Annotated in this window: 50 protein-coding genes; 22 read left to right on the top strand and 28 right to left on the bottom strand. The window is 37.9% G+C overall.

Annotated elements, in window-relative coordinates; translation table 11 throughout:
- The first annotated feature begins 767 nt into the window (after window positions 1–767).
- From G585_RS0111480 to G585_RS0111425, 12 genes are all read left to right on the top strand, one after another.
- Window positions 768–1,940, top strand: a complete 1,173-nt coding sequence (locus G585_RS0111480; protein ID WP_022775140.1) for a replication initiation protein — start codon at window positions 768–770, stop codon at window positions 1,938–1,940.
- 481 nt (window positions 1,941–2,421) lie between these two features.
- Window positions 2,422–2,646, top strand: a complete 225-nt coding sequence (locus tag G585_RS0111475; protein ID WP_022775139.1) for a helix-turn-helix domain-containing protein — start codon at window positions 2,422–2,424, stop codon at window positions 2,644–2,646.
- Window positions 2,639–3,244, top strand: coding sequence for a DUF1819 family protein (locus G585_RS0111470; RefSeq protein WP_022775137.1), 606 nt, complete (start codon window positions 2,639–2,641; stop codon window positions 3,242–3,244). Before G585_RS0111475 ends, G585_RS0111470 begins: the two co-directional genes overlap by 8 nt.
- Window positions 3,245–3,266: 22 nt before the next feature.
- Window positions 3,267–3,845 carry a DUF1788 domain-containing protein gene (locus G585_RS0111465; RefSeq protein ID WP_022775136.1) on the top strand — a complete coding sequence of 193 codons (579 nt, stop codon included), beginning with the start codon at window positions 3,267–3,269 and terminating at the stop codon, window positions 3,843–3,845.
- The gene (gene brxC / locus G585_RS0111460; RefSeq protein WP_022775135.1) at window positions 3,845–7,393 is read left to right on the top strand and encodes a BREX system P-loop protein BrxC; all 3,549 of its coding nucleotides are present in this window, start codon (window positions 3,845–3,847) and stop codon (window positions 7,391–7,393) included. Before G585_RS0111465 ends, brxC begins: the two co-directional genes overlap by 1 nt.
- Window positions 7,394–7,409: 16 nt before the next feature.
- Complete coding sequence (pglX, locus tag G585_RS0111455; protein WP_022775133.1) at window positions 7,410–10,796, top strand: BREX-1 system adenine-specific DNA-methyltransferase PglX; 3,387 nt, start codon at window positions 7,410–7,412, stop codon at window positions 10,794–10,796.
- Window positions 10,797–10,905: 109 nt separating this feature from the next.
- Complete coding sequence (locus G585_RS0111450; RefSeq protein ID WP_026663954.1) at window positions 10,906–11,148, top strand: DUF4357 domain-containing protein; 243 nt, start codon at window positions 10,906–10,908, stop codon at window positions 11,146–11,148.
- A gap of 15 nt (window positions 11,149–11,163) precedes the next feature.
- Complete coding sequence (pglZ, locus tag G585_RS0111445) at window positions 11,164–13,785, top strand: BREX-1 system phosphatase PglZ type A (protein ID WP_022775130.1); 2,622 nt, start codon at window positions 11,164–11,166, stop codon at window positions 13,783–13,785.
- Window positions 13,786–13,799: 14 nt separating this feature from the next.
- Entirely contained in the window at window positions 13,800–14,213 is a 414-nt protein-coding gene (locus tag G585_RS0111440) for a hypothetical protein (protein ID WP_022775129.1), read from the top strand.
- Window positions 14,214–14,247: 34 nt separating this feature from the next.
- A complete protein-coding gene (gene brxL, locus G585_RS0111435; RefSeq protein ID WP_022775127.1) occupies window positions 14,248–16,365 on the top strand; it encodes a protease Lon-related BREX system protein BrxL in 2,118 nt (705 codons plus the stop codon).
- Window position 16,366: 1 nt separating this feature from the next.
- Window positions 16,367–17,860, top strand: coding sequence for a caspase family protein (locus G585_RS0111430; RefSeq protein WP_022775126.1), 1,494 nt, complete (start codon window positions 16,367–16,369; stop codon window positions 17,858–17,860).
- Between the two features lie 33 nt (window positions 17,861–17,893).
- A complete protein-coding gene (locus tag G585_RS0111425; protein WP_022775124.1) occupies window positions 17,894–18,103 on the top strand; it encodes a hypothetical protein in 210 nt (69 codons plus the stop codon).
- Window positions 18,104–18,107: 4 nt separating this feature from the next.
- On the opposite strand, the gene G585_RS19995 is transcribed toward G585_RS0111425, so the two are convergent.
- Together G585_RS19995 and G585_RS0111415 are read right to left on the bottom strand one after the other, a co-directional pair.
- Window positions 18,108–18,233 carry a DUF7675 family protein gene (locus tag G585_RS19995; protein ID WP_022775123.1) on the bottom strand — a complete coding sequence of 42 codons (126 nt, stop codon included), beginning with the start codon at window positions 18,231–18,233 and terminating at the stop codon, window positions 18,108–18,110.
- A 144-nt stretch (window positions 18,234–18,377) separates the two neighbouring features.
- Window positions 18,378–19,079, bottom strand: a complete 702-nt coding sequence (locus G585_RS0111415) for a hypothetical protein (protein ID WP_022775121.1) — start codon at window positions 19,077–19,079, stop codon at window positions 18,378–18,380.
- A gap of 272 nt (window positions 19,080–19,351) precedes the next feature.
- On the opposite strand from G585_RS0111415, the gene G585_RS0111410 reads away from it, so the two are divergent.
- Complete coding sequence (locus G585_RS0111410) at window positions 19,352–20,254, top strand: recombinase family protein (RefSeq protein ID WP_022775120.1); 903 nt, start codon at window positions 19,352–19,354, stop codon at window positions 20,252–20,254.
- A gap of 326 nt (window positions 20,255–20,580) precedes the next feature.
- On the opposite strand, the gene G585_RS0111405 is transcribed toward G585_RS0111410, so the two are convergent.
- The gene (locus G585_RS0111405) at window positions 20,581–20,952 is read right to left on the bottom strand and encodes a hypothetical protein (RefSeq protein WP_022775118.1); all 372 of its coding nucleotides are present in this window, start codon (window positions 20,950–20,952) and stop codon (window positions 20,581–20,583) included.
- A 183-nt stretch (window positions 20,953–21,135) separates the two neighbouring features.
- Between G585_RS0111405 and G585_RS0111400 the strand changes: the two genes are divergently transcribed.
- Genes G585_RS0111400 through G585_RS0111385 form a run of 4 tightly spaced genes read left to right on the top strand, consistent with a single transcriptional unit; the run spans window position 21,136 to window position 23,454 of the window.
- Window positions 21,136–21,510: a helix-turn-helix domain-containing protein gene (locus G585_RS0111400; protein ID WP_022775117.1), complete on the top strand. Its 375-nt coding sequence runs from the start codon at window positions 21,136–21,138 to the stop codon at window positions 21,508–21,510.
- A gap of 27 nt (window positions 21,511–21,537) precedes the next feature.
- Window positions 21,538–22,443 (top strand): hypothetical protein, encoded by a 906-nt coding sequence (locus G585_RS0111395; protein WP_022775115.1) that lies wholly within the window; start codon window positions 21,538–21,540, stop codon window positions 22,441–22,443.
- Window positions 22,440–22,664, top strand: a complete 225-nt coding sequence (locus G585_RS19725; protein ID WP_022775114.1) for a hypothetical protein — start codon at window positions 22,440–22,442, stop codon at window positions 22,662–22,664. Before G585_RS0111395 ends, G585_RS19725 begins: the two co-directional genes overlap by 4 nt.
- Before the next feature lie 16 nt (window positions 22,665–22,680).
- Window positions 22,681–23,454 (top strand): DNA-directed RNA polymerase subunit alpha C-terminal domain-containing protein, encoded by a 774-nt coding sequence (locus G585_RS0111385; RefSeq protein WP_022775112.1) that lies wholly within the window; start codon window positions 22,681–22,683, stop codon window positions 23,452–23,454.
- 238 nt (window positions 23,455–23,692) lie between these two features.
- Here the strand turns inward: G585_RS0111385 and G585_RS0111380 are convergent, their stop codons facing one another.
- From G585_RS0111380 to G585_RS19015, 3 genes are all read right to left on the bottom strand, one after another.
- Window positions 23,693–25,078: a helix-turn-helix domain-containing protein gene (locus tag G585_RS0111380; RefSeq protein ID WP_022775111.1), complete on the bottom strand. Its 1,386-nt coding sequence runs from the start codon at window positions 25,076–25,078 to the stop codon at window positions 23,693–23,695.
- A 17-nt stretch (window positions 25,079–25,095) separates the two neighbouring features.
- Entirely contained in the window at window positions 25,096–25,464 is a 369-nt protein-coding gene (locus G585_RS0111375; RefSeq protein WP_022775110.1) for a hypothetical protein, read from the bottom strand.
- Window positions 25,465–25,557: 93 nt separating this feature from the next.
- Window positions 25,558–29,022 (bottom strand): Ig-like domain-containing protein, encoded by a 3,465-nt coding sequence (locus G585_RS19015; RefSeq protein WP_022775108.1) that lies wholly within the window; start codon window positions 29,020–29,022, stop codon window positions 25,558–25,560.
- Window positions 29,023–29,660: 638 nt separating this feature from the next.
- Here G585_RS19015 and G585_RS0111360 point away from each other — a divergent pair.
- Window positions 29,661–29,990 carry a hypothetical protein gene (locus G585_RS0111360; RefSeq protein ID WP_022775105.1) on the top strand — a complete coding sequence of 110 codons (330 nt, stop codon included), beginning with the start codon at window positions 29,661–29,663 and terminating at the stop codon, window positions 29,988–29,990.
- A 57-nt stretch (window positions 29,991–30,047) separates the two neighbouring features.
- Here the strand turns inward: G585_RS0111360 and G585_RS0111355 are convergent, their stop codons facing one another.
- Window positions 30,048–30,470, bottom strand: coding sequence for a hypothetical protein (locus tag G585_RS0111355; RefSeq protein WP_022775104.1), 423 nt, complete (start codon window positions 30,468–30,470; stop codon window positions 30,048–30,050).
- 207 nt (window positions 30,471–30,677) lie between these two features.
- Here G585_RS0111355 and G585_RS0111350 point away from each other — a divergent pair, with 207 nt between their 5' ends.
- On the top strand, window positions 30,678–30,890 hold the full coding sequence (locus G585_RS0111350) for a hypothetical protein (RefSeq protein WP_022775102.1): 213 nt from the start codon (window positions 30,678–30,680) through the stop codon (window positions 30,888–30,890).
- A gap of 4 nt (window positions 30,891–30,894) precedes the next feature.
- Here the strand turns inward: G585_RS0111350 and G585_RS0111345 are convergent, their stop codons facing one another.
- The 21 genes from G585_RS0111345 to G585_RS0111240 form a co-directional block, all read right to left on the bottom strand.
- Window positions 30,895–31,413: a hypothetical protein gene (locus tag G585_RS0111345; RefSeq protein WP_022775101.1), complete on the bottom strand. Its 519-nt coding sequence runs from the start codon at window positions 31,411–31,413 to the stop codon at window positions 30,895–30,897.
- A 6-nt stretch (window positions 31,414–31,419) separates the two neighbouring features.
- Window positions 31,420–31,887 carry a hypothetical protein gene (locus G585_RS0111340; RefSeq protein ID WP_022775100.1) on the bottom strand — a complete coding sequence of 156 codons (468 nt, stop codon included), beginning with the start codon at window positions 31,885–31,887 and terminating at the stop codon, window positions 31,420–31,422.
- A gap of 91 nt (window positions 31,888–31,978) precedes the next feature.
- The gene (locus tag G585_RS0111335; RefSeq protein ID WP_022775098.1) at window positions 31,979–34,090 is read right to left on the bottom strand and encodes a DNA topoisomerase; all 2,112 of its coding nucleotides are present in this window, start codon (window positions 34,088–34,090) and stop codon (window positions 31,979–31,981) included.
- Between the two features lie 15 nt (window positions 34,091–34,105).
- Entirely contained in the window at window positions 34,106–34,462 is a 357-nt protein-coding gene (locus G585_RS0111330; protein WP_022775097.1) for a hypothetical protein, read from the bottom strand.
- 10 nt (window positions 34,463–34,472) lie between these two features.
- Window positions 34,473–35,261: an AAA family ATPase gene (locus G585_RS17965; protein ID WP_022775096.1), complete on the bottom strand. Its 789-nt coding sequence runs from the start codon at window positions 35,259–35,261 to the stop codon at window positions 34,473–34,475.
- A 97-nt stretch (window positions 35,262–35,358) separates the two neighbouring features.
- Window positions 35,359–36,450, bottom strand: a complete 1,092-nt coding sequence (locus tag G585_RS0111320; RefSeq protein ID WP_022775094.1) for a DUF5688 family protein — start codon at window positions 36,448–36,450, stop codon at window positions 35,359–35,361.
- Window positions 36,451–36,476: 26 nt separating this feature from the next.
- On the bottom strand, window positions 36,477–36,608 hold the full coding sequence (locus G585_RS19990; protein ID WP_022775093.1) for a hypothetical protein: 132 nt from the start codon (window positions 36,606–36,608) through the stop codon (window positions 36,477–36,479).
- A 28-nt stretch (window positions 36,609–36,636) separates the two neighbouring features.
- Window positions 36,637–38,646, bottom strand: a complete 2,010-nt coding sequence (locus G585_RS17960) for a VirD4-like conjugal transfer protein, CD1115 family (protein WP_022775092.1) — start codon at window positions 38,644–38,646, stop codon at window positions 36,637–36,639.
- A gap of 9 nt (window positions 38,647–38,655) precedes the next feature.
- A complete protein-coding gene (locus G585_RS0111305; RefSeq protein WP_022775090.1) occupies window positions 38,656–39,216 on the bottom strand; it encodes a DUF3801 domain-containing protein in 561 nt (186 codons plus the stop codon).
- A 64-nt stretch (window positions 39,217–39,280) separates the two neighbouring features.
- Window positions 39,281–39,493 carry a Maff2 family mobile element protein gene (locus tag G585_RS0111300; protein WP_022775089.1) on the bottom strand — a complete coding sequence of 71 codons (213 nt, stop codon included), beginning with the start codon at window positions 39,491–39,493 and terminating at the stop codon, window positions 39,281–39,283.
- A gap of 238 nt (window positions 39,494–39,731) precedes the next feature.
- Window positions 39,732–41,207 (bottom strand): CD1107 family mobile element protein, encoded by a 1,476-nt coding sequence (locus G585_RS19010; protein ID WP_051142991.1) that lies wholly within the window; start codon window positions 41,205–41,207, stop codon window positions 39,732–39,734.
- The gene (locus tag G585_RS0111285; RefSeq protein ID WP_022775086.1) at window positions 41,204–41,473 is read right to left on the bottom strand and encodes a hypothetical protein; all 270 of its coding nucleotides are present in this window, start codon (window positions 41,471–41,473) and stop codon (window positions 41,204–41,206) included. Before G585_RS0111285 ends, G585_RS19010 begins: the two co-directional genes overlap by 4 nt.
- 9 nt (window positions 41,474–41,482) lie before the next feature.
- The gene (locus tag G585_RS19005) at window positions 41,483–43,561 is read right to left on the bottom strand and encodes a C40 family peptidase (RefSeq protein WP_022775085.1); all 2,079 of its coding nucleotides are present in this window, start codon (window positions 43,559–43,561) and stop codon (window positions 41,483–41,485) included.
- A gap of 48 nt (window positions 43,562–43,609) precedes the next feature.
- The gene (locus G585_RS17945; RefSeq protein ID WP_022775084.1) at window positions 43,610–46,447 is read right to left on the bottom strand and encodes a VirB4-like conjugal transfer ATPase, CD1110 family; all 2,838 of its coding nucleotides are present in this window, start codon (window positions 46,445–46,447) and stop codon (window positions 43,610–43,612) included.
- Complete coding sequence (locus tag G585_RS17940) at window positions 46,380–46,799, bottom strand: PrgI family protein (protein ID WP_022775082.1); 420 nt, start codon at window positions 46,797–46,799, stop codon at window positions 46,380–46,382. Before G585_RS17940 ends, G585_RS17945 begins: the two co-directional genes overlap by 68 nt.
- Window positions 46,800–46,880: 81 nt before the next feature.
- Window positions 46,881–47,759: a VirB6/TrbL-like conjugal transfer protein, CD1112 family gene (locus tag G585_RS0111265; RefSeq protein ID WP_022775081.1), complete on the bottom strand. Its 879-nt coding sequence runs from the start codon at window positions 47,757–47,759 to the stop codon at window positions 46,881–46,883.
- 97 nt (window positions 47,760–47,856) lie between these two features.
- The gene (locus tag G585_RS0111260) at window positions 47,857–48,741 is read right to left on the bottom strand and encodes a hypothetical protein (protein ID WP_196802911.1); all 885 of its coding nucleotides are present in this window, start codon (window positions 48,739–48,741) and stop codon (window positions 47,857–47,859) included.
- Window positions 48,742–48,986: 245 nt separating this feature from the next.
- Window positions 48,987–49,439 (bottom strand): single-stranded DNA-binding protein, encoded by a 453-nt coding sequence (locus G585_RS19000; RefSeq protein ID WP_022775078.1) that lies wholly within the window; start codon window positions 49,437–49,439, stop codon window positions 48,987–48,989.
- A 165-nt stretch (window positions 49,440–49,604) separates the two neighbouring features.
- The gene (locus G585_RS0111250; RefSeq protein WP_022775077.1) at window positions 49,605–50,639 is read right to left on the bottom strand and encodes a DUF6017 domain-containing protein; all 1,035 of its coding nucleotides are present in this window, start codon (window positions 50,637–50,639) and stop codon (window positions 49,605–49,607) included.
- 73 nt (window positions 50,640–50,712) lie between these two features.
- On the bottom strand, window positions 50,713–51,645 hold the full coding sequence (locus tag G585_RS0111245; RefSeq protein ID WP_022775075.1) for a ParB/RepB/Spo0J family partition protein: 933 nt from the start codon (window positions 51,643–51,645) through the stop codon (window positions 50,713–50,715).
- Window positions 51,638–52,426 carry a ParA family protein gene (locus G585_RS0111240; RefSeq protein WP_022775074.1) on the bottom strand — a complete coding sequence of 263 codons (789 nt, stop codon included), beginning with the start codon at window positions 52,424–52,426 and terminating at the stop codon, window positions 51,638–51,640. The genes G585_RS0111245 and G585_RS0111240 overlap by 8 nt, the downstream gene beginning before the upstream one ends.
- Window positions 52,427–53,469: 1,043 nt before the next feature.
- Here G585_RS0111240 and G585_RS17930 point away from each other — a divergent pair.
- The 3 genes from G585_RS17930 to G585_RS18995 all read left to right on the top strand — a co-directional run bounded on the left by G585_RS17930 (window position 53,470) and on the right by G585_RS18995 (window position 56,568).
- Window positions 53,470–53,859, top strand: coding sequence for a helix-turn-helix domain-containing protein (locus G585_RS17930; protein ID WP_022775072.1), 390 nt, complete (start codon window positions 53,470–53,472; stop codon window positions 53,857–53,859).
- 758 nt (window positions 53,860–54,617) lie between these two features.
- Window positions 54,618–55,079 carry a plasmid mobilization protein gene (locus G585_RS0111225; protein WP_022775070.1) on the top strand — a complete coding sequence of 154 codons (462 nt, stop codon included), beginning with the start codon at window positions 54,618–54,620 and terminating at the stop codon, window positions 55,077–55,079.
- On the top strand, window positions 55,045–56,568 hold the full coding sequence (locus tag G585_RS18995) for a relaxase/mobilization nuclease domain-containing protein (protein ID WP_022775068.1): 1,524 nt from the start codon (window positions 55,045–55,047) through the stop codon (window positions 56,566–56,568). The genes G585_RS0111225 and G585_RS18995 overlap by 35 nt, the downstream gene beginning before the upstream one ends.
- The last annotated feature ends 188 nt before the right edge of the window (window positions 56,569–56,756 follow it).

The following is a 56,756-nucleotide window of genomic DNA, read 5'->3' as shown; positions in this document are numbered from 1 at the left end:
TTAATACCTTGGGAAAGCCTTTAAATAAGCCAAAGTCAGATAGAAGTTGTGGAGTTAAAGATAAAGACTTGTGGAGGAATTGATAATAAGAAGTGGAGTAATTAATAACAAGTTGTAGAGATATTAATAACCGTTTGAAAGTGTTTAGTTGTGGAGCTTTTAATAAATGCATGTGGAGAAAATAATAACTACTTGTGGAGGTATTGATAAAGCATTTTGAAGATGTGGAGTTTTTGATAGAAATCACATCAGCCAGGTTATATCTGTAAACATTAAGAAGCTGCTTAATACATAAAGGAGCTTCTTTTTTATTGGAATTTTATTTCTATATTCAATGATAGCACAAAAAACATGTTTTTTTAGTAGACATGTGAAAAGTTGTGGTGAAATAGATAAACCATTTCGGTCAAGAAGTGGAGTTTTTGATAAACGCTGTAGAGATAGAGAGTGTAGAATTGAAGTTGTGGAGTTAAAGACAAATGGCGCCGAAAAGCCTGATAAAAACTAGACAGAGCAGATTGTGCTACATAAGTTTTTTGAAGAAGTGGAGATAAAAATAATAGACTGACCTAGTCAACATGTGGAGGAATTAATAAAAGGTGTGGAGCTTTCGAAATATAGAAAGACCAATTTATAAAGTTGTGGGGGATTAGATAAAAAGCTTGGAGAAATTGATAAATACCTGTGGAGAATCTGATAAATCAGTGTTACAATAATTATGTTTAAAGTTGTGGGGTAAATGATATAAATTGTGGAGGAATTGATATATGGCAGTTAATAATGCACCTAGAGAAATCAAGGGTATGAACTATAAGAAATCCAATATCATTATTGGTGCTAAATATAAGTCTACCATATATGAGAACAAACTTTTAGCAGCTGCTCTTTATAGCCTGCAAAATGCTGCCACAGATAAAAATGGGGATATAGTTGCAGTCATGCCGGCAGCGCAGCTAAAAGAAATCTTTGGTAAGGGCAACAGTATTTATTCCCATCTTAAACCTGTTGCAGCCAGTCTTATTGGAAGATCTATCGGTATCGAAGATGATGAAAAAAAAGAATTCCACTATATGACCATAGTTACAGATGCTGAATATAAAGATGGTGTCTGTACCATTACTTTTAATAAGAAGCTTAAAGAAAAATTACTTCAGATTCAGAATAAATTTACTTTATTGTCACTTCCTGTGATGATGGATATGACTTCCGTTTATTCTTTTCGATTATATGAATTATTAAAATCAGAGGCCTTTATTGGAAATAGAAGCTGCCAGATGACAATGGATGGTGGTTTTGAGTTCTATATAGGTCTTTCAGAACTTAAGCTAGAACTCGGTGTAGTTGATGCATCTGAGAAGAAAGTTCAGGAAATACTTAATGGTAAACAGAAGCCAGACTATGACAAAGCTGTAGAAGTTGCTACAGAAAAAAGCTATGACGAATGGCGTGATTTTAAAAAGAATGTCATGGATGTAGCCACCAAAGAAATAACTCAAAAAACCGAACTGGATCTATCATATGAGACCAAGAGAACTGGTAGAGGTGGCAAAACATCTGGCATCGTTTTCCGGATCAAACGGAAAGATGTGGAGGAAAAGGTAGATGTTACTAGTGAAGTTGTGGAGAAAAAAATAACTGATGATGAGAAATATGAACTAATAGATCGGGTAAAAGACCTTATGGATGAAAAAATCTCCACTAAAGACATCATATCAATCCTTGAAGTTGCAGGATATGATTATGAAAAGGTTAAAAAGCAGTACGAGAATTCCAAGAGCGCTAAGAAAATTGGGAATATCGTTGGATGGATGATTGATGCGATTAAGAATGATTATTCATCACCTATTGAAAAGAGAGGCAAAAATGCAAATTTATTTAATAGCTTCCAACAGAACGAATATGATTATGAAGCATTAGAGAAGGCATTGATAGATAATTGAGTTAATCATAAAGGACGAAAAACATAATAAAGCCGAACAGATTCAATAATACCAAGGGAGATTTCATTGTGATGATACAATGGAGTTCCCCTTTTTTTGCGTTTTAGGTAAATGCAGTCAGCATTACTTTATCTGATGAGTGGCTCCGAGTGAAATGAGGTTTTGTGGGATTGGGGGCAAAGCCATCCAACAAGCAAGTTGCCTCCGCGATATCGCGATATCGCGAGGCCCTGCTTGCGAAAATGAAAAAAGATGAAAAAACTTAGTTGGAAGTCCCTTTTATGGGACAAGAGATGTGGATAATAGATATTGGGAAAGACTAAGATATGTAATAAAAAGCGGTGAAAGGAGAATATCAATAAAATGAAGAACCAAATCTTCACAAACTCGAAGATTTTCTTAACACATTAATTGCCTGTCCTTCGAGATTGTATTATAATTTCTGTATGTGACGTTAACGAACAAGAGTGAGGTTTAATAAATGGCTATATCTTACAACGGACTATGGAAACTATTGATCGACAAAAGCATGAATAAGACAGATTTGATGAATGAGGTAAAGCTCAGTAGTGGGACTATTGCCAAAATGAGTAAGGGCGAACCTGTCTCCATGCTAGTGTTGGAAAAAATCTGCGATAAGCTTGACTGTGACTTTGGTGACCTTGTTCATTACGAGAGAGAAAAAGTAGGTGATAGACTTGAGTGATTATAAGGGATGTGGTGCGCTTACCAGAGAACAGTTTCTATTTCATGAATCAAAGGTGGTAGCGAAGCTTATCGTTGATGAAAGATTATCTGATGAAGAGATAATCAGCAAGGTTGTGGATGAGAATCTGTTCCAGTTTCCAACAGAGCGCATGATAAAAAATATAGCTGGAGTATGTATTAAAAGATTGCGTGGTTTAGATGATTTAACGCTAATAAATACTATTGCGCATGCTCCAGTAGAGAATGCTAAGCAGGCGTGTCTATATGCCATGATGAAGCAGTACAGGCTTGTATGGGATTATATGATTACTGTGATCGGAGCTAAGTATCGTGAACAGGATTTCTCATATGGAAGAATTGATCTCAATGTATTTTTTATGAGATTGCAGGAACAGGATGATGAAGTGGCTTCATGGTCAGAGGCAACAATCAATAAGATTAAGCAGGTGCTTAATAAGATTCTTATAGAGAATGAATACATAGATGGCCCACGAGCAACAAATCTTAACCCTGTAATGATTTGTTCGGAAGTAGAAAGTGTAATCAGAGCAAATGGTGAAGAAGTAGCTTTACCAGCGTTTAACTGTTTTTATTAAATGAAATGTAGGAGATGTACTAATGAGCGACATTTTGGAGAGGCTTGATAAGCTAAAAGCCCAGATGCAAGATGAAGATTTTCAGAAGGGTAACGGACTAAGTAACGAAGTTAATATTCATATCTTTTGCTATGACCCAAAGGATGAAATGGCAGTGAGATATTTTACAGAGCAGCTTGTATCTGATCAGGATATTAATTGTCATGTTATAGAGAAGAATCTATACAAAATCTTCTTAAAGCTTTGCGAGGATAAGAGGCTTTTGGATAAGATTCCAAATATCGAAGCAACCAAGGGAACAGAATTCCTATTGAAGAATCTTCAGGGTAAAGCTGCATCAGCAAAAAACTTTGTGGATGAGATATGCAAGGATGGATTCAAGGAAGGAGATGTGCTTCTGATAACTGGCGTTGGAGAAGCTTATCCGTTCATCAGATCTCATAATATTTTGAATACAATTCAGCCACAGGATCTTAACAGCATTCCGATTGTCGTTTTATACCCTGGTTCTTTCGACGGAAGGGATGTATATCTATTTAATAAATTGCCAAAACAAGATTACTATAGAGCATTCAATGCAATAGTGGAGGGTAAGCGATAATGAAGATTCAGCAGATGTTTAGAGACGATATCAACAGACAGATCAATGGTGTCGTTCAGGTAGAACAGGATACAGAAAGAGTACTTATTCAGGAATTAGAGGAGTACGTTGTAACTAAGGAATTAAAGAAGCATTTCATAACTCTGTTCAATAATTATGGAGATGCTTTTGATCAAAAGACAAATGATGTTGGTGTTTGGATTTCCGGGTTCTTCGGAAGTGGTAAATCACATTTCTTGAAGATTCTTTCATACATACTTGCAAACAAGGAAGTACAGGGCGTTAAAACAGTAGAGAGATTCCGCTCAAAGTTTGAGGATGACCCTGCTACATTCATGCTCATTGATAAGGCTACAAAGGGTGAGACAGATACTATCCTTTTCAATATTGATATTGAGGGTTCCATTAATAAAGATGCAACAGCAGTCCTCCGTGTATTTGCGAAGATGTTTTATAACTACCTTGGCTTTTATGGTGAAGACTTAAAGGTTGCTAAGCTTGAGCAGTTCATAGACAAGCAGGGAAAGACAGAAGAGTTCAGAAAAGTATTCGAAGAAAAAAATGGTGACTCTTGGGTTAATACTAGAGAATCGTTTGTATTTTTTGAGGATGATGTTGTTGCATCTCTTCAGGAAGTGCTTGGCATGAGTGAGGAAGCTGCTCGTAACTGGTTCAATGGAACAGAAACAGTAGAGACATCTATTGCTCAGCTTGTATCAGAGATTAAAGATTATGTTGATAAAAAGCCTGATAACTTCAGATTGCTTTTCATGATCGATGAGGTTGGTCAGTATGTTGGTGAAAATACAGATCACCTTCTTAACTTGCAGTCACTCATTGAGGAAATCGGAAGCAAGTGTGAAGGTAAGGTTTGGGTAATGTGTACCGGACAGGAAGCTCTTGATGAAATCATCAAGACTCGTCAAGATGAGTTTTCACGTATTCAGGCAAGATTTAAAACAAGACTTTCTCTTTCTTCAACGTCGGCCGACGAGGTTATTCAGAAGAGACTTCTTTCAAAGACAGATGAAGCAGAGGAAGAGTTGGAGGAAGTATACAATGCCAATGACTCAGTTCTCAGGAACCTCCTTAAGTTTAATAAGGACGATGCACTTCTTGATGTTAGAGGATTTGAGACACCGCAGGAATTTGCAAGAGACTTCCCATTTGTACCATATCAGTTCCTTCTTTTACAAAAAGTATACACAGCTATCAGAAAACATGGTAATGCAGGTAAGCATCAGTCAAGTGGTGAACGTTCAATGCTTTCCGGATTCCAGGAAGCTGCTAAGAGCGTACAAGATAAGGACGAGTATGCATTAGTACCATTTTATAAATTCTATGACACTGTTAAAACCTCTCTTGACGGTGCTATTAATCGTGTTATTGACAGATGTCAGACTGCTGCTGATGAAGATAGAGGTATAAAACAGCAGGATGTTGATGTATTAAAACTCCTTTATCTCATCCGTTATGTTGATACAGACGTTAAGTCAACACTTGACTCTATTGTTATCCTTATGGCGGATAACATCAATATGGATAAGATTCAGATGAGAGCACAGGTGCAGGAATCATTAGATAGACTCCTTAACCAGAACTACATCGGAAGAAATGGAAATACTTATAATTTCCTTACAGATGAAGAGCAGGATATTGCGAGAGATATTAAAGATACACCAGTAGATACAGCGCAGATTATTGAAAGAATTGGCCACCTTGTATTTGGTGATATATACGACAAGAAAAAGTATCGCTATGGAATTTATGATTTCCCATACGATCAATATGTTGACGGAACCGCTATCGGGTCAGTAACTGGTGGTATGAAGCTGCAGGTTTATTCTATTGCAACTGATGATTATGAAAAGCAGGATCTTCGCCTTCAGACAAATTCAAAGGGACAGGCGATAGTTGTTCTTGGTGACGGAAAGTATTATGAGTGTATTGAAAGCGCTCTTAAGATTCGTAAGTATGTAAAGACTAGAAATATCGCTCAGCTTCCAAAGTCTGTTCAGGATATCATTCGTACACAACAGGATGAAGCCACTAAGTATGAGAATGACGCTCTTGATTATATCAAGAGAGCTATTGAGTCAGCAGAGTTCTATGTTGACGGAGAGCATATTGAAATTAAAGGTGGAGATGCTAAGAGCAAGTTGGATCAGTCTCTTGAGTATCTGGTTACCCATGTATATTACGATTTGGATTTAATAGGACAAAACGTAAATGACGATTCTGACATTATTGCAATTCTAACAGGTCAGGCACCTACAATCCCTGGAACTAATCCTAATAGTGGGGCAGCGCAGAAGATTGAGGGCTATCTTGATATGCAGGACATGAAACATATCACTACAAAGATGTCAGATATTCAGGCAAGGTATCAGGGCATTCCAAGTGGATGGAGAGAAATAGATATAGCAGCTGTTGTAGCACTTCTTATCTATGAACAAAAAGTTACTATCAAGTATGGTGGAATGACAATTCAGCCTACAGATCCTAAGCTTCCAGATATGCTTCGAAAGAAAACAGAAATCGGAAAGACAGAGATTACAAAACGTCATGTAGTTAGTCCTACAAAGATGAAAGAGGCAAGAGATTTCTTAAGAGATTTCTTTGATGTAATGGATGTTCCCACTGACGAAGATGGACTTATAGCGTTTATTATCGAGAAGTTTACTGAATTAGAGAATCATTACAATGGCCTTAGTGATAAATATGAGAATAATAAATACCCTGACAAGCAAGTGGTACGAGACGCTGTAAGGGTTGTTAAAGATGTACTTTCACAGAAGAGCGATAATATTGCACTAATTGATAAGGTGGTCGCAAGTGAAGATACTCTTTATGATATGCAGGATCACATGAAAAATGTTGAAAGCTTCTTTAAGACACAGGTATCTATTTTTGATAATGCCGTTAGTTTTGTTCAGAGTATGAATAACGATCTTGATTATATTAGTCGTGACGATGAGGCTACACATGCGTTAAATCAAATGAGGCTTATTACAACTATTTTTGCTGATAAGTCATACGATTATAAGAGAATTCCGGAGTTAAATAGTCTTCAAGCTACTGTAGAAAAATCTCATGATGTAATGCTTGATGAAAAGAGAGAGGCATTATATGAAATTGTTCGTTCCTGTATGGAAGATATTCATAAAGATGCAAATGTGAATGAAGAAACCAAGCTTATTTCTTCTAAAGCTGATCAATTTTTCTCACAGCAAAAAGCTGCAATAGCTGCTGAAAAAAGTTTAAAAATCCTAGATGGTCTTTCTGTTTTGCTTTGGGGACGAAGAGATGATGACACAATGGCTATTGAGGCAGCTAAAGCACCAAAGTCAGACCCTAAGCCTTCTGTTAAGACTGAAAGTGCCCAAAATCCGCCAAAGAAAGAAATAATCAAAAAAGTTGCTAGACAGCAGATGTTCCCGGCAAAGGTGCTTAAATCTGATGAAGAGATAGATGCTTATGTTGATAATATACGAAAGCAGATGAAGCAGTATCTTCAGGGAAGTGATGGCATTCAGATAACCAACTAATGAGAGGATGAATAGAATGGATAAAAACGCAGTAAAGAGTGTATATAAAAAATATGCTGTATGGGCCAGAGAAGAACTCAAGAAAAAGGTCACAGCGAAGGCTATAGAAAATGAAATTATCGAAGATCAGCAACCAGATGCTCTGCTTGAGAGTATAAATGGGGAAGTATTATCTGAAACAAGAAAGAAACAGAGAAAAGCTTTAATTAGAAGAATTAGTGAAGTTGGATATGATCAGGTTATGGAAGAAGTAGCATATACCTGGTTTAACCGTTTTGTGGCTATTCGTTTTATGGAAGTTAATGGTTATCTTCCAAGTCATGTGCGCGTATTTTCTGATGAAAGCGGTAAGTTTAATCCTCAGATTCTAGCAGAAGCGATTCATTTAGATATTTCAGGATTGGACATGGATAAAGTGATGGCACTAAAAGAGGCTGAGGATAATGACGAGCTTTTTAAGTATCTTCTTGTAATTCAGTGCAATGCGCTCAATGAGATTTTACCTCAGATGTTTCAAAAGCTAGAAGACTATACAGAGCTTCTTCTTCCGGATTATTTACTTCGTGAAGGAAGTGTTATCGAAAAACTTGTGAATGATATTCCTGATGAATACTTCGATGTAAATGCCGATGAAGGTCAGATAGAAATCATTGGATGGATGTATCAGTACTATATATCTGAAAAGCATGAAGAGGTAATAGATCCGCTTCACGGAAAAGTCGTAAAGAAAGAAGAAGTTCCTGCGGCGACACAGCTTTTTACTACAGATTGGGTTGTTCAATATATTATAGATAATTCTGTGGGAAAGTATTGGATTGAAAGAAATCCAGAAAGTAAACTCGCGGATGAACTAACATATTTTGTTAAGCCTAAAGATGGAGTAATAAAAACTATAGATGAAAAAATTACTCCACAAGATGTTACAGTATTTGATCCCTGCGTTGGTTCAGGTCACTTCCTTGTTTATGCATTTGAAGTGTTAATGAAAATATATGTAGAGTATGGTTATTCAGAACGCGATGCAGCAGTAGAGATTGTAAAGAACAATTTATATGGTCTTGATATAGATGGTCGTGCAACTCAGCTTGCATATTTCGCTATTATGATGAAAGCACGTCAATATGATAGAAGATTTCTGACAAGAGGAATACAACCTAATATAAGAGAAATATGCGAAAGTAATAATATTGATGTACAGAGTATAAAGTATTTTTGTGGGGGAAGTGCAGACTTATCAAGAGATGTTGAGACTATCATAAATGTGTTTATGGATGCGAAAGAGTATGGGTCTATTTTGCAGATTCCTGAGGTGAATTTTAAAAAAATAGATGAAAGATTTGATCAGTTATCAACTGAAATAAATATGTACAATGCATATTTATTTAATGAATTCAAAGCGATAACTTCTGTGGCTAGTATGATGAGTAATAAATATGCCATAGTTGCAACAAATCCTCCATATTTAAATAAGTATGATAATAATCTGAAGGAATATATAAATAGCAGATATTCAGACTATAAAGGTGACCTGTTTAGTATTTTTATTTATAAGAATATTGAGTCATGTGTTTCTGGTGGATATGCAGGTCTTATGACTCCTATGGTTTGGATGTTTATTAAAACATACGAAAAACTAAGACAGAGGATTGTTGATCACAAACAAATAAGTACACTTATTCAATTTGAGTATTCTGCATATGAAGAAGCTACAGTACCTATCTGTGCTTTTGTAATAAAAAATGATAATCAGGGTGATACAGGATATTACTTTAAACTATCAGACTTCAGAGGTGGCATGGAAGTTCAAAAAGAGAAAGTGTTAGAAGCTTTGAATAATGATGTTTGTGGATACTTTTATTCCGCTGATCAGAAGAATTTCAAGAAAATTCCTGGATCTACAATAGCGTTTTGGTGGACAAACTATGGAATTTTTGATAACGAAAAAATATCAAATATATATGAGTCTGCCGGTAGAAACAAAACTCACGGAAATGATTTATATGTAAGGAATTGGTGGGAAATATCAGATACAAATCGATGGCAGCCTTATGCTAACGGTGGAGAATTTAGAAGATGGGCTGGCAATGACTATGATTTAGTTGATTGGTCTAGTGAAGCAAAAGAATCATATGCTTCACATGGGGGACTCTATAATCAGAAATATGCTGGAAAACAAGGTATATGCTGGAATTTAATCACATCATATAAAAATGGATTCCGTATAAAAAAGGGTAATCATCATTATAGTTCTGCGGCACCTACTATTATTTCTAATGAACCTAAACATGACTATTATGTATTGGCTTTTTTAAATAGTTGCGTGGCTGAAGCACTATTAAAGATGTACAACCCTACACTAAACACTACAGTAGGAGATGTTTTGGGCTTGCCGCTTAGAATAGAGCGAGAAGATGAAATAATTCAGCTTGCAGAAAAAGCATACAAGTTGTCTCAAGAAGACTGGAATTCGTTTGAAACATCTAGCGAATTTACAAAACATCCTTTCTGTAAAAAGAAATATTCAAGTATCGAATGCGCATATAATGATTGGGCGAAAGAATGCGAAGATAGATTCAATTTATTGAAACAATCGGAAGAAGAGTTGAACACTGCATTTATTTCGATTTATAACATTGAAGGTTCGGTAAATCCAATAGTTGATGAAAAAGACGTTACTGTTAATAAGGCAGATTTGAATCGAGATGTAAAAAGTTTTATATCATACGCAGTAGGATGTATGTTTGGAAGGTATTCTTTGGATCGCGAAGGACTATTATGCACCGGTACTCATTGGGAAGAGGAAAATTATAAATCTTTCCCTATTGATAAGGATAATATAATTCCCGTTTGTGATGATGAATACTTTGGCGATGATGTGGTATCGCTGTTTGTAAAATTTGTAGAGGTGGTTTTTGGGAAAGATTCGCTTGAAGACAATCTTTCATTTATTGCAAATGCGTTAGGTGGGAACGGTATGGCTCGTGATGTCATTAGAGAATATTTCCTTAATGGTTTCTATGCTGATCATACGAAGACGTATCAAAAGAGGCCTATTTACTGGCAGTTTTCTTCCGGGAAAAAGAATGGGTTTACATGTCTTGTGTATTTACATAGATATCAGGCTGATACTGTGGCAAGGATTAGAACAGATTATATTCATGAATTACAAAGCCGATATGCTACTGCATTAGATGATCTGGAAAAAAGAATAAATGAGGCTGGATCTAATGAGAAAATTAAACTTGAAAGAAGGAAAAATAATATAAGGGCACAAGAGGAAGAATTGCATAAGTACGAAGAATCAGTACATCACATTGCAGATCAGATGGTTTCATTAGATTTGAATGAAGGTATTAAGGTAAATTATGCAAAGCTACAAAAAATACTATCTAAGATAAAATAAGGTGGTGAATAATCTGGAACAGTATATAAGTATAAATAAAAAAAATTGCCGTGCAACTGGCATATATACAGAATCGACAATAACGGTTCTGAGTGGTTCGGTGATTAATATGGACTATTCTACTCATGCTAGAGGTAAGCTTATAAAAGAATACAGAGATAATAACGAGATTGTGTCTAAAGAGGGCGTAGTTTTGAAAGATTGCATTTTTCCATCAATCTCATATGCAGCAAGATTTGTGACCGGAAAAAGTCAAAATGGATATGATACATGGAAAGTAAACGACACCACAACGCTTGGCGAATACTTAATTGATGCGGGGATACGTAAGATTAAGAGAAGAAACAGATAACAGAGGTATAAAGTAATGGATTTAGCTACAATAGGGCAGGAATTAAATAAAAAATTCAATGCACCATTGCCGGAGTTTTATAAGAGAAGAATAATAGTCTGGTATGATGAAGAGATGGAATTTGAAGATCAACTAGATTCTCTTGAGTTGCATAATGCCAAGATTTTGCGTCTAACAGGTAATAATAATTTTATTGTAAAAAAGACGATAGCGAATGATGAACCTGTTCAGAACTTTTTACTCTATTGTCCAATCACATATGAAACATTGGAAAATAACTGGTTTTTGGATGTTGAACTCTATAGTGAGGAATTTAGGGCTGATCTTATCTCAATTTGGATGGATGAGATGGGTATTCCTTCATCTGTAGCATTACGAAACCAAGTTAAGAAATATCGTAAATTTCTTAATGCCAAGTCTAGACGTGATGATGTTGTTAAAATTGCAGATTCGTTGGACTCACCAATGAAACTTCAATTAGCAGTTATGGCAGCTATTGGAGAAGCTGGAAGGACAGAGCCTATCGCGATAATTAAGTCTGTATTAAAAGCTGGCTTAAATAGTGATGACAACTATCTATATCAGGAATTTACAAAATACGAAGCAGTAGAACTTTTTTGGAGCATGGTTTCTTCTATCACTGGTTATAGTGACGTGGATCACAATCTGGGGAAATTGGCGGCACATGTTATTTTGACTGCAAGTAGTCGCACTTTACCTGTGGGTGTTTTTGATGGATTATCAGATTTTATGTCTCAGAACGGTCAGCTACAGGCGTATTGCAGTGATTTGGTATCTGACTGGGTACATAGTGATGATTCTGTATCGTATGTCAATATTGCAGAAACAGTAGAAGATGAGATGCATCTTGAAAAGAGGCTTTCAAAACAGACGGCATTAGATCTTGCGGATACAGAGATACTTCCATCTGTGAATAGAATAATATTGACAAAGCTAATGACAGACATAAAAAATGAAATCCTTGAGCCAGAGACTATCTTTGCTATTGCAGAAAAACGTAGGTCTCTTGCCGGATTTGGCCAATATGAAGATTATTACAACGGAATAGTAGCATTAGCAAAAATGGAAGAATTCTGTAAGGATAATGCTGTGGGCTTCCATATCGTAGGTGCAAAGAATATCTGGAAAGCATATGAGACTGATTATTATAAAATGGATACTTATTATAGAGAGTTTCATATGAGCTATGAGAATAGCAAAAAGTCTTATGGTGGAGATCTGCAGGATCTGTTTACTGAGGTATGCAACAAGGTAGAAAGGCTGTATTCAAATTGGTTCCTTGACGGACTTGGACATAACTGGTCTGAGGAAGCAGCATCTGAACTTGAAGAAAAAGGCTATATTGAAGGCATAGATAGACAGGAACATTTCTATGATCGTAAGGTCAAGAATGCGGACAACAAAGTATATGTCATTATTTCAGATGCTTTGAGATATGAAGTGGCTGCGTCACTAAAGGAAGAACTCAGCAGAGAGATGCAGGGAAAAGTATCACTTTCAAGTATGCAGGGAATATTCCCTACAGAAACGAAGTTTGGAATGGCTGCATTATTACCACACAGAGAGCTATCAGTTGAACTGAAAGAATCTGATAATGGCAAGAAACTACTTAAAGTGTTAGCTGATGGACAGTCATCAGACAGTATAAATAGAGAAAACCTTTTGAGAGCATCTAATCCTGAAAGTGTAGCGGTAAAAGCGAAGGATTTGATGTCTGTTAGTCGAGCAGAACGTTCGGAACTGGTTAAGGGCAAAGAGGTTGTATATATCTATCATGATACTATTGATGAAACCAGTCATACATCAGAAACAAAAGTGTTTAATGCGTGTGAGGAGACAATTAAAGAAATTATTACTCTTGTAAGAACCATAGTAAACGACTTTGGTGGAATCAATATCATGATTACCTCGGATCATGGATTCTTATATACCTATAGTCCATTGACTGAGGAAGTGAAAACAGAGAAGTCTGAGTTTGTTCACAGAATTGTCGAGTATGCGCGTAGATTTGCGATTCTTACAAAAGGTGATGATCCAGAGTATTTGCTACCGGTTAAGTTTATGGAAGGTAAGACTGATTATTATGGTTATGCTCCTAGAGGAGATATTCGTATTAAGACCAGTGCTGGATCCGGAATGAATTTTGTACATGGTGGTATTAGCTTGCAGGAGATGTGCGTACCGCTTATTGAGTATAAACATCTTCGTAATAGTTCTAAGGAGTATCAAAAGAACAAAGAAAAGTATGATACAAAACCTGTTGAAGTCATGTTGCTTTCAGCGAACCATAAGGTAAGTAATATGATTTTCTCTCTGAACTTCTATCAGAAAGAAGCTGTTAGCGGAAACAGAGAAAAAGCTGTCTATGATGCATATTTCGTAGATGCTACAGGGAAGAAGATTTCTGATGTTCAGAAGATTTTTGCTGACAAGACAAGTGAAGATGTTCAGAATAGGACATTTAGATGCAATTTTAGCCTTAAATCACAGGCTTATGATAACAAGGAAACTTATTATCTTGTCATTGAACAGGAAGATAGTACTGATCTTCCACAGAGAATTGAATTCCAGATTGATATAGCTTTCGCGGCAGATGACTTTGGCTTTTTTTCTTAAAGGAGACCGGCAAAATGGAAAAAACCATTTTATTAAAATTGGCTAGATTAGACAAAAATATAGATTTTTTTGATGAGCATAAAAAAATAATAGATGAGTATGGATTTGTTGACTTTGCTCGTATAGGAAAAAGCTATATAGCTGATGAATATGTATGCGAAAAAACTATCTTTTTGAAGGAAAGTAAAATGGATAGAAATAGAATATTTAGAGTTGATACTGGCGCGAAAATAGCTGAAGGAGAACATTATCCTGAATATTACGCGAATTTGAAGAAACAGAACATTCAGTGGATTAGAATTAATTCAATTGAAGTTCTTGAACTTGAAGAATTTATGAATGGGTATTCTCTCAGAAATGGCAGACCTTTAGATGGTGTATTTAAAGGGTCAGTACCGTGGGTTTTTGTGAGGGAAAAAGATGCGTGAAAACGTTGAAATATGTTATTAAGAGGAATAGTTAATGGAAAATTATAGCAATGCGGATGAAAGCCCAAGAGAAAGTTTAAATGGAAAACTTAGAAAAGTTTTTGATGGAAAAATCGTAAGAAAGGATTTAACAAAACATATAAAAGAAGGTGCCAATGTGCCTATATATGTTCTTGAATATCTTCTTGGCCAGTACTGCAATTCTGATGATGAAGCTATTATTGAACGCGGTGTTGAGACCGTTAAGAGCATTCTCACAAACAATTATGTACGCCCAGATGAGTCACAGAAGGTGCTTTCTTTGCTCAGACAAAAGGGAACGCATACTGTAATTGATATGATTACAGTTGAACTTAACATGAAATATGATATGTATGAGGCGACCTTCTCGAACCTCGGTCTTACAAGAATTCCAATTTCTGAAGAGTATCCTGAGCAGTATGACAGGCTTCTTTGCGGAGGAATTTGGTGTATAGTACAGCTTGAGTATGGTAATGAAGGTGATGATTTTGGCGAAGTAGATGATTATGGTGCTGAGCAGCGCGCAAAGAAGTCTAAGCAGAAGGATGAGTCCCCGGTTACTATAACAAAGCTTACTCCTATTCAGATGCCAAATGTAGATATGAATCAGCTCAAAGAGGGGAGAAAGGCTTTTACAAAAGATGAGTGGATCGATGTACTTCTCCGATCAACTGGAATGGAACCTGATGAGCTGTCATATAGAGAGAAGTGGCTACTGATTACGCGTATGCTTCCACTTGTGGAGAATAACTTCAATCTCTGTGAATTGGGACCGCGTAGTACAGGTAAATCTCATCTTTACAAGGAAATATCACCTAACAGCATTCTCGTCTCCGGTGGTCAGACCACTGTGGCAAATCTTTTCTACAACATGAGCAAGAGAACCATGGGACTTGTAGGATTATGGGATGTTGTGGCATTTGATGAGGTTGCCGGTATTAATTTCAAAGATAAAGATGGCATTCAGATCATGAAGGATTATATGGCTTCAGGATCTTTTGCTAGGGGTAAGGAAGAAAAGGCAGCATCAGCTTCGATGGTATTTGTGGGAAATATCAACCAGAGCGTAGATGTTCTTTTGAAGACATCAAGTTTATTTGATCCATTCCCTCCTGAAATGGGAACAGATACGGCATTTCTTGATAGAATGCATTGTTATAACCCTGGTTGGGAGATTCCCAAATTTAGACCAGAGCATTTTACAAATGACTATGGCTTTATTACAGATTACCTAGCAGGTTTTATTCGTGAACTTAGGAAAGAACAGTTTGGCGATGCTATTGATAAGTACTTCCGTCTTGGTAAGAACCTAAACCAGCGTGATACCATAGCGGTTCGTAGGATGGTAGATGGTTATTTGAAGCTTCTCTATCCTGATGGAGTGTTTGAGAAAGCAGATGTAATAGAAGTATTGGAAATTGCACTTGAAATGCGCCGCCGAGTTAAGGAGCAGCTTAAAAAACTTGGAGGAATGGAGTTTTATGATGTCAATTTCTCATATATAGATATGGAGGATATGTCAGAGCACTATGTTTCTGTTCCTGAACAGGGCGGTGGAAAGCTTATTCCAGAAGGCATGCTTAACCCAGGTCAGGTATATACTGTTTCGCACGGTAAGTCAGACATGATAGGTGTGTTCCGTTTGGAATCACAAATGTTGCCAGGAAATGGAAAGTTTGATCGTACAGGACTAGGAACAGATAGGGAATGTAAAGAGGCTGTGGATACAGCGTTTAATTTCCTTAAAGCAAATGGAAACAGAATCAGCGGCTCTCTTGGCGTGCTTAATAAAGATTTTGTAATCAACTATCAGGACCTTCAGGGAATAGGAATGACAAAAACATTGGCACTTCCTACGCTTATAGCATTATGCTCGATAGCTCTTGGAAGACCGGTACAGAGTTCTATGGTTGTGATAGGTGATTTCAGTATCGGAGGAACCATTATGAAGGCAGAGAATCTGGCAAGTACATTACAGGTGTGCCTTGATAGTGGTGCAAAGAAAGTTTTATTACCACAGACATCAGCAGTTGATCTTGGTACTGTACCAGCAGAACTTATGAGTAGCTTCAGTTTGGTATTCTACCAGAGTGCTGAGGATGCTGTGTTTAAAGCGTTAGGGGTGGAATAAAGTGAAGAGGATAGCAATCCTTATTGGAAATGACAATTATGATGATCCAAAACAAAAATTGGAATGTGCTGTTAATGATGCAACAGCATTAGAACAAAAACTCAAAGAAGTTCATTTTGATACGGCGTTATATACCGATATTGGGAGATATGATTTAGCAAGTGAAATCACAGAGTTTTCTAGAAAATTAGACAGTTATGATGTTGGATTATTCTTTTTTGCAGGTCATGGTTTTCAGGTTAAGGGTGAGAACTATATAGCTTGTAAAGACACTCAATTTGAGGATGATATTTCTATTTCACATACAGCCTATAAGCTGCAAGAGATAATTGAAGACTTAGATAATAGCTCTCTTAAAATTAAAATACTGATTGTAGATGCGTGTCGCACTATGCCTAATGGTGCGAGGGGCAGCAATAGTACTTTTGCACCGATAATGGCACCCAAAGGGACAATTATTGCATTTGCTACTTCTCCAGGACAGAGTGCTAAGGAAGATGCTGCCAGTGGCCATGGCTATTATACAAAAGCGCTGCTTAAACACCTTTTGACTAAGAATATTTCTATTGAAGAAATGTTTAAGCGAGTTAGAAATACAGTATATTTGGAGACTCAGGGTAAGCAGATTACATGGGAACATACTTCTTTGTTGGGCGATTTTTCATTTAATGATTATAGCAGCATCAGTTCAGATATGGTATATAGCAAGATTGCTTTAGCAGATGCTGATTATGAGCCCGTTAAAAATGCGATTTGTTATGAAATGATTAAGATGGCATTGACGTATGATTTTAATGAGCAAAATCGAATACCATCTATGCTTGATAGGAATAAATTACAAGTAGTTAAGGAAGCACCGGATGATATTTTTGTATTGGGGAGGGTTCTGTATCAGGCCTCGCATAGGGCTTTTAATGTTCAGCATTATTTTGAACAATTACATAAAAAATTAACATCGTATCCAGCTGATATGGCTGAACATCTTTTAAATGGTATGGCTTATGAGATGTTTTTTGATGATTCTGGTAAGCTTCGACGAGTTTTTGATATGAATGCATTTTCTAAGAATGTTCTTGAAGAACTTTGGAGTGACAGGTTTAATAAATGTGGTAAATATATTTACTCTCAGTTAAAGGAGTATTCACAAAACATTATTTATTTTCCTGGGAAAAAATTAGACTTTGAAGTTTTCCTAAAGGAATATGAGGATTCGTATGCTGATTGTAAGGTATATCGAATTTCAGAAATCTTTTTGGATGGAATCAACGTTATGTACAATTCAGACGGAACTGATTACTATTCCATAGATGATGATTATAGGTTTGGATATTCGGCATTAGGCTTAAATGAAGTTGAGACTAAGGTAATTGAGCGAGTTGCAGGCTCAAGAAGAGGCGTTAATATTCAGTTTGATATTGAAGATAAAGCAAAAGAAGATAATAAGATAAAGGTTTACTGGAGTGATGGATTTAGACTATTGAAGTATATTGATTGAGATTAGAAATAGCTATTTGAAGGAGATCTTAATATGGGATTGCTTTTTAAACCAAACCGTGATGAGGACATTGATTATGAACGCCTCAGAAATGACCTTATGGATGAGTATGGTGCTCAGATGGTAACGTTAACTGGAGCAATGGGGTATTCAGATATGTGTGATGCGCAGGAAGCATCTCATGAAGAACTTATTAAAATGGCACAACGAGAGGGAATAAACCTCGATAGATACAGAAAATAGGGGATTATGATGGCAAAATATAAGTTTTTTTCTTATCAAAGCTGAATATCCATTCTCCGGTTACTTCATCACCATTATCCAACCACCATATATAATCTGTTTCTTCGTTTTTATACCAAGTATTGGTCATAATGATATGTTCTCCTATTGAAATGATTTTTTTATGTGGGGGCGATTTTTCTCCAGTCCTCTTCTACCCTATTATATCTGCCTTTTCGGTTTACATTAGTACCAAAGTGCCAGTATTTAATTCATGACACTCATGGGCAATTTTTTACTGCTCCAGCTCTTTCTTATATCTGTAATAGGTCCGTTTGCTAATCCTGAGCTTTTCTATGATCTCTTTCTGAGGAGTATCCGCTTCAATGAGCTGTTTCAGTCTTGTGACAGCTTCAGCCCTTTCAGGTGATTTATGTCTTCCGGCACCCCTTTCATTTTTTACATGAGTGACAGCAGTTAATTTCTGGCATTCATTTATGTCCTTTTTCAGCTGCCTGTTCTCTGCAGAGAGCTTTTCTATCTTCTTTTCCAGTGCAGTGATGTCCCTGGCTTTTGCCAGCTGCTTTTTTAATCCATCAATCTCATCCTGCAGACGCTTTTTTTCGTGATACAGGGCATAGTTCTCTTTTTCCAGCTGCCTGATATCTTTCAGGGCTTCCCTGTATTCGTCTGACCGCGGCTCTTTGGGTACGTTCCTCATGACATGAATAAGGGACTCTCCCTCCGGGCGATAGAAGTCTATACATGTGATGATGCCATTTTCGTCTGACAGGCTTACCTTATAGCCTTCAGTTTTAGCCTGGATGCTGTTATACCATGAAGATACGGTCAGATGGATCCCTGAATCCTTCCGGGAACTGGAATAGCGGTAAGTACCACTCTCCTGATTTTCATCCAGGATGAATTCATTTTTCTTGAATGAATATGCTTCGAGAAGCTGTGACAGATGCTTTTTTGTGATCCAGTTCTTGGCCATGACCCATGAATCTCCTTTGTGTCATAAATTAACTTGTGACACTATTGTAATGGAAAAACGAATTATATGTCAATATTTAATTATTGGCATCACGGATAGTAATGATTTAAAAATGATGAACTGATGTAATAGAACAAACTTGCCGGTGACGTTTATATGTACCAAATTTAACGTATGATATATTTGTACCAAACTTATTGCATATAAAAACAATTTTGATGTATAATTAGTGTATTAAATCTAACGAACGTTAAATTTAAGAGGATTCCAACATGAAATATAGTGATGAAGAAGTAAAAAAAGCTGCAGAGGTATTATTTCCAGAATGTAGGAAGTATGAGACAAGCATCCGCTGCAACGAGAACATTTTAGGTACAAATGATGATGAGACATATAGCTATGATATCTTTATCTTAAAAAAGGGAAAAAAGATAGAGGTAGCTACGCTCAGAAATAAGCATGTAAGTGATGCGCTCAAGACGCTTTTAAAGACCTACGGATATTGTCGTATTTCGACACCGCAGCAGTCTATTGACCGCCAGATCCGAAACATCAAGGCGGCATATCCAAATGCTTATATAGTTCAGGAAGCATTTACCGGTACCAAGATGGACCGACCTGAATGGAAAAAGCTTATGAAGAATATAGCGCCTGGAGATATCATCGTATTTGATTCTGTGTCCAGAATGAGCAGAAACGCCGATGAAGGCGTAGAAACCTACTTTGAACTGTATGAAAAAAGAATACAGCTGGTTTTTCTGAAAGAGCCTTACATTAACACCGAAGTTTATGCTGAAAATATGAAGGATAAGATTGAGCTGCAGGGAACGGATGAGGATGAGATCTTCAAAGGACTAAATAATTATTTCCGGAAGTTGGCAGAGAAGCAGATACGAATTGCCTTTGATCAGGCAGAAAAAGAAGTACAGGACCTGCACCAACGTACTAAGGAGGGAATCCAGACTGCCAGGCTTAATGGTAAGCAGATAGGGCAGCGCAGAGGTAATAAGCTTACAGTTAAAAAAGAAGCTCCTGCAAAGGACATAATCATGAAGCACAGTAAGGCTTTTAATGGGACACTCTCTGATATTGAGTGCATCAAGCTTACCGGACTCAGCAGAAATACCTATTATAAATACAAAAGTGAGCTGAAAGCAGCAGAAGAGAACAGTTAATACAAGAGCCACCACAGTTCCTTTACATAGGGCAGTGGTGGCTTTAAAGGCATCGAAAGGTCAGAGGGGCATTACATCTTACTTTCGGCTATATGTTGGGAAATGTTTTCTTTTTTCTCGCTTTCACCTACCTTGTTACATTCATTTATTAGAATGCTAGCCCCGCATAATGGGTATAGAAAGTAGTTTACGCTACTTACATCTTTAAACTATTCAGTCATCGACTTCCTTGATATAATACCATTTTCCATCACAATAAGTACATATTGTATTGGACTTTAGCTATCTTCATTACTCCGTTGAATAAAAGCATATAGGAGCAAGTGTTAGCCGACTGTCTCTCCGCTATATTCAACGCCAAACACTCTGCAAAGCATCCCTTCAATGACCATTATATGTGCCGAATTAAGGAATGTTTCTACTTGGTCCTTATCTTGAGCACTTACAATATCTGAGTCGTTAAAATCATATATAACCGATCTGACCCAACTGATATCTAATACTAAATGATACAGATGCGCAGAAAAGCCCTGGGACGATATCAATATAATAAGAGCAGTCCTGACTTCTTTTTCAAAGTTAGGAGTTGCAGTTATAGAGTCATTTGTAGACATGACAATATCTACTATCTTATTGACTTTCTCAATTTCGTTTAATTCAGTAATAGCATGTATCTTTTCTAAATAGTTCGATCTCATAAATCTCGTAATCCCCTAGTAAATACGTTAAATTCCAATAATAATTTTACCTTATAACTTCATTATCTACCATAGAGATGAGCCATAAACATATTGCAAATTCAATATACAATATATTGCAAATACCCATTGCAATATATTTACATGTGTGTTATATTCATTTCCGGAAGGGAGAACAACCACATGAATATTGGAGAAAAAATCGGCTACTATGCCAAACAAAAGAAAATAACTCTTAGAAGACTTGCAATTGAGAGTGGAATTAATTACAACACTTTATATGCCATTGTTACTAGAAACAGCAACAGAGTATCAGTTGAAAATATAAAGAGTATAGCTGGGGTATTGGGGATACCTGCAGAAGATCTGGAGACAGATACTCCGCTAAGAGAGTTTGAGGAACTATCTGATGCAGAGCTGAAGCTTTCAGCAACAATAAATTCTATTGTTGGACTTTCCACGGGGAAGGATAAGGAAGACAAGCTATATTTAATAAATTCATTTCTTGAAGCTCAATCAGAGCTAATAAGTAATTGTTACAGTGCAATGAAGCGCTAAGTTTAATGGGAGGAGTAAAACAGTCCAATGTACAAATTAGCAAATGCCAGGGGATCATACAAACACGTTCAGAAATTGGTTTCAGCCAATTTCGCACACTATATAAAGCTCTGCTTAGGGGAGCCCGATGAAAACGGAAACCTTACAGACGCAAAGAGAGCTGCAGACTTCATGAAGGAAATTTCCTACTTAAAGGACCTTGTGGGGAAAAAGGCAACTATAGGAAATGGTATTCTTGAGAAGCAGTTTCCATGGGAGGATGTAATTCTTCTCAGATACTCAGATTTACTTGCAAAACTTGAAGATACAAGACATGAATTTGAATTCGATGAGTTTGGAAAAGGACTTCTTTTCGCTTTGGTTGATATTAACAGCACCGGAATGCTTGATTACCTTACAAAATATGGAATAGATCCTTATGAACCGGAACAACGCTTTATAGTACAGTTTATGGATGAGGGAGAAGATTTCTATAACATTATAAAAGAAGGTGTAACAAACAATTCTTCTGACGAATTAAAAGAATGTCTTGGCGAAGAGTTAGGCGAACTAGAAAAGCGTTTTGAGAATAACGGGTATGATGCATCAGAACTATATGCTGTATATGGTGAAATGTATGCTCGTTGTATTTTGAACATATCCTGTTATCTTGAAGATGAGTTTGATGAAGAGGAAATGAACATAGTTCTTTATCAAAAAAATCTTCCTGAAGATGATAAAGAATTCATCAAAGATACTCTTAGATATATGTTTCTGAGCCCTGTTGTAAAAGACTATGATTATGACCTTGTTATGAAGTCTCTTGGAAAATCGGATAACTTTGATATTAGTCTTAAAACAGGTCTTACAATGCTAGGACTCAACCTGAAAAAATATGATGATATTTTCCTTGGAAAGGACGTTACCTACGACCTAGCGGAGGATGAGGCATGAGTAAATGTGAATGCAAGTTTCATACTAATGCTGAAGGTGTCTGGTCCGGTCTTGAAGAGAAGGTCAATCTCGGAATACTGGGAGAAGGATCCCTTCAGGTGTCCGTAAATGACAGCAAAAAGGTCATGGAAGTAGTTGTAGTCCCTCCGGACACTAGCAGCGAACTTTATGAATGGGATTTCCCTGTTAAGTACTGCCCAATGTGCGGTAGGCAGCTATAAGTGGAGTGATAACAGTATGACAAAAAATGATGTAATCAAAGAATTTTCGTTGATTGTTGAATATCTTGAATATGGTGCTAAACATGAACCGGAACTGGATTTAAAGAAAACCCGGATAAAAGAAAGCCTTCCTATATTCAAGGCTGCACTATCTTTTATGAAAAAAGAGTATCCTGACGGAGATGACTCCTATCCAAGAAACCTTCTGATGGATCTTGGTATTCTTCCTCTTGAAAAGGATATTGATAATCTTTCCAAAGGCCTTGAATATACGCTAGATACACTTGATGATAAGGAAAAAACTATAATCCTTGCCAAATATAAAGAGAGATTGTCAAACAGACAACTTTTTGAAAAGTATGGTCTTCATTACGATAATAACCGCCTATATTATGCTTTGCACAAGCTGGGAAGCCCTCTTAGGATCAAGTATATATGTTCCGGGGAAGAAGCTGCCATTAACTATGAAGAAAAGAAAGCTGAGTTTGCTCGTGAAATAGCTGAACTTGACAAAAAAATAGGAATCCTCAAAGAAAGAGAACCTTCAGAAATCATTACTTCAGAAGAAATAAATGAGATTGGTATATACAACAAGATATCCATTGACGATCTGAATCTATCTGTCAGAGCAAGAAATGGACTCTTTAGAGGTGGATATAGGACTCTTGGCGACTTCAAGGGTAAAACTGTAAAAGATCTGATGAAACTGCGAAATCTTGGGACATTGTCCGTGGAAGAGATTATAAATACGCTTGCAAAATATGGCATACAGATTCCAGAATCCGATTAATGATTACACCTATATTCACTCATAAAAAACTTAAAATCAATAATATATGAATTGTGAGTAAAATATCGGTACAATCTGCATGCCACTATGATATAATTGTTTTAGGTCGAATTAGCGTCCTGCCGAGAGGCGAAAGGCTTGTGGAAAACAGCTAGTGCCTGGATTTCTTATCCATGAGAAACTGTCGTACGTCTGCCGGGGATTTCCCTTCTAAAAGATTGATAATTGAATATGAAAATCACTTATCAAGCAGCTGTTTAGCGTAATATGTTTTATAATCATCAATCGCTTTATCTACAGATATCTTATATTTCTTTACTCCATCGTAGCCTCTGGCCTTAAGCTTTGTATCAAGAAGGGTTACGATTGTTGCCGGTGCATTATCTATTATGTTTTTCCCGCCTTTTTTCTTACTTTTGTTTTTTCCATCCTTTGTAAGTTTCTCGTCTTCTATAAGCTTGCGCCTGTGTGCAGCTATCTGGAAACTATAGTCATTTATCCTGATATCACTTCCCATCCCCAGTATGCTGTTTGCTATTATATTTGCCCGGATCTTTCGTTGCTCTGCCTGAATGCGCTTTATATTTGCGAGCTGATCTCTTGCCGCTATATAGCCATGTGAATAATTCCACTTAAGCGGGATCTTCCTGCCCTGTTCGATAAGTCCCTTCTTAATGGTACCATCTTCATTGAAATTCTCAGCATTGCTAATACGTTTAGATGTGTCCATGTATCTGTATAGATCTCTAATTTCTTCTTCCCTGTCATTTTCGAACCGAAGATCTATAGTTACGGTGTTTTCACCATCCGTAACTGTCACCGATACTGTATCTATATAAATTCCCAGCTTCTTATCACCTATCGGATGAATCTCATTCCCATCTGCATCATGCTTTATCGCAGGCGCAGCAAGAAGAGTGAGCTGAAGGATATAACAATCTTTGCCATTTACTCTTTTTCTTATAATCCGTACTACCCTAAACTCCTTATCTATCATATCCATAAGAAATCTATCCTTATGATCAGTCAAAAGTGGCATCTTTATATTCTTGCCCTTTTTCGAGGAATAGACACAGTAGTACTTTTTTCCTTTCTCCATCTGTCTGGTGGATATACCGTTTTCATCTACAACTCTTATTCCGCTGATTCCATTGGTAGCAATGCTCCTAAGTGACCCTTCCTTCTTAAAGTGTACACTCTTTCCATCTCCAAAAAGCATCCTCTGAAAAGCTGTCCACATAGGAATACCTATGGTTCTGGTCACAACATTTGTGGGTACTACATCGCTGAAATGCTTGGCATGAACACATGATATGCTCCTAAAGCTGAAATCAGTAAAACCATTGTCAAACATGATCTGCTTTCTATCAGAAACTGCCTTCTTATACTCGGGGGAAGACTTCAATTGCTTTCTCTTTTTAGTATCTTCTTCCTCATAAGTTCTGCGGATTATGTCCATGCATCTCTTATATTCCTCAGATTCCTTCATTTTTTCTAAAGTTTTAAGCCTCTCGGAGAGCATGGTGTTATATATTATGCGGCAGGTTTCAAAGCGTTTTGCAAGAATATCCTCCTGCCATTTTTCTGTTTTTAGAGGTATTGTAATAATCGAAACTATTGACATGTGTTCTCCTGTATTATTTACCTATGTCTATTTAATATCTCATCTAAGAACTCACCTTGTAAATTAATTGCTGTACTTATGTCTTTTTCAACTTCATAGTCTGGTTCTACTCTCAAAAAAGCTTCGCCTATTCTTTTCTCTTCATCTGGAATGTTATCAGTTCTATAGAACTCATTATTTGCTTGGACAACAGCTCGTATTATCTTCTGGTTATTCTCATACGTTTCCAAATCTTTATAAAAGCTATTGGTGAATTTAATTGATGAAACTACTAATTTTCCGGTATCATTGAAGCATTGACGAATTGTTGGTGTAGGAAAACTGTCAATTAATCTTTTTAATGGTTCAATTATTTTTTCTTCTATTTTGACTTTTCTGACAATCATAACTTCTTCTCTTATAAAAACTTATTGAAATGGGGGAAAACAGATCATACTGTTTTCCCCCCATAAATATCATAATTACAATGATAAAAAATATTACTTAACCTTTACATTACCCTTCTTAACAGCTGTTGTCTTCTTAAGAAGCTTCTTGTTGGCTCTCTTGTTAGCGCCAGATACCTTGATCTTAGCGTTCTTCTTGATGCCATTAAATGCATTCTTAGAAACTTTCTCAAGCTTAGCACCCTGAATCTTAATTGTCTTAAGATTCTTAGCATTCTTGAATGCGTTAGAATTGATCTTCTTGATGGATGCAGGGATTGTGATAGTTGTAACAGTCTTGTCACCCTTGAATGCATTTTTAGCAATCTCAGTAACTGCGAACTGCTCACCACCAACTGTTACAGTTGAAGGAACTGTAACCTTCTTTGCCTTTGTAGCAGGAGCTGTGTATGCAACTGTCTTATTTGCTGTGCTTGTAACTGTGAAGTTAGCATTTGCTGTAGCGTCTGTGCCTGTAGCGCCTTCCTTCTGAGCTGCTGCTTTTTCTTCAGCGGCTTTCTGTTCCTGCTGCTTCTGCTCTTCCTGTTTCTTCTCTTCCTCAGCCTGCTTCTCTTCTTCAGCCTTCTGCTCGTCAGACTTAGTTACAGTTACTGTACATGTAGCAGGTGAAACTTCATCATCCCTGCCTACTGAAGCTGTAATAACTGCTGTACCTTCTCCAACTGCAGTAACAAGACCATCATTTACTGTTACAACTGCCTCATCACTTGAAGACCATATTACAGTGTCACTGGATGCTGAAGGATTTGTTGTTGCAGTGAGCTGTTCAGTCCCTTCAAGATCAAGACTCAATGTGGATTTATTCAATATTATTGCTGTTGCTTTATTAGAGTTAGTAACCTTGATTGTAATAGTTGCTGTCGTAGCTACTCCATCCTCATAAACAGTAACTGTGCCTGATCCCTGTGAAAGTCCAGTTACAATACCACTGTTTTCGTCTACGCTGATATGAGTATCGCCAGCTGTAACTCTGAATGTTATCGCTTTGTTACTTGTGATATCTTCACTACCATTCTTAGCAATAAGCTGAATGGACTTTCCTTTTGCAATTGTAGTTGTGCCATCCGCTGTTGTTACCGATATAGACTTAGCAGCTACAACAAGGCCAAATCCATAATTTGTTCCATCATATTTAAATATTACTGCATTTGGATATGTATCTGCAGTTGTTGAAGAAGCAACCTTTACTATTCCATCGCTTGAAACTGTTATTCCGGCTGTCTTAGCAGTAGTAGATACAGACCAAGTACCAGATATCTCGTTATTTCCGCTCTTGGCTACAAATGATCTGCTTTCACCTACTACCATATTAGCATTTGAACCATCAGCAACTGTAATAGCATTGCCTACAAAGGAAACAGTAGCAGCTTTAACTTCAAATGCTGCATTCGTAAAGACAGGATCATCTACACCGTCTAAATATGCGTTAAGTGTTGTTTTGCCTGCCTTCTTTCCTGTGAGCTTGCTTCCGCTTACAGATGCATAAGTAATGTTTTCAACTTCCCATGTTACACCAGATGTAATTTCTGTATTACCTTTATAGAGCTTCAGGTCAACAACATCATTAGGATAAACTGCTGTAACCACGTCTCCGTTTAACTCATATACTACAGCGTAGTCATCTTTTGCAGTTAATGAAAGTAACTCTTCTTTGCCAGTTCCAAGTTTGTATCCAATGTTTGTTGTACCTTCGCCTACAATAGTAATCACACCATTTTCAACAGTAGCGATGTCTTCGTTGTATGATTTCCATGTATAATCTGAGGTTACATTTGTATTGCCGACTTTGATTACCGCATTTATTACATCACCAGTATTAAGATATTTTTTTCCGTAAGTAGTCTGCAGATTGGTGTTGTAGGAGACATATTTACCTGCTTGGTTTTTAAAAGTAACAACAGCAGTAGGATCTGTTACGTTAACTGACTGTGCAGCTTTCATAGCAACTTTATAACCACTTATAACTTCTGCGGTAGCTGTTACGTCATATGTTCCAGCAGCAGTAGCTTTAAATGTCCTGCCACTTATTGTTGCGTCTGATGTTGAAGCACCATTTTTGGTTATTTTCCATTCAACATTTCCAGTGAATTCATCACCATCAACTGTAACAACAATTTCTTTTTCTACATTCGTATTTGCAGTTGCAAAAGCACCCGTCCCATCATCATATGCCAATGCTACAACCGGATCAGCTACAGCTGTAACGTAGAACTTAACTTCCTTTATCACATTATCAGCAAGCTTATATGTTCCTGTTATTGTGGTCTTTGTCGAAGTCCCCTTCAAAGCTTCAATCTTACCATCTGCATCAACAGATACAGCCGTAGGCTGAGAAGATACCCATGTAAACTTCGCAAGCTCCTCAGCAGTAGCATTCTGACCTGCAACCTTTACTTTTATCTGGTCAGTTGAACCTACTTTCATGGATGATATAGTATCCTTTTCAGCATCTGTTTTAGTATCTGCTTTAGATGAAGTAACAGCCAGCGCTACAGAATCATTTATTACTTCAAAAGGATATACAACATATTTTCCAAAGAAAGGTGCTTTAGTCATAACGCCATCACTGAAAACTACGTTATAATTTCCAGCTGTTGCTGAACTGGTTGCAACTTTTCCATCTGTCCAGGTAGGATGACCAGTTGGATCTACAGTCGCTTTCACAGCATTGCCTAATGTACCAAGCTTAGCTGTCTCTTTGTTGAGTTTTGTCAGAGCAGCTTTATATGCATTTATTTCGCTCTCATTTGACTCGCTTGTGATCACAGGAATAGTGATTCCCTGTATTACATCCATTTGTGCATCAAACGCCTCAAGTGCATCTGTATATGTCTTGAGTTCAGCATCAGACATGATTACCGTACTCAAACCACTCACTGTATATGTGGAGTTGTCATCGTTCTTTGCACTCTTAGCTTTAACTGTAAATCCAGTACTATCAGTCAATCCGATATTTTCCTTGGCAGCCGATGTATCAAGCTCTATAGAGGCAACTTTATTTGTCTCCAATGTAAGTACTATTGGATCACCTACAGGGATCTGCCTATCTGCAGCATCCGTAGTACCTTTTTTATATAGCTGGAAGGATACAGATGCATCACCATTACCATAAGCAGCATATGCTTTCATAGTATCTGCAGCCACAGCAGCGGTTATCGTTGATGCACTTTTAGTATAATCAAATCCTATTTCCGCTCCTTCATAACTCTTTCCGTTTACCGTTATGGTAGGTATAGCGTAGAATTTAGCAGTATCTGCATCAAGCCCATAATCGCTATCAACGGATGTTGTTTTGAAAGTCAGTGTCGTATCACTTTTCAAACTTTCTAAGTCTAATTTGCGATCAGCACCTTCTGTAGGAAGAGTCCAACTTCCTAGCGAAACTTCCGCCGCTTTTGCAACGATAGTCGTAAACGGCACTGCAACAACGCCGCTCAAGTTACTTACAGCCAGAGCACCGGCCAGTGCCCATGACCATAATTTTTGGTTTCTCTTCATTCGTTTACCCCTCTTTCATGAAAGATTTGTTTACCCCGGCTTCCAGCCAGGATTTAATACTTGGAAAGGCACGCGCAAATGTGCACGGACACATTCTCGTATACCCCGCCAGATACTAAATCCCATCCTCTTCCGGGAAGTTACTTTTCTTCACACTTTTCAACTTTATTTGGTTTTCAAAGTGCGCTCATTCCATATGAACTATTAAAACTCGCCATATGGAGTGCATATGGTTTAAATTCACATATGAAAAAAACAAAAAAGGGGTTCATATTATTTGTTTATACTTTTTTTATAATTGGGACCAGTTATAACACTTAAATACTCACTTCTAAAAGGATTTCTGATAATAATCATGATTCAAGGCATATTGCTAAATATGTCAACATGGTATAATCCAATAAAAAAAGGATTTGGTGCTATGAATAAGAATTATTTTGATGAATACCATATTGGTTTCCAAAAGGCCTTTTTTATATTGTTTTATAATGCTTATAATGCTTTTTTATAAATTGCTATTTACAGAAACTGATTTCTCTGATATAGTTTCATTTGCTGTCATGTTCATGACGGTAAGTAATTGCAATCGCAAATTACTTGTTCCCAGTTGTTTGTTTTAGTTTTTAAGGAGTTTTTAAATGTTTACAAGAAAAGATTTGTTGTCGATGGACTATTTCAACGTTATAAATGAAGATAAGCGCGGAAATTGGATCCTGCAGTCAAAGAATACCGGGCATTGCTGGAAGGCTAACTATGATGGTGTGGGGTATGATCTCTACCACAAACACCACGTAGAGGATGATTACCATTATCAGACAGGAATCGGATCACTATATGATGTAGTCCTTTATATAGTCAGTCATGATGAATATCAAATGAGAGGACGTAAGGTTATCTCCAGGGAAGAAGAGATAAGAAGAGGCTCTCTGTTCTTTAAACTGATTGACATATATGGCCTCAGCGCATAAAAAATGCCCAGTCATTTTCGACCAGGCATCAAAATATCAATATTAATATCAAATGCATTAAGCATCTGCAAGACTGGAATAGTCTTTCCAATGGAAATACAGCATGATAAGAAAGCTGCATACTCCAATAAATATACCCCATATCAGATCATAGGATTCCCAGTGTCTGCTGATTTCTCCCACAATAAGGTCAGTCCAGATGTATGACATGAATAGGGCTGAAAGAATAAATCCAATCTTTGTGTGGAATAGCCACATACACCCTACAAATAATCCTACAAATATGAGTATTATAAATACCGGATGAAGTTTACCGTGAAATAACTTGTCTTTAATAGCGAATCCCAGAAGCAGAGTTATAAGAGCACTGTCTATCACAGAGATGCACCTGGACATCAACGGCCATAAAAACTTATAGAAAAGAATCAAAATAATGATATTTACTAATAATCCGCCTGTTTCTGCACACATTTCATACATATTATTCACCGTCCCAACTTATAAGTAGATATATGAACCATAGATTATTATTACGGCTTCATTATATCATCGGCTATATTCTGTCACTATGTCGAAAATGCACAAATCTATGGTTCATATATTGTGTATGTTTATATGAACCATAGATATTGAAATTGTATTATTATGTAAATAGATCCTACAAATCAAATTAATGAGGGATAATGCATGGCAAAAAAAGAAACATCTGATGCGCAGAAAAAAGCTATGAAGAAGTATGAGGATAAGTTTGATACCATCTCCATACGCTTTCCCAAAGGCACTATTGAACTACTCCACGAACATGGTGTAGAGTCCATAAACGCATATGTTAATAAACTCATTGAGGCCGAGATTCTAAAGAAGAAAGATTCTGATGACAATGAGCTTTCTAAGAAGTAACCTACTACTGTGCTTTTTTGCTTGTTGCTTCTACATATGACTGATATTCATGGAGTTTGTTGAGCACAGACTCTCTTGCGTGGACATTCTTCCCTGCAGCTTTTCTTGGTGCCGGGCGCTGCTGTTTAGCTGGTTGCTCGTTTGAAGTAACAGGCTGTTTCTTTGCTTCTATGCTTGAATCATTAGTTGACTCCATTGCTTTTGAAGTACTGTCGGTATTGGCATTGCCATTTGCCTTTTTCACATTCTTAAGAGCCAGCTCTTTTATGATCTGGTCACAGGCTATACTGTCACGAATCCTCTCATATTCAGATATCTTAGCCCTCACTGCAAAATCATTAAAACTGTTCACTCCATTAATAAGGATATTTCCGTCTCTATCAGTTAAAATTTTCTTTGCTCTGCTACCATATGTCTCAGATTCCCATAAAAGGAATCCCTTTTCATGCTTCTCTACTACTCTCCAGCTCCCACCAATTCCCTCAAAACGTATTCCGAAGCTTCCACATGTATATTTTTCCATAACGCTTTACCTCACATATCCGGGATCTTTTGAGGTATCTCTTTCAAGATCTCTAAGCTGCCTCTCCTGTTCCATCTGTTTTACTATTTCCTTTTTTTTCTCAAGAGCTTCCAGAACTGATGGCCTCTTATTTGATGAATTCATCGGATGATTTGGAGAATGAGACTCCTTACTTGACTCTAGAGCCCTTATTTCTTCATCTGAATCCACCAAGCCATCTACCATATCTATATTTGAAGGAGTGTTTATTATCCCATCAATCATATCGTAGCCTGCCTCAGCATCCTGCTCTGCATGATAGGTGTAATCCCTGCTTTTTAAGACTTCTGCATCTACCTGCAGCTTCTTCCTGACGGTCTCTACCTGCATGTCATGCTTTTTAGCAGATTTTTCTGTATTCTCATGAATAATGGTATCTGTACCTAGAAAATTACTGTACTGACTGCGGACAATTCCTGATTCATCTTTGCTCATAATCTCACCTTCCTTTTTTAGTCACCTATAGCTTTAAATTGCGGTTGTTATTCATCGTATTCTTATTCTGGATTGCTGTAAGGATTGAGGGCTACTTGGAAAAATCTAATTTATAATTAATAAATTTTCCTGTATCCTCATAAGTTATAAATGCATCGAATTTTGCATCTTTTTTCTTACTATATAAGCCCTTCACAAATACTCTTCTATCTGCGAGGATTTTCTGAGCTCTTGTAGGAGTGATGCTAACTTTCATTGATTCTAACAGTTTACTTGTCTTCCACAGTGCAAAGCCGCATTCTTTCCCTTTGCTACAATAATAATTATTCTTTCCTTCATAGACAGGAGCTCCACACCTGGGACAAGTTCCAATACTTGGGCTTTCTTTTGCTGATACTGAATACCGGCTATCTACGTCAGGATTATAGTTAAAGACCCCGTTTATGATTTCTTTTGTCTCTTCAAGTATATTTGCCGGTAAAAGCTTGCTCAGCTGAACTTCATGCATTTGCCTTTGAAGTTCCACTGTTTTTGCAGGTGACAGATCGATATGAAGCTGCCTCATAACATCTACAAGCAGATGCCCCTTTTCAAGCGAACTGTATGTGCCATCTTTTAGCGTTATATATTTCTCTTTTATGCATTTATCAAGTGTTGCCGCCCTTGTAGCCTCTGTGCATATGGTGGCATCTGCTAAGATATCCTTCCATTCATCATCAGAATATATTTTCTTGTTAAGGTTCTCTTCTGAACGCATCGGAGCCTTCATCCAGGCATTCAGGGATTCTACCGTATACCTTTTTGGAGGAGTAGTTTCTTTCTCTACAGGTGCAAAGTTTACAGCGATTTTGTCTCCCTTGTTTACTGATGGAAGAATCTTTTCTTTTTTGGTTGGTGCCTCAAACACAGTCCATCCCGGCTGTACCATAATGTTCCCCTGTACATTGAACACTTCATCTGCACAGGTTATTTCAATTGTGGTCTTATTTATCAGATACTCTTCTTCACAGAATACAGCGCAGAATCTGTTCTTTATAGCTTCATATACTTCTGACTCTGAGGATGAAAGATCAGTTGGTATTTTTTCCGTTGGAGTAAGTGCGCTGTGAGATTCAACTTTGGAATCGTCATATATATTCTTGTCCCCAGGCTTGTTGACCAACCCAGTATTTCCTTGTTCTGTCAGCGTCTTAATAATAACACCCGCTTTTTCACTCTCTGATTCTGCGAGAAAATTGGAAGATGTCCTCGGATATGTCACATACCCTTTTTCATATAATGACTGGACTATATCAAGTACGTTCTGTGGAGACATTTTCTTGTTTTTCTTGCAGACATATGATTGCAGGTCGCTCTGAGAAAACAGCCTTGGAGCCTTTACCTTGGATATCTTGGTAGTTATGTCAGTTACTACAGCTCCGGCGACATTATATTTATCACTGATATCTCTAGCCATATCAATATCTTTTAGCTCGAATCTATATTTGGTTTTAAGAATAAATTGAGATTCCTCACTTCCTGACTCTACGGCTATATATTTCTGAGGAACAAAATTTGCTATCTCATCATCACGGTTTACTATTTTTTCGATGATTGGACACATGCATCTTCCAATATTGAGCTTAACTCCCGTTTTTAGAGTGGCATATCTTGAAAGGTTTATTCCAAAGAGCCAGTCAACATAAGCTCTAGTCCTTCCGGCCTTGTCATAGCCGTCATATTCTCTGTCATCTTTGGCTTCTTTCACTGCAGCCCTTATAGCCTCTGGTGTAAGGGCTGGTAGCCATAATCTCAGGATCCTTTTTCCAGTTATCCTATGCTGAACAAGTTCATTTCGTATTATTACCTCCCCTTCCCTGTCCGCATCTCCTGCTGAATAGATAGTATCAACATCAGTCCTCGTCATCAGCTGATATAATATCTTGTCCTGTTTCCTGTTCCCGGGATCAGCAATAAAATACTGAAAATTCCAATTGTCAGGGTAAAATGGGAGGTTATCCAATGTCCATTTTGCCTTATCTCCATGCTTAAATGATGGATCAAGATACATCTCCAAGTCCTTTAATGTCCACAGATGCCCAAAACACCATGAAACAATATATCCATTTCCTTCCATGTATCCATCTTTTTTATCATTAACGCCAAGTGCCGCCGCTATTGTGCGGCCAAGACTCGGCTTTTCCGCAATTATCAAACTGCTCATGACTAATTTCCTCCATCAAAGTAAATATCTGTAGTCGCCGCGAAGCCTTTTTATGACCTTTAATAAAAAGATAATTGTTGCAAAACAAATAGCATTGATAAGCCCTGTGATAACTCCGCTTCCAAACACATCTTTTGCAATTACTCCATCCATAAGTGGAAGCTTTCTGTACATATCAAGGTCATAAAAGAGCATAAAGAAAATAAGATTCATTATAGTTATGTTGTAGCTGAGTACTGCCAGCGGCCTTCTCTGATGAATAACTGCACAACACAAAATACCGCCTGCCAGAATAAAAACATAAGTAAATATGCTTATTCCAAGGTTGGAACCATAGAACTTTGTTTCAGAAAGAATCTTTACTATCTGCATTTTATCCCCCTTAAAAGATGCTCTTTTGGTGTTTATGAAATCTCATCTGTCTCCTGGTTATCTCTTCAGCTTCCTCTTCCGGATGTATTATCATCTGCCGATATATGGATCTTGCAAGTTCCTCTGCGTCCGAATATGATTTTCCATACACAGACTCTCCAAGTTCCTCAGGATCTACCCCAAAAGAAAAACCATGCCGTTTTTCATAATCGGTAAACCACCTTGTAAGATCTTCTCTTTGCGGTCTTTCTAGTACCACTTTTATCTGAAATCTTCTCCATGCAGCATTATCGAGGGCCGATTCTAAGTTTGTAGCTGCCATTACAAGCACATCTGTTGGCAGATGGTCTATCTGAACCAAAAGCGATGATACAAGGCGCTTAAACTCGGAATTATCATGCTGATCATTTCTGGATTTTCCAATAGTGTCAAACTCATCAAAAAAGAGCGCACACCTTAAATCTTTGACAGATTCAAATACTTTTCCAAGCTTATCTGCTGATTTTCCAATATCATCACTCATAATGTTGTCATATCTGACTATATAAAGCGGATAATCAAGCTCTCCTGCAAGAGCTTCCGCAAGTGTTGTCTTTCCATTACCGGGTGTTCCCAGCATAAGTAGCTTATTCCTGGGCTCTATCCCATTCTTTCTGAGCAAATCTCTGTGTTCTATTTCATCCAAAAGCTCAAAGCATGGTCTGTATACCGAATCACTTAGATATACTGAATCCAGCTTCCTTTTGGGCGTTATCTGTAAAAACAGGTCTTCATTATCTTTTGTAATTGTATTTTCCATAGATTACCCTCATAAAATGCGGATTATAAGTGGAGCTGCAAGGCAGTTTTATCCTGCCTTGCTCTCCATTTCATATACCTGATATGTTTTTATTTCATCAGATTGCAAGATCATCACGCTTAGGCGCTGTCTTTTTGTCATCGATATTTACAATTTCTTTGCTTTTATCCTGCTCCTTTGGAGCCTGCTCTTTTCCCTGACGATATATCTCTCCTGTCTGGGCACTTACAAGATCCATGTTAGTAAATACCGTGTTTCTGACATCTTCGATATCTGCATACTTTGGAAGTTCTCTCATCATGAGTTCCTCACCATTAAAGTGATAGATATGATCAGAAAGAAGATCTTCCTGGGCAACAGTAGTATCATTTACTGACTTAACCATGTCATTAAGAGCAATTTCCTGATCAGGGGTATTATCATCCCCAAGTACGAGGCACTCATGGATGCTGCTAGGTAGGATTACGATATCGCCTCCTACTCTCTCACAAAGCGCCTTCATAATGTCCTCATTAAGGATTGCAGCTGCTCCAAAAGTCTGGGAATCTGTAGATACGATAATAGGAGACTTATCCGGTGGAACATCTGCACCAATTTCGTCAGATAATCCAGGGTGGAGCTCCTGGATAAATCCGAAGAGATCCTTGCACTGAGTATTTGCCTTAAGGTTATCCATGGCTGCATCCATGATAGCCTTGTCTTCTACTCCCCACTGCTCAAAAATCTGATTATTTACCGTTACTGAACCTTCACCAATCTGGGGATTCTCAACTTTCACATAGAACAGTACTGCAAGATCACCATAGTCATAGTGAGGAACATTCTGAAGGAGTTCCTCGTTCATATCCTTGTTGATAAGCTTTGGGAATACCTGACTCTTACAGCTGTCAAACTCAGATATATAGGACACATCGAGATTCTCTATGACAGCATGTGATGAAATTGTATTTTCAAGGGAGCTGATGATATCATCCATTGATTTTCCATCTTTAAATGCCTCAAATGCTGCATTAAGCTGGATTGATGGAGCAATATTACTGTCCTTTGGCTTTACCGTAAGGTTTACAAGATCCTGCTGATTGACTTTCTGCACATGACGGAGCTCAATTTCCAGATTGTCTCGATCTGCACTGTTTTCAAAAATATGGTCCTTTACCTCATTACAAAACTTCTCAAATTCTTCATTCATGGGTGCTTACTCCTCCTTCGTTAGTGTTAGTTTTTCTTTCCCTGTTCCTGCTTTACCTTGTCACAGACTGCCTGCGCATATGCTGTTATACGCTTGTTTATGCGCTCTTTCTCCATGTCTGTTACCACGTTGAACCTAAGTACTTTTTTTTCGTTCATCTTTCTTCCTCCTGGTATGTTTTTATTCCTATGCCGCCTTCTTTATAAGGCGCTTTTTAGGCTTTCCTGTTGGTGAAACGTCATATGTTGCATATGTTTTTACTTTTAAATCCGGATTTTTCTTAAGAATCTTTTCTACATCAAGGTTGTGCTCTTTTCGCTTTTTGATAAGGAACTTCTTTATATCAAAGTTGTTTCTTGGATCCGCATCCTTTAATAGCTTGTATCTCTTATGCTTTGTAATGTCATACTTTTCCGAAAGGAACGGTCTTACGCCCCTTACCTGCAGGATGCACTGTCCACCATCAAGTACTGACAACTCGTCCTTGGTCTTTAATTCACGGCCAAGCTTCTGGTTATTTACACCTGATGACTGCTGTGAGCCTTTTGTAAGAGAAGTAGTTCTCATATCAATCGTTTGTTTTCCTAGTTCTTCTGACAGGCTCTTAAGCGTCTCTTCTTCTGAACCTCCAAGGAAAATTCTGGAATCACAGTTACCTATAATGGTCCCGGCGTCATCTTTATATAAGCTCTTTAACTGGGATTTTGCCTGTAAGACGATACTTGCAGATATCTCTCTAGATCTTATAGTTGCGATAAGCTTCTCAAACTTAGGGATAAGGCCGATATTAGCAAACTCATCACAGAGACACCTTACGTGCACGGGAAGTCTTCCGCCGTAAACATCATCCGCCTTCTGGCATAACGTATTGAATAACTGTGTATACATGATGCTCACAAGGAAATTGAAAGTATCATCCAAATCTGAAATGATTACAAATAGTGCTGTCCTGTGATCCCCAAGTGTATCAAGCGCCAGTTCATCATATCTTGTGATTTCTCTGATCTCCTCAATATCAAATGCTCCCAGGCGGGCTCCGCATGAAATAAGTATTGATTTAGCTGTCTTCCCAGCGGCAAGTTTGTATTTCTTATACTGTCTAACCGCAAAGTGCTTTGGATTCTGCTTTTCAAGGTCCTCAAAGAGCAGATCGACCGCATTTTTATAGTTCTCATCATCTTCTCTGCACTCTGAGGCATTTATAAGTTCAAGAAGAGTTTCAAAGTTCTGTTCCTCAGGTGGTGCCTCGTAGAAAAGATAGCCAATATAGGCCATGTAAAGCAGTTTTTCCGCTTTAATCCAGAAATCTTCACCTGACTTATCTCCTTTGCCCTTGGTATTTTCTACAAGAGTGGTAACAAGGGTCATGATGTCCTTTTCTTTTTTAAGATAGGCGAAGGGATTATAATGCATCGATTTATCAAAATTGATGGTGTTGAAGACCTTAATATCATATGGTTCATGGACATACTTACCATCTTTCATGACTGGAGCAAGAACTACTTTCCCTTTTGCATCTTTCTTGTAGATTGGAATCTTGTTTCCAAACTTATCAAGCTTTGGCTTTCCGTTTCTTTTTGTCACATACTGACCTGTCTCAACTGGTGCAACCTTGACTGGGCCTCGCTGCAGCATTTTACCGCACTCAAGAATAACGGTACCCTTGGGATCGGTAACGACATAGCTTGAATGCATCTGCATAAGCTGTGGTTTTATATAAAACCTTGTCTTGCCAGAGCCGGAGCCTCCTACTATTAGGACATTTTTATTTCGCTCATATTTGGGCAGTGGAAATCGTCCATTTAAGCGAAGCTTTTCAGTTTGAGTAAGCAGGATATTGTTATCTTCATTTTCATGATCATAATATGGCTGTATATCCTTCTTTGTGCCCCATCTCGCAGAGCCATATTCTTCACCTTTTCTGTACATTTTTTTGTCTGAGTTTTTGGCAAGATAGATAAGTACTGCAATAAATGCAGCTATAAACCCTGTTTTTATATCATCCAAAGAAAATGACGGAAACGGATTCTTAAAAGCCCTGGAATAATAGCTGAAAACGCCAAGAAATCTTGTAAGGCTGTCTACATTAGGATTCATCTGGTGATAGAGCCATGAGCCCTTATCCGCCAGATACCATATGACCATGAGAACTCCCAGATATATCTTGTTTCTGGTAGTATTTAGCTCTTCCAGCATATGCACCTCCTATCTTGTCTGCTCCTGATGCTTATGCTTTTCAGGATTATTCCTGTTGATCTCAGCAGCCTTTTCTTTCGCTTTTTTGAGCTGATCGAGAACAGAGGGCTTTTCCTGCATCTTTTTCATGAATTTGGGATTTTGCATCTGCTTAAGGCTTTTTTCAACCGCCTGCTGAACTTTAGGAGCATTCTTGTCTTCAAACATTACTGAAAATGTTGTCTTTCCATTTGCATCCTTAAATGAGTCAACATGATATTTAATACCGGTCTCTTCCAGATTCTTTTTTAGAATCTTGTAGCAGGTCTTATCCATATCTGAAAGCTTTGAAATATCATCCTTAGAGCGGTTCAAGCTCTTTAGTGATACATTTCCACCTTCCATATCTTCTTTAAGCTGATTAAGCTTAAATTTCTGCATCTTTGAGATTGTGCGGTTTCTATCACCCTCTGCAAGATCCTTGTTGATACTAATAAGAATCTGGGCAATTTTGAAAGGTGCTTCTACCGCTGTTTCTGCAAGTTTTGCTAGGTCTCCCTGCATTGCTTCCTGTACTCCAATATTTCCCATATCTTCCTCCAATTACATCCATGAGAGATGAACTCTCATGGACGTATTATGAAACCGCCAATTCTTAAGCAAACTTAATTGCCGAAATAACCTTTGCACCTATGAGGTAGATTCCACCTCCCGCGATTACCTGCTTAATTCCCTGGCTCTTACTTCCCGGGTTATCTCCGCCGTAGCCTTCAAGCAGGTTCATGCATCCCCATGCTGCTACTCCTCCACCAATTACCTCAACGATTGTTGTAAGCTGTTTGATTCCTTCTGTGAACACTCCACTCATTGTTAAAATCCTCCTGTTTTTCTTGATTATTGTTGTTGTTTAACTTCTACTCATAATGAGTAGAAGTTGGTACCATGTTTTATCCCTTGTTAAATGGATCCTTTCCACCTCTAAAGAACTTCCATTTAACCACACATACAATGGCTATTACTGCAATTACTGCTAATGTGTTCATATTCATCCTCCTTGAATGATTCGCTTAGCATGTGCTGCGTATTATATGTTTTAACGTCATATATCAGATTTCTGGAGAAGCCCTCTCCTCATATATTGGCTCGCTATCAGGATCTTCCTCATCCTCTTCTTCATCAGGAACAGCAGAGCCCGTCAGTATTCCGCTTGTCCTTGTAACTTTGTCCTCATAATCAGCTACTTTCCTCTCCAGTGTCTTTATCTTTTCATCCTTTCGGATAAGTTCTGCCTCAGAGGCTTCTTTCTGTCCTTTTAGCTCCTTTTTAAGTTCTGCAGCAATTCTCTCAGCTTCCTCTTTTTTCTTATCAATGCTTCTCGCTTCATCAGAATCACCACTACCCTCTTCTGCCGTATTGCCTTCTGAATCTTCTGTTCCTTCATTTGAGGCACTATCCTCGGATTCTTCATTTACAGATTTTTCTTCAGATTCATCACCATCACTGTCACTATCTGCTTCAACATTCTCTGATTCCTCATCCGTATAATCTTCATCCTCAGAATCACTGCCCCAGTCTTCAGAATCATCATCCTCGTCCTGATAATCCGGATCATCTTCAAAATCCATTGTTCCTCCACTTCCTATGGAACCGTATCTTGGTTTATAGAATTTGAAATAAAAACCAGCGCCGAGTACTGCTAAAAAAACGATAATCACAAAAAGATTATTCTTTATTCCTTTGACAACATCAGTGAAAATGCCTCCTTCCTCTTCCCTTTGCACGCCTTTTACCTGTGCCGGAGTAGAAGCTGTCTGACTGGCTTCTGAACCAAATAAATCTGGTATTCCGTCGCCATCGCTGTCATATGCATCTATGATTCCGTCTCCATCTGTATCCCATGCATCAACGATTCCATCACCATTAGTGTCATAGCCAACAACTCCTGGTCCAAGTAGCGTTTTATCTGGTTCTCCATCACCGTTGGTGTCAAAAGAATCCGGCTTTCCATCGCCGTTTGTATCCCAGGCATCTACTATCCCGTCTCCATCTGTGTCCCACTCATCTGTTACACCGTCACCATCGGTATCTGACCCATTTCCTGGAGTTGTACCTCCTGGTGTTCCAAACAAGTCTGTAGAAGAGTTTGCTTCAGTTTCAGATGTTTCTCTTGTTGCCCCCTGAACATCAGCTTCGTCTTCTTTCTCACAAAGGGATAACAGTTCTTCTTCATCTACCGTAGACAGAACATATACGTTTTTATCCTCTCTGGTCTCATCCACAACCACGTAGAAGTAATTGCCGGCATCGGTAACAAAGGTATAGAAATACTTGCCATTGTCGTCTACACTGTCTACTTCTGTTCCATTTCCATCAGGAGTAAGCGGATCTCCTGTTCCGGTTCCTTTAGCTGTTCCATTGTTATCCGCATCGTCCGTAGGCGATTCCGGAAGGGTTGAACTTCCTTCTGTATCTGCCTCCGGTGGAACATTTGCAAATGCCGTGATATGACTTCCAAACGAAATCACACCACTTAATGCGACTGTTACCGCTAACAGAACAGCTTTTGATACTACTTTTTTCATTTCACTGCTTCCTCCTTCTTGATAAGTCCCAGCACATCATCCAGTGACATATCCCTTTCTTTTGCTGCTTTTAGCAAAATGCCTGCTGTAGCAGCGTCCTTCTTGATCTGAAGGTCTCTCAGCTGGCTGTTTTTCTTGTCATAGGCTTCCTTTGCCTTACTCAGCTTCTGCTGCAACACATCTTTCTTTTTGCTGACTTCCTCTATTTTTTTATCAAGGTCGTCTATTTCACTCATCATGCTTAGGATCTTTTCTTCTTCGCTCATAACCCCTCCTTATCTGTATTTGTCCTTGATCCTCGCAAACGTGTAAAAATGCGATGTCCAGTAATTTGTTGTAATATTTGTGATTTTGATTGGATCCCCGCAATGGATCATCTGATTATTCCCGAGATAAATACCTACGTGCGACGCTCCAACCGTAGCGTATGTTCCCTGAAAAAAAACGAGGTCTCCTGGCTTAGCCTCTGCTGCGGTAACCGGATCGCAGTAGGTATTTAGCATTACATTTGCAGAAGTCCTTGGAAATGATGCAACACCGGAGGTATTCATAACCCAATAAACGTATCCGCTACAGTCAAATCCACTTGCCAGCGTTGAGCCTCCCCAATGGTAGGGTCTTCCAAGCTGAGTCTGTGCCACGTTATATATTTGCTGCGCCTCTGCATCTGAAAAAGAAATATCTGCTTTGCCATAGATTGCCTCATATTCTTCCGGTTCATATTGGTAGCGGTATATATCATCCCTTGCCGTGTATCCACCAAATAGATAGTCTTTTTGACCCGATGTGCTCTTATACAGGTCATAGAACCTTTTCTGCTCTTCTGTGGCTAAATGAGCCTTTAAAACGTCATCTAAGGGCTTTGTATTAAGGTCTGTGTGAAATATTGCATAGCGATAAGTACATGCTGTTGACTGCCAGCTGCTTCCATTCCAGTAGTAGGTAATCTCTGCTTCTGAATCGTAGTAAGTACTGGTTCTCTGCTCTATTGTTTCGTACTGGCTTAATGTAAAAGCTTCTTCATAGATCTTTTTAAGCTCCGCCTTTATATCATCCGTCAGCTTATAATCTCCATATTTAGCAGTCAGATAAGATGCTATGAGATTTCCGTCATGCTTTATCTTCGCTATCAGGGCATCCTTAGTCGTTAGTTCACCATCAAGGCTGTACTGGTACTCATTAAATCCACCGCCATCAGATGCAGTTGGATGATTGGTCTCTGTATCTTTTATAGCTGTTTTATCTACCTTCTCTTCTTCAACGACAACTTTGTTGCTAAGAAGAAGTGTTTCATCCTCAGCCTGGTATGATGTGTACTCATGCATCTCACCAGACATTCCGCTAATTGCTGCAAGAATGAGAAAAAGGATAAGTATAACGCCAACTATTGCAAGAATAGGTCCTGCTATTCCAAGAAGTGCTGCTTTTGCTCCTTTGCTTCCTACAGCCTCTTTGATCTTCGCCGTAGCACCGGAAAGCTTGTCATTCTTAAAAATGACTTTGTTTCTTCTTTTTTTGAGGTTCTTTTTTTGAAGATTATGCTTTTCTTCTTTTGTCAGCTGCTTTTCTTCAAACTGTTTTGCTTGTCTTTTAGACTTTCGACCCTCATGCTTTGACCTGGTCTCTTCTTTAGGACGTGCCTCATTTCCTCTTTTTGTTGTCTGCTTGCTGTCCTTTTTGTGCTCAAGGTGGCTCTTTAGCTCATAATCAATGTCTTTTACTGCATCGTGTGTTCTCCTGCTTGCCCACGTAATGGTTCCTTCAAGGTTGTCCTGGAAATTCTCCTCTATTCCTGTACCCTGTCCGTCACCATCCCCATAGTTTGTCATTTGCTCAAGGCTTTCCAGATGCTCCAGCTTTTTTCTCTTCTTGGCCTGATTCTTTTCAAAATCATTGCTGTTTTTCGTCTTTGCTATAAATCGCTCTTCTTTTTTGACAGCCTTGTTATAACGCTTCATTCTTTCTTTTGAGTTGCTTAAAATCTTCTTTTCAGCATCAGTAAGTGGCTGTCTCTTACTAGCTTTTTCGCCAAGTTTTGTGTCGTTTAGTGCTTCTTTTGTCTCCCTCTTGGAAGCTTTTATCCTTTTGGATGCCTTTTTGTTGTTTTCATGCTTGTCTGCAAGATAAAGACCTGTAGCTTTCAGATGTTCGTATTTTTCGAGATTATCAAGGATTCTGTCTTTAGTTTTTAAAGAGCTTTCTTCTACTCCTGTTCCGCTACTATCTGAACCTTTTCTTTCTCCGCTTACATCTGGAATTTCTTTGGTCGCCACATTACCTACAACTTCACCTGAGAGTTGCATCATCTTTATGGCCTTGCTTTTGTTAGACTCGCTCTTGTATTCTTTTTCCAATTCCTATCCTCCACATTCACTTCTACTCATTATGAGCAGAAGTGATTTTCAGGATGCTGTCTCCTTTGGAATGGACTCAATATTTTCCTTTTTAACTACCTTTTTCTTCTTTTTGGCAATCTCTACAAGATCATCCTTTTTAGATGTGCAAAGCTCGTAAATATGAGTGTTTTTCGGTATCTTGTTATAAAAAGGTATTATCGTTCCTCCAAAATATAAGAGTCCTCTTCCAGGAGGCGTATTAGTAACATATTTAAGTTGCGCGGGACTTATTGATAAGACATGTGCAAGAAGCTTCTTATCATCTCCCTTTAGTCTGAACATCTTTACATAGTCTGTATTCTTAAAGATTGACTCAGCCTGGCTGGAAACCATCAGATCATAAGGATTCTGCGTCATTCCTATTGGATATGCTCCATATTTCCTGAACCTTTTATATATCTCAACTGTATATGCCGCTGTCTGAGGATTATTAAGTTGCAGGTGGAACTCATCCATGAAATATTTGATTTTGTATTCCTCTTCATTGTTATCCCTATGTGCAGTGGCTTTATTCCATACCTGATCCTGCACAGTCATCATCGCAAAAGGCTTAAGCTGCTGTCCTACGTCTCTGACATCAAAGCATATAAGCCTGTTACTGAGGTCAACATTGGTTCTGTGGTTAAACAGGTTACTTGACCCATGAACAAATCTGTCCATTTTCACCGCAAGTGCATCTGCATCTTCTCTTCCAAGAGACTTGATCTCGGTATAAAGATCCTCCAGAGTCGGCATGTCCTCAGGTCTCATCCTCGAATCAAAGTAACGCTCATATATGGATGTCAGCGCCACATCGATAATTGACATCTCTATTGGTTCAAGCCCAAATTTTCCGCCAATTATCAGTTCCATAAGCGATAGGATAAAATCTATCTTCATCTTTGCAGCTGCCCTGTCATCTCCATATTTGAGATTGATATCAAGGGGATTTATATGGTCCCTTGATGTAGGCGAAAGTACTATCATCTGACCACCAAGAGCTTCTACAAGTGTTCTGTACTCTGACTCAGGATCCAGTATTATCACATGGTCATCAGATGATATCATCGTGTTTATAATCTTCAGCTTTGATTCCATGGTCTTACCGAATCCCGGGATTCCAAATATAAGTGAATTCTGGTTTCCAAGCTCTTCCATGTCTGCCATAATCGGGTTGTTAGAAAGTGCATTTATGCCTTCATACAGCTGACCTCCTGTCTGATGGAAAAGCTCCACTGTCGTAAAAGGGACGAACCCGGCCACCGCCCGGGTAGTTAGTTCTACATCAACCTTCATGTCGTCTGGAAGATATCCAAGCGGAAGTGTTGCCATGAATCCTTTCTCCTGGCGATAGTCCAGGCATTTTATGGCACAGCCTTTCTGCTGTGCTATTGCTGTGATCTGTTCTATGGCGCTCTTAAGAGCCTTTTCATTTTCCTCGACGCAGGTAAGAATTATTGATACGTTGTAGTACCTGTCCTCTCCGGACTGTACGTCTGCAAGTGTCTCTTCCACATTCTTACTCATGCTCTTGAGATCAGCCGGCATTATATCCATGTCATACCCGCTCTGAGAAGCCTTTTTCTGCTCATCTATCTTGTTCTTTTCAAGGTCAGAAAGTGCTCCTTTCAAAAGCTTTATTGCTTTATCCTGGTCAAGGCTCTGAGCAAATATAGATGCCATGACTGTATGGTCTACTGACAGTATTCTGTTCATCAGTTTCTCATCCAGCTTTTCAGTCTGAATCTGGAGAAACATACTTCTTGCATAATGACTACCTAGTCTGAAGAAGTACCCATTTCTAAAATCCATTGATGAAGGGCTTATATAATCCTTTGCCGTAAGTCCGGTTCTTACTGTCAGATCAAAATTAAACAGAAACTGAGAGAAATCATCCGGATTAAGAAGTGATCTAAGTACGCTAAGCCACTCATATCCTGTAAGTGCATGAGTCTTTACACCTATCCCTTCAAGCAGTTCCTTTATCTCTTCTTCTATTCTTGAAAACTTGGGCTTTACAGCTCTTACGTTCTTCCCTTCAAGACCAACTACAATGAACTTTGGACGAATATAACCGTTATTGCCTTTATTCATGAGATTACTTAAAAGGTCATTAAACTCCGTTCTAATTTCCTGCATATTGTCTGCACGGTCTTTTACATGAATCGCTGCCATCTGAGCAACTCTGTCTGCTTTCATCGTTGCGCAGAATATCTGCAAATGAACTTCCGGCTCAAAGTAGTTATAAAAATCGCACCATCCTTCAAAGAGTTCATCTCTTTCAGCATCAGATGCCAGGTCATAATTGATATCTGTAAAAGCTATCATTTTGCACCAGTAGTGATCATTTATTCTGCAAGTTCCATCCTCTTCCATAAGTTCAAAAGGGATAGTCTCCTGCACACCCTGGTATTTTTCTTTTTTAAGAGCTCTTTTTCTTTCCCTGACAATTCTTGTCTTCTGCTCTGCTGAAAGAATATTTCCATAATTTGCCCTATCCTTGATTCTGTATCTTGCGTTTACAGGAGCATGTTTTTTAAGATATCCCTTTGCAGCTTTAAGAGTTGACTTTTCTAGGGAATTCTGGGCATTTTTTGCAGATACTTTCATTTCATTTAAAGTCCTGCTCTCGGCAGCCATATCAGTAAAGCTCTTTTTACTATCTCTAGCCTTTTTATCAAACAGCTCATCTGCCTCATCCTGCTTTTTCCTGGCAGACTCTTTTGCAAGTCTCTCCTCTGCAAGTTTCTTCTCTGCCTTGTCGTTTTCAAGCTGGTTTTTTGCTCTCTGAAAGAACTTATTTCCAGAAGCTTTTAAACTCTTTTTCTCTTTCTTCAATCCATGATTTTTTCTCTTCAAGATCATCTACTTCAAGTACCTCCTTTTCGTAGATTTTTTTATGCATATACCTGTACATGTTCTGTGTTTTAAATACTCTTACTCCCGGTCTTTTAAACTTGACGTTTATATAGTCTTTTAATATGTCTTCCAAATATCTGTTGTCCTTTTCAAAAAGCCCACAGAATACTACGGGAAGCATAAGCGCAATCAGAACAAATATTGCATTTGAAGCGCCTATAGTCGGCTTTGATATAAAGTATCCGCACAACCCAAACCCAATGCCGATTGCCATGGTATATGTTTGTCTCTTGTTTAATGGTCCTACAAATTTTGGCTTGACTCGTTTGATATCTCGCGGAACCCTTACAAACCCCATATGGGAATCCTCCTCTCAGGCTTCTGCTCATAATGAGTAGAAGTTATTATTTGTACTTCTGCTCACGATGAGCAGAAGTTTTTAATGTGCATCCACGATTGCAAAGGCAATCTTTTTACTGTTCCAGATAACTATTGTCATTGCAATTCCATAAAGGATAAGGTTTTCCAAGCCCTTAATAACGTTTGATCCTGATGCAATAACTACTGTGGAACCAACCATTACTGCGTACATGCCAAGAGCAACCATTATGAAGAATGACTGCATTCCGATTCCGGCAAGTCCCTTGGTATAATTCTCACCAATTGACTTCCAGTCTCTGTTTCCAAAAGATGCTGCAGGGATTGAAGCACAAGATACATAAATAGCGATTTCAAACAGTCTTACGATGATTACTACCTGACACAAAACACCTGAAATAAGTGTTATAAGCCAGTCTATAAACGCTATCAGCATTATCTTCAGAAGTTGCCCCACATCATATGTGGCTACAAGCCATTCCTTTATCTCGTTTTCTGTGGGTGCTGATACAGACGGATTAACTATCTTCGATCCAATGACTGTGTTTGCCTTGGTTGCTATCCATCCTCCGGTTTCAAAAAATGCATTGGCTATCTCCCAGCTGTGTTTACACAGCATAACCAGCACCGCAGTTTTGAATATCCATTTAAACAGCACCCATGTCCCCACCTCGTTACCATGATTTTTTTCAGTGATCATTGTTATGAGTTCATAAGTCATGATGTATGTCAGCATTACAGCGGCAATTGGCATGGCTACGTTCTCATTTATGTTTTTCATAAGATTCATGATTCCGGAATCAGGTGTCATGCTAAGCTTCGTGCTGGTATTTGACACAACAGCATTACTGTTCTCTATAAGTTCTGAAAGCATTGAAGCAGCTGCACCGCCTAAAATATTGCTGATACCATCATTTATGGCATCCGTAACCCAGCTCAATAATCCCACCTCCTTTCTTGCCATCCTGTGCGTACAGGAGATTGGCATTTCTTTTAAATCCACTTCTGCTCATAATGAGCAGAAGCAAATAGCATGATTACATTTGCGCCTTTAGAGTAGAAAGCGAAGTCATTACATCCTGGAATGAATATCCAAATATATCGCTTCCTGCCACAAAATTGATTCCATTCTTTATCCCTGTAAACTCCTCAAGGCTTGTATGAAGCTCACTGTTATAAAAATAAAACGACGCATAATATGTGTTAGAATCTGATGCCTTACCTTCTTTTGGAATAAGATAGGCATAATACACTGCACAGTTCGTATCCGTGTATCCGGAAAGCATGAGAGTGAGATAGTAGTTTTCATTCTCAAAAAACTTATTACTCCCGGTTATTCCTTTCTCCATTACCTCAGCTATTGCTTCCTCCGGAGTAGTTGGATATCCGTAAGTGGCTGTGAAGTTCTTATCCACACCTACCGTTCCAGTTATGGTGCTGCCATCATTGGAAAGATGATAATAGGCTGAACCATCATCATCTGTTTGAAGCTCAGATGCCTTTATAAGATCTTTGTTGTATTCGTAAGGCATTCGATCAAGCATCAAGGTTGCATTGAATGTTTCCTCTGTGCTGGGGTTATCCTCGGGTCTTTGTGTCTCTGGGATGTAATGATATGAAATTCTGTCTGTAGTGTTGAAATCTATTGAACCGTCTGAATTGTAAGTACCGGTTCCATGTATGACACTGATATCGATTTTGAATGTTCCGTCACTTTCTATGCTGTAAGTTCCCTTGCCGCTGTAATAAGTATCTACAGTTCCGTCTCTGGCAAATTCCAATACGTATGCATTGGAATCTTTTTCAGGGCAGTAGTACCTGCCTTCAATAGTTTTTCCATTAGATGACGAGCAGCCACTCATAACAGCCATTGAGAAAAACAGCAGAAGAGTAGCAGCCATTTTTTTCCGTTTTAATAGCATTGTTTCTCCTTCTTTTGCATGAACCTTTTATTCCTGACAAAAGAGGGCTTCCTTTTTCAAAATCGATTATCTGTGATAGAATATAGAAGCCCTGTGTATGCAGGACAAAAGGACATAATTTGCCCGTAAGGGTATTATTTGTCCGTAAATGGGAGAGCAGTACAACCGGAACTTTGGTCGGGGATGGTGGTACTGCTCAACTTCTGCTCATAATGAGTAGAAGTTTTTCTTTTAAATTTAGTTTGTTATTCAAAGGGAACTCCTTCCATGGCATCTCCAAATTCATACTCAGGTATATTGTCATTACAAGAGCTGTTCAGAGAGTCGATGGCATCGTTTATTTTTCTTTCGTTTGCTTCGGCAGTCTGAATCAGCTCCTTGTTCTTTCTTGAAGTATAATTCTGATTATGGTTCACATATACACATAACCCATATCTTGCATTTCCGTCCTTATCCATGTAGGAAGAGGAGTGAAGATTACCTTCAACTGCTATAAGATCTCCCTTATCCATATACTTTGATGCATAGACTGCATCATTTCCAAATGCGGTACATGATATGAAATCCGCTTCTTCCTTTTTTCCATTTCTCTGTGCTGCAATGGTATATTTAGCAACACGTACCGTCTTATCCTCAGATTCGTATTCCTTGTATATAGGCTTCTTCACAAGGTTTCCGATAATTTCTACTGAATTCATTTATTCCCTCCTCCTTAAAACAATCCAACAAACCAGTTAAAAACTAATACAAGTAAATTCCAGATCTTAAGATATAAATGTGGGTCTATCACTCTGCATTCCTCCCTTCAGATGAACTATATTTCACTTCTGCTCATAATGAGCAGAAGTTACAACCAATTATTTCTAATTTTCCAAAAGCATTGCTTCCAGTGCATCATAATCGTATTCATTCTGCAAGAACTGGTTAAAGGCATTACCTTTAGAGCTCTGGTTTCTCGATATCTCATATATATCCTTCGTATTAGCTTGCAGCAGACATTGCAGAATATACTTGGTGGGACTCTTTATAGCTTTTCCGCTCTGATCTATGCACTTGATAATATATTCGATATGTTCATATCCAAGCTGATCAAAAGCTTCCTCAATCTCGTTATAACAGTATGTACATCCAGAGATCTTGATAGCCGGAATCTCTTTATGAGCAAGTGTATCCGTCATGGTCCTGAAGATAGCATCTATAAGTTTCTTTTTTTCAGGGTAACTATCCAATAGCCTGTCATATTCAAGCTTTTCACTCAGTCTTTCCCTTATCTCATTTTTTCTGTCCATCATATCTATCACATCAATCTGGTTAGTGGATGGAAGAGTAGTATCTTTTCCACCTCCGTGCTGATTGATTGATTTAAGTATATTTATATCAGTCTCTTGCTTATTAGTTTTTAATTGTGCCTGCTTTTCCGTATCGGGATTTACCGTATCCGGATTTTCCGTATACTGTTTTTCAGTATGTGGAAGTGTTTCAGTGTTTATGCCGCTTTCATCCGTGTACTGAATCTTGGTACGTGGTCTTTTCCCTGTCTTCTGAGGTCTTTTTCCAGAGTTATCATCGTGATAGATCTGAGACTCGTCATAGATGTGATATTTAAACTGAAACCTTCCATCCTTACTCCTGTATCTTTCGCGCTTTACATATCCATGCTCTTCAAGCTCATTAACGACTCTGTTTATCTTATCCCTGCAGTGTGGGAGGATCATTGAAAGACCTGCGACTGAATACTGCCAGTCATCTTTTAACGAAAACATTGTGACCAGAAGCCCCCTAGCTTCAAGTGAGAGAGTGCAGTCCTCAAGGCAGTGGTTAGTAACTGTAGTAAATGTATCGCAGTGGAATACAAAAGACTGTTCCTCTGCATCATTCTGTGCTGTTATCTGAGACATTTTATTTTCCCCTTTTTACAAAAAAAGAAGCCTTACCAGTATTGGCAAAGCTTCTTCATAATCTGTTATTCAATTATTTTTTGTAATATCCTTTTTCCTTACTCCATTTAGTTAGGAGCTCTTCTATAGTACTTTTTATCTTTTCATCATCGAAGTCATCAGGAAAATATCTTGATACTTCCTTGCTTGTCATCTTATAAGATCTTTTAGCCTGCTTTTTACGTAATAATTTAAGGATTTCAAGTTCAAACTTTGTATCATCCTTAATAGCTTTGGCAAGTTTCAGCATCTGTTCTGCCTGCGGAGCAGAAGGAGACAGGCTTTCATCATCCATAGTCTTTTTTACTATCTTCTGCTGATTTTTGGTCATATAAGAGATTGAAACTCCAGATAGAAGAGAGAGCTTCTTTTCATCAACAAGTTTAAGAAGATCCTTATTAAGATAAGTCAGACGAATATAGCGATCTACCGTAGCTCCACTATCAGTATCAGATATCTTATCTCTTGTATCTGTTCCAACTTCATCCGGATCAGCAGCTTTCCTTCCCTGATGGGAAAGTGTTTCTTTTTTCATTCTATAAGCAAAAGCTTTTTCACTAGGGAGAATGTTCTCTCTCTGGATGTTGGAATCAACCATAGCCAGGGTAGCTTCATCATCCGAATAATCTTTTACAATGGCAGGAATCTTTTCTATCCCGGCCTTTTTTGCTGCATGGCAGCGTCTGTGACCTGCGATCAGCTCAAATTTGCCATCACGAGGTCTTGCAATTACCGGTACAAGTACTCCATTATCTTTTATACTTGCAACGAGTTCTTCCATTTCCTCATTATCAATTACATAAAAAGGATGGTCCTTAAACTCTATGAATTTATCAACCGCTATATCCTGTACAGCATTTATATCTTTTGCATCTATCGCGCCACTTGCAACATACTGTCCAAGAACATCATTCTGCAGATCTGTAAAAGATTCTGTTGTCTGTCTTTTTAACCCCTTTTTAGCCATTTTCAAGTACCTCCCTTGCAAGTTTAGCATAGGCAAGTGCTCCATTGCTAGTAGGTGCCAGATCAAAAACGGATACTCCGTAGGAAGGAGAACTTGATATATCCTTAAGTCTTGGAATAGTCACATCATGGATTCTGATATTTGCTCCAAATGCATTCTCAACATCCTGCTTTATATTCCTTGTCTCTACCTGAGTTGGTGTATCGAGGGTATAAACAATACCTTCAAAATCAAGATCCTTGTTATAGGTCTTTTGAGCTACCATCACAAGTTTAACAAGATCTGCAAGACCATCAAGCGAATATTTGGTAGGCTGTACAGGAATAAGAACACTGTCAGCAGCTCCAAGTGCGTTGATAGTAAGCATACTAAGTGATGGAGGGCAATCTATAAGGATATAATCGTATTCATCCTCAACCTGTGATAGTACTTTCTTAAGAACAAGTTCCTTATCTTCCTCAACACTCTGGAAGAGCGTCTCAGCTGTGACAAGAAGTTTGTTTGCCGGAAGTACATCCAGATTTACCTCATCAGTCTCATGTTTTGCGATTGTATCATGGACATCATATTCAACCTCTGCGACTTCGTTCTGCAACATATGAAGAACTGTCAGAGGTCGTTTTCTTTCTATTCCAAGTCCAGATGTAAGATTTCCCTGTGGGTCAAAATCCACGAGTAAAACTTTCTTCTTTTCTCTTGAAAGAGCAGCGCCAAGATCTACAGTTGTTGTAGTCTTCCCAACTCCGCCTTTCTGATTTGTAATTGCGATTACTTTTGCCATTTTAGCCTCCTTTTATTTTCCCAAAATATTCAACAAGCAGACAAGACAGTACATAACCATCTCTTTTTACCCAGTCTGTATTGTTTATGGGATTTTTTATATATAAAAACCATAACATGGTTTAAATATCATGTGGCAGGCTGTCTCATGACCTGCCAGGAAAAAGGCAAACCGTATGAAAAGATTTCTACGATCTGAAGCCCACCGGAGGACTCGAACCCCCTAGCCAGATAATGGAGGCTAATCCCTTACCTGACGACAGCACCATGCAGTGAGTTATCAATACATGGCAAACGGCCCCCGATATAATCGGGAGCATGCGTATCTTTGCCACATCATATTAAATTTTACATCAAAAAGATATTAAATTGTAAAAAAATTATAAATTGATTTTTTAAAGAAATCTTCGCACTTTCCGTTGTCACGACAACGCTTACCTCAAAAGAGGCCTGCCATAACGCCCGGCATAATAAAAAATTACACCTGGGTATGAAATTATCAATGTGCAGGTAGTACTTTTTTACTTCTTATAACTTCACAAGTTCATGCAAAGACTGCTTTTGAATTTTTGACTTTTCTCAGATACTGCTTTTTCTCAAAAGAAGTATTTCAAAAACTGATATTCTTTCAAACAGTCAAAGATGTATTTTGCAACTTGCAATTCTAATATAGAACATTGTTTTGATTAAATCAAGCATTATTTTATTTTATGATTAGAAAATTTTTATTTACGTTTAATTGTTGTATATTACTTTTTTGTCTAAAATAAGAATTAGTAATAAAAAATGCTATAAATACTGGAAAAATTTTAAGTTTTTTTGAAATGTTTATAATTCTTACGAATCATATGTTAGCATCACATCTGAGTTTTCTGAACGTAAATTTTAGAAGAATAACATAGTCTTTTTTTGCGATTTTAGCGTATGAAAAAAAGCAAAATTGCATTTCTTTACTATTTAATTTTTTTCCTATAAAATTTAATTATGGCAAGTAGAGAAAAAATGATGCTTATATTAAGTATCAGAAAATGAGGACAAAAACTGATGAACTCAAGTGAAAAAATCAAAATTATTAGACAACTTAGTAAAAAGACACAGACAGAATTTGGAGAAAGTTTAGGTGTCAGTAAAGCAACAATTTCAAATCTGGAAACAGAAAGAGTTCCTATTCCAGGATATATTGTACTGCTCCTAAAACTACTTTATAACATTGACCCCGATTGGCTTCAGGACGATAATCAGAGTGATTTTGAAAAAAGATTCTATGATAAAAATGTAAAAAGTGAGAGTGATATCTCTCCGGATCTATTAAAGAAGTTTAATTCCTTAAAAAACTCATACAAAAAAATCATAACCAAAGCGATAGAAGAGTGTTACCTGGTTCAGAATGAAGAAGGTGAGCAAATTATGGTTGAGATGGAAAAAAAACAATAATTGTATAATCATAATCTGATAAATTTTAAAAAAGTAGATGACAATTCAAAAAAAATAATATAAAATTCAATCAACACGGAGAATGCGTACTCCCTCACAAGAGGAGTGCGCATTTTTTTTACCCAGGGGAAATCTTAACGAGGGGAAGAAAAAATCTACTTTTAGGAGGGAAAGAGTAAAGATGGAAAGTATGGAAGAAAGCGCCAAACGGGAAGCTATTAAGATTTTCATTAATAGCAGAAAGGAAAAACTGTCAATCTGCAATAATGAGCAACTGATCGGCTTAGCGCGCTTAGTTGATTGCTATCTGTGTGCCACCCCGAAACATAAAAGGATCCTGGCAAAAATAGCAGTAGCTGCGAAGCATGAATTTCCCACGTCAGACTCATTTTAAATGCCGGAACCAAGTCTGAAGTATTAGTACAATCTTTTGTAAATTCATCATGGCTGATCTTATTCGCACCTCTCTGGTGCGATGATGTTGCAACTATTCTTTTTATATCCCATCTATCATGGTTAAAAGTAGCAATAGGCAGTCACAAAAAGGCTGCCTGGCAACATCAAAAGACAAGAGCAAGATTCGCCTGTGAGTCCCAGGCATCTTGCAAGGGAATTTGCCACTCCCTTAACTCTCGCAAAAATCATTGGGGATTGAGCTCCCCAAACCCGCATTTGGTTTACCTGCGGTAAACATAAAAACAGTCATCGTTTGAATTATTAGTTTTTGACATATATCAAATGTCTGAAAGGAGCACAATTTGAGAAAAAATGGGGTGATCAGAAATAAAGAAACCCATGTCAGATTTACCGAAGAAGAATGGGAATTAGTCCATCAGCTCGCACAAGATTTTGAAATGCCATTAGCTGATTTTATCCGTTGGTCTGTATTTCAGAGAAAAGTCACAATGAGAATTTTGATAGATGATGAATCAAGTGCCTTATCAAAAATCAGATATCAGCTCGACAAGATAGGTGCCAATATCAATCAGATCAGCAAAGTATTAAATTCCGGTTTTGTAAATCCGACCATGTTCAGAGATGAACTAAAATCCATGTTTGCAGAAATTCACGGTCAGATAGACTTATTAAACAGAATTCAGTCAGAAAACAATTCCAGATGGAAAACAGCAGTTTCAAAATATTCAAGATACTATCAATTTGATAAGACAATAGGAGCAGAAAAAGATGGCAACGATAAAACATCTGGCAATCAAGGGTAGGAGTTATGCATTTCCTTTAAGATATCTCACATACCAATATGATGAAAAAACGAATCAGCCTATCCTGGATGAAAACAAGCATATGGTGCTCAGAGATGAATACCTGATTGATGCAATAGGTGTTAAGTCTCCGTCCACTTTTCAGGAAGAATGTGAAAACTGGAATTCTCAGAATCATAAAAATCAAAAAGAGAGCGAGATTAAACTCCACCATTACATAATAAGCTTTGATCCTAAAGATAAAGAACTTGGTCTCACCATAGAAAAAGTACAGGCTATCGGTATGGAAATTGCAAATAAATTCTTTGCCGGTTGTCAGGTTCTTATATGCACTCATCCTGACGGACACAATAAATCCGGAAATATGCATGTACATATAGTAGTTAATTCTGTAAGAAAATACGCCATAGATAAGCCCGACTTCATAGAACGCGAAAGTGAATGCATTGCCGGTGCCAAGATACGTGCTTCTAAGTTATCCATGAATGCCATGAAAGCTGAAATTATGGAAATCTGCAAAAGAGAAAAGCTTAATCAGGTAGATCTCTTAACCCCACCCGAGGAGAAAACTACCGAAAGAGAATATAGGAAAACTCAAAGGGAACAGGATAAGATCAATATAGAAAATGCAGAACTAGAAAAGGATGGACTTGTGCCAACCAAGACTGAATTTCAAACAGAAAAAGACAAAATCCGAAAAGTCATAAAAAGAGCAATCCATCAGGCAACTGATGAAGCCGAATTTAAGAAAATTCTTAATGAATCAGGAATCACTGTCACAGAATCTCGTGGGAGATGGGGATATAAAACTGATGACCTTAAAAAGACCATAAGAGCAAGACAATTCGGTACCAATTACGAGAAAGAATATATTTTAAACAAACTTGGAAGTATTGAAGCTATCAGATCTACAGACAACTACTATGGAAAACTGAAGAAGAAGATAAATGTTCAAAATGCTATAAGCGCTGCAGATACCATGAGTTTCTTTGTTAAAAATGGTCTTGCTGGTACAGATGAACTCCAAGAAAAGTTATCTCTGGCTGAAAAAGAATATATGCAGCTCCAAAACAAGAAAGATGAAATATGGGAAAAGCTCAACTATACTAATCGCATGATTCATAACACTGGTAGCTTCCTAGTAAATAAAAGATATTATAATGCATGGAAACAGACACCTGATGATCAGAAAGAAGCCTATGAAACTAAATTTGCTGCAGAGTTGGCATCTTATAGAAAATCAAGTGCTGTCTTAAAGGAAGATATGGAAAAGTATGGCCTTAAGGTAATGCCTAAGCTTGATGATTTAAAATCAGAGAAAAATATCTTGATGACAGAACTTGAAAAAACAGAAGCTGCAGCTGCTCAAAGTAAGCAATCTCTTGATGAACTCCAGATTCTTATGGATAATTACAATAAACTTATCGATCAGAAATCTTTACATAAAGAACAACTTAACGATAAACACAAGCATGAAATAAGTCGCTGATAGTAGTATTATTAGATATAGATATTTTTTATACACCACCAAAAGTAGTTGATGTTTATTTATATATAAAAACAACAATTTCTTTTAATTTAATTAATACCTTGGGAAAGCCTTTAAATAAGCCAAAGTCAGATAGAAGTTGTGGAGTTAAAGATAAAGACTTGTGGAGGAATTGATAATAAGAAGTG

The organism is Butyrivibrio sp. AE2015, from assembly GCF_000420825.1.
In the GTDB taxonomy this organism is placed as follows: domain Bacteria; phylum Bacillota; class Clostridia; order Lachnospirales; family Lachnospiraceae; genus Butyrivibrio.
Note: the sequence above shows the minus strand (reverse complement) of the source record. Positions and strands in the feature narration are given on the sequence as shown.

Coding starts and splice junctions, on each gene's coding strand:
- G585_RS17965 (WP_022775096.1), bottom strand. CDS start 35,261: ATGGAAAATACAATTACAAAAGATAATGAAGACCTGTTTTTACAGATA.
- G585_RS0111285 (WP_022775086.1), bottom strand. CDS start 41,473: ATGAGCGAAGAAGAAAAGATCCTAAGCATGATGAGTGAAATAGACGAC.
- G585_RS0111400 (WP_022775117.1), top strand. CDS start 21,136: ATGAATATTGGAGAAAAAATCGGCTACTATGCCAAACAAAAGAAAATA.
- G585_RS17940 (WP_022775082.1), bottom strand. CDS start 46,799: ATGGGGTTTGTAAGGGTTCCGCGAGATATCAAACGAGTCAAGCCAAAA.
- brxL (WP_022775127.1), top strand. CDS start 14,248: ATGGAAAATTATAGCAATGCGGATGAAAGCCCAAGAGAAAGTTTAAAT.
- G585_RS0111245 (WP_022775075.1), bottom strand. CDS start 51,645: ATGGCTAAAAAGGGGTTAAAAAGACAGACAACAGAATCTTTTACAGAT.
- G585_RS18995 (WP_022775068.1), top strand. CDS start 55,045: ATGGCAACGATAAAACATCTGGCAATCAAGGGTAGGAGTTATGCATTT.
- G585_RS19990 (WP_022775093.1), bottom strand. CDS start 36,608: ATGAACGAAAAAAAAGTACTTAGGTTCAACGTGGTAACAGACATGGAG.
- G585_RS0111380 (WP_022775111.1), bottom strand. CDS start 25,078: ATGTCAATAGTTTCGATTATTACAATACCTCTAAAAACAGAAAAATGG.
- G585_RS0111475 (WP_022775139.1), top strand. CDS start 2,422: ATGGCTATATCTTACAACGGACTATGGAAACTATTGATCGACAAAAGC.
- G585_RS0111355 (WP_022775104.1), bottom strand. CDS start 30,470: ATGTATGAAATGTGTGCAGAAACAGGCGGATTATTAGTAAATATCATT.
- G585_RS0111375 (WP_022775110.1), bottom strand. CDS start 25,464: ATGATTGTCAGAAAAGTCAAAATAGAAGAAAAAATAATTGAACCATTA.
- G585_RS19725 (WP_022775114.1), top strand. CDS start 22,440: ATGAGTAAATGTGAATGCAAGTTTCATACTAATGCTGAAGGTGTCTGG.
- G585_RS0111300 (WP_022775089.1), bottom strand. CDS start 39,493: ATGAGTGGAGTGTTCACAGAAGGAATCAAACAGCTTACAACAATCGTT.
- G585_RS0111410 (WP_022775120.1), top strand. CDS start 19,352: ATGAAATATAGTGATGAAGAAGTAAAAAAAGCTGCAGAGGTATTATTT.
- brxC (WP_022775135.1), top strand. CDS start 3,845: ATGAAGATTCAGCAGATGTTTAGAGACGATATCAACAGACAGATCAAT.
- G585_RS0111335 (WP_022775098.1), bottom strand. CDS start 34,090: ATGAGCAGTTTGATAATTGCGGAAAAGCCGAGTCTTGGCCGCACAATA.
- G585_RS0111465 (WP_022775136.1), top strand. CDS start 3,267: ATGAGCGACATTTTGGAGAGGCTTGATAAGCTAAAAGCCCAGATGCAA.
- G585_RS0111385 (WP_022775112.1), top strand. CDS start 22,681: ATGACAAAAAATGATGTAATCAAAGAATTTTCGTTGATTGTTGAATAT.
- G585_RS0111405 (WP_022775118.1), bottom strand. CDS start 20,952: ATGAGATCGAACTATTTAGAAAAGATACATGCTATTACTGAATTAAAC.
- G585_RS0111250 (WP_022775077.1), bottom strand. CDS start 50,639: ATGTCTCAGATAACAGCACAGAATGATGCAGAGGAACAGTCTTTTGTA.
- G585_RS19015 (WP_022775108.1), bottom strand. CDS start 29,022: ATGAAGAGAAACCAAAAATTATGGTCATGGGCACTGGCCGGTGCTCTG.
- G585_RS0111320 (WP_022775094.1), bottom strand. CDS start 36,450: ATGAATGAAGAATTTGAGAAGTTTTGTAATGAGGTAAAGGACCATATT.
- G585_RS19995 (WP_022775123.1), bottom strand. CDS start 18,233: ATGACCAATACTTGGTATAAAAACGAAGAAACAGATTATATATGGTGG.
- pglX (WP_022775133.1), top strand. CDS start 7,410: ATGGATAAAAACGCAGTAAAGAGTGTATATAAAAAATATGCTGTATGG.
- G585_RS0111450 (WP_026663954.1), top strand. CDS start 10,906: ATGGACTATTCTACTCATGCTAGAGGTAAGCTTATAAAAGAATACAGA.
- G585_RS17930 (WP_022775072.1), top strand. CDS start 53,470: ATGAACTCAAGTGAAAAAATCAAAATTATTAGACAACTTAGTAAAAAG.
- G585_RS0111480 (WP_022775140.1), top strand. CDS start 768: ATGGCAGTTAATAATGCACCTAGAGAAATCAAGGGTATGAACTATAAG.
- G585_RS0111425 (WP_022775124.1), top strand. CDS start 17,894: ATGGGATTGCTTTTTAAACCAAACCGTGATGAGGACATTGATTATGAA.
- G585_RS0111350 (WP_022775102.1), top strand. CDS start 30,678: ATGGCAAAAAAAGAAACATCTGATGCGCAGAAAAAAGCTATGAAGAAG.
- G585_RS0111240 (WP_022775074.1), bottom strand. CDS start 52,426: ATGGCAAAAGTAATCGCAATTACAAATCAGAAAGGCGGAGTTGGGAAG.
- G585_RS19000 (WP_022775078.1), bottom strand. CDS start 49,439: ATGAATTCAGTAGAAATTATCGGAAACCTTGTGAAGAAGCCTATATAC.
- G585_RS19010 (WP_051142991.1), bottom strand. CDS start 41,207: ATGAAAAAAGTAGTATCAAAAGCTGTTCTGTTAGCGGTAACAGTCGCA.
- G585_RS0111395 (WP_022775115.1), top strand. CDS start 21,538: ATGTACAAATTAGCAAATGCCAGGGGATCATACAAACACGTTCAGAAA.
- G585_RS17960 (WP_022775092.1), bottom strand. CDS start 38,646: ATGCTGGAAGAGCTAAATACTACCAGAAACAAGATATATCTGGGAGTT.
- G585_RS0111330 (WP_022775097.1), bottom strand. CDS start 34,462: ATGCAGATAGTAAAGATTCTTTCTGAAACAAAGTTCTATGGTTCCAAC.
- G585_RS0111260 (WP_196802911.1), bottom strand. CDS start 48,741: ATGCTATTAAAACGGAAAAAAATGGCTGCTACTCTTCTGCTGTTTTTC.
- G585_RS0111345 (WP_022775101.1), bottom strand. CDS start 31,413: ATGGAAAAATATACATGTGGAAGCTTCGGAATACGTTTTGAGGGAATT.
- G585_RS0111360 (WP_022775105.1), top strand. CDS start 29,661: ATGTTTACAAGAAAAGATTTGTTGTCGATGGACTATTTCAACGTTATA.
- G585_RS0111440 (WP_022775129.1), top strand. CDS start 13,800: ATGGAAAAAACCATTTTATTAAAATTGGCTAGATTAGACAAAAATATA.
- pglZ (WP_022775130.1), top strand. CDS start 11,164: ATGGATTTAGCTACAATAGGGCAGGAATTAAATAAAAAATTCAATGCA.
- G585_RS17945 (WP_022775084.1), bottom strand. CDS start 46,447: ATGATCTTGAAGAGAAAAAATCATGGATTGAAGAAAGAGAAAAAGAGT.
- G585_RS0111415 (WP_022775121.1), bottom strand. CDS start 19,079: ATGGCCAAGAACTGGATCACAAAAAAGCATCTGTCACAGCTTCTCGAA.
- G585_RS0111305 (WP_022775090.1), bottom strand. CDS start 39,216: ATGGGAAATATTGGAGTACAGGAAGCAATGCAGGGAGACCTAGCAAAA.
- G585_RS0111340 (WP_022775100.1), bottom strand. CDS start 31,887: ATGAGCAAAGATGAATCAGGAATTGTCCGCAGTCAGTACAGTAATTTT.